This is a genomic window from Camelimonas lactis (assembly GCF_004342915.1).
In the GTDB taxonomy this organism is placed as follows: Bacteria; Pseudomonadota; Alphaproteobacteria; order Rhizobiales; family Beijerinckiaceae; genus Camelimonas; species Camelimonas lactis.
Genome location: NZ_SLWL01000017.1, coordinates 1 through 57,357, shown reverse-complemented (window position 1 = coordinate 57,357; position 57,357 = coordinate 1). Strand labels below are relative to the sequence as shown.

The following is a 57,357-nucleotide window of genomic DNA, read 5'->3' as shown; positions in this document are numbered from 1 at the left end:
CCGATCGCCTCGCCCGCCGTGTAAGCCACGCGGATTTTCGAGAAACCCAGCGTGTTCTTCAGGGGACCATAGATGAGCGCCTCGCCCAGCGCATACGCCAGCCGCCCGGCGACGGGCGTGGGCCGGCCCTCGAGAATGGCCTCGCCATGACGGCGCGCCACGGCGATGCACCGCCGGTAGAGCCATTGCTTGAACCGGCCAGCGTCCTGCATGCGGATGGTGATGCGCGTCAGCAGGCTCTCCAGCACCCGCGGCGGCGCGAAATAATAGGTCGGGCCGATCTCGCGCAGATCCTCGGTCACCGTATCGGCCGATTCGGGACAGCAGACGCAGAAACCGGCGACCATGGCCTGGGCGAAGGTGAGGTAGTGGTCCCCCACCCACGCCAGCGGCAGATAGGCCAGCACCTCCTCCCGCTCGTCCAGCCGGTCGAACTGGCAGGTGCTGCGGGCGGCGGCGACGGCGCGCTCATGGCTGATCATCACGCCCTTGGAGCGGCCGGTGGTGCCGGAGGTGTAGAGAATCACCGACAGGTCGGCGCCGCGCCCGGCGGCGATCTCCGCGTCCAGCCACGCCTCGCCGCCAACACCTTGCGCCGCCAGCCGCTCCCGCCCCCGCGCCATCACCTGGTCGAGGTCATGCAACTGGCCATGGTCATAGTCGCGCAGGCCGCGCGGCTCGTCATAAATGATGCCCCGAAGCTCCGGCAACTGGTCGGCCACCGCCAGCAGTTTGTCGACCTGCTCCTGGTCCTGCACCACGGCGAAGCGGGCGCCTGCGTGGGCGCAGACAAAGGCCAGCTCATCCGCCACCGCATCGGCGTAGACCGGCGCCGGCGTGGCTCCGAGCGCATGCGCCGCCATCACCGCCCAGTACAGGCGCGGCCGGTTGAAGCCGATGATCGAGATGCTGTCGCCGCGCTTCACGCCGAGCGCCGCGAGGCCACTGGCCATGGCGCGCGTCTCGCGGCGGGTTTCCGCCCATGTCCAGGTCTGCCAGACGCCGCGATCCTTGTGCCGCCAGGCCGGGCGCGCGCCACGGTCCGCCGCGTGCAGGTCAAGCAGCCGGGCAAAGGTTTCGCCAGACGCGGCCGCCGCCGGCGCGGGGGCCTGAACGGCGCCTTGCGTGAAATTTTCAGCCTCTGGAATGGCTGCGGACACGCGATTTCCTCCAGCCAGATCGCGCCTTGCCGTCATTCGCAGAAGTTTGGCGACGCATTTTTATCCTGTCAGCACAGAGCCTTGCAGAAATACATGAGCGGCACAACACGTCAAAACGGCGACTTTCGCCATACTATTGTCGAATTGCCTCACATCGTCCGCCGTGCCGGGCGAGGTACTTGCCCCGACCGGCCCCGGCAAGTAATCGCTGACAAGTAATCGCCGATAAGTAATCTCATTGATGCAATGCGCCGTCGCGCGCGAGCCAGGCGCGGGCGGCGCCTGACACTTATCCAGGACGTGGAGATGTGGTGTCTTCGTGTTCTGGCATGACAGCAAAAAGGCCAGCGCCGGGGAGCCGCATGAGAGGCAACAGTTTCCGATTTGGCCGACGCATGGCCGGGGTCGCCCTGGCGGTCGCCGTGGCGCTGGCGCTCCAGGCGCTGCCGGCGCTGGCGCACCCCCATGTGTGGGTCACGGCCTCGGCCGCGCTGGTGTTCGACCAGCAGGGTCGCGTCACCGCCATTCGCCACCGCTGGCTCTTCGACAAGGCGTTCTCCGCCTACGCTGTCCAGGGTCTGGACAAGAACGGCGACGGCAAATTTTCGCGCGAGGAGCTGGCCGGACTGGCGAAGGAGAACATCGACGGCCTCACCGAATTCGGCTGGTTCACCAACCTGAAGATCAACGGCGCCAAAACCACATTCAGCCCGCCTAGGGACGGCGCCATGGATATGGTCGACGGCCAGATCGCGCTCGGCTTCCTGCTGCCGCTCGAAAAGCCGGCGGCTCCTGGCAAGGCGCTGATGCTCGACATTTCGGACCCCACCTATTTCGTGGCGTTCTCGCTCGCCGATGGCGATGGCGCCATCACTCTGGAGCACGCCCCCGCCGGCTGCGTCACCAGCATCACCCGCCCCAGGGCCCCGCCGCCGCAAACCCGGAACCTGACCGAGGATTTCTTCAATGCCCTCAACCAGGCCTCCGATTATGGCAGCCAGTTCGCCAACAAGGTGGTGGTGGCCTGCCCGTGAACCACATGCCTGTGAACCATATGCCCATGACCCATATGCCCACGAGCGACGGTGATGACTGAGGTCAGAACCGGCTTAGCGACCGTCAGCGGCCAGCTGGCGCAAACCAGGTCCGGCGGCCGCCTCGTCCGGCGCCTTCTGTTCATGGCGGTCGCCGTGGCCATCGTCTCCGGCGGCCTCGCCCTGCTGGCGCTGGCGTTCTCGCAGGCCGCTCCGCCGCCGCCGCGCAACCCGTTTGCCGGCGGCATGGCGGAAACGGCCGCTGGGGGACGTATCGGCGCCGTCATTATCGCCATGCAGTCGGCGTTCTACCGGGCGCTGACCCAGGGGCTTCAGGCGTTCTCCAGCGGCGGCGCCGGCCTTTGGGGCCTGCTGGGCGTCAGCTTCGCCTATGGGGTGTTCCATGCCGCCGGGCCGGGGCACGGCAAGGCGGTGATCTCGGGTTATCTCGTCGCCAACGAGCGCACCCTGGCGCGCGGCGCGGCGCTCAGCTTCGCCGCCGCCATGCTGCAGGCGGTGGTGGCGGTTGCCCTCGCGCTTGTGCTGTCGCTGGTGTTCAACGCCACCGCCGCCCTGGTGAAACTCAGTGTGACGGTGGTGGAGCTGGTCAGCTTCGCCCTGGTGGCGCTGCTCGGGCTGGCCCTGACCTGGCGCAAGGCCGGCGCCCTGGCGACCCTCGGCGACCCCCAGCCGGCCGACGCCAGTTGCGGGCCCGGCTGCGACCACGCCCACATGCCGGGGCCGGAGGCAGTGGACCGCGCCCGCGATCTGCGGGCCATGGCCGGCGTGGTGCTGGCCGCTGGCGTGCGGCCCTGTTCCGGCGCGCTGATCGTGCTGGCCTTCGCCCTGTCGCAGCAGGCGCTCGCAGCAGGCGTCGCCGCCACCTTCGCCATGGCGGTGGGCACGGCGCTCACCACCGGCGCCATCGCGGCGCTGGCGGTGTTCGCCAAACGGCTGGCGCTCCGGCTCGCCAGCGGCGGAAGCATGAGCGGCGCCCGGGCGATGGCGGCGCTGGAATTGCTGGCCGCGGCGTTCGTGCTAGTGACGGGCCTTGCCCTGCTCGCCGGCCTGCAGGCCGGCGCCGGCGGCTGAAGCCGCCTCCTGCTCTCCCTGGGCTGAAAATCCGCCGCGCGCCTCTCCCGCGCGCCTCTCCCGCGCGTCCTGGCGCTCAGGCGATGCGTTCGCGCGCCGCCTCGGCGACGCGGGCGGCGAGCTGGATCAGCGAGCGGTCGGAGCCGGCAGGACCGAGCAGCGACAGGCCAAGCGGTCCGGTTTCGCCGTCGTGCACGGGAATGGTCACCTGGGGGAAGCCAGACAGGCTGGACGGGCACATCAGCCGCAGGGTGCGGTTGCGGAAATCCTCCATGGAGGCTTCCGCCTCGGCCAGGAACGGCGGCGGCGACGGCATGGTCGGCAGCACCAGCACCGTGCCCTCTCCCAGCAGGTCGGCCAGATGGTTGCGGAAGCGCGCCGCCAGCGCCCGCGACTCGGCCAGCAGCGTTTCGGTGACGTCCTTGCCGGATGCGAAACGCTCGGCCAGGGAGGCGTTCATCACCGGGGCGTGCCGCTCAATGAACGTCTTGTGAGCCTCCCACGCCTCCCAGGACTGCATGTGGCGCAGGGCCCAGCACAGATTGTCGAGATTGGGCGCCGCCGCGGCGATATCGAAGCAGCCAAGGCGCAGCTCCACCCGCCGCAGCGCCACCTCCAGCGCCGCCGCCGCTTCAGGGCGGGCGAGGCCGAAGCAGGCCCGGTCGACGAGAAAGCGCGCCGCGCCGGGCAATGGCGTCGGGTCATCCCCCAGCAGCACGTCGCCCACGGCGGCGAGGGTTTCGGCGCTGCGGGCGAACCAGCCCACCGTGTCATAGCTGGGCGACAGCGGCTCGACCCCGGCGTTGTCCACCCGTCCCCAGGTCGGGCGAATGCCGAACACGCCGCAATAGGAAGCCGGCGCGCGCAGCGATCCGGCCGTATCGGTGCCAAGCGCGAAATCGACCTGCCGCGCGGCCACCGCCACCGCCGAGCCCGAAGATGACCCGCCGGAAATTCGCCCGGGCGCAGCCGGATTGACCGGCGAGCCGAAATGGATGTTGCGCCCCAAAATCGAATAGGCGAACTCGTCCGTCTGCGTCTTGCCGGCAAACCGCGCGCCGGCGTCGAGCAGCGCCTGCACCACCGGCGCGGTTTTCGTGCGCACGCCGGACGCGGCGAGCTTCACCGGATTGCCACACCCGGTGGGGTAGCCGGCCACGTCGATCACGTCCTTCACCGCGAAGGAAAGCCCCTGAAGCGCGCCAGCCGGCGCGGACGGCGCCGCAGCGTCGGGATAGGGCATGAAAGCTCTGTAGGGGTCCTCGCGCATGGGCGATCCTGGGTCCTTGCCTTGTCGTCGATGATCGGCGGCGGACAAATCGCCCGCCGGACCTGATGCGTTTTCGCGGAGCCTGTCCCGGTCCGGGGAACCCCCGGCCCTGCCCCATCGTACAGGAGCAGCCGCGCTGTCGTCACAAGCATAAGGCCCAGGGCGCTCCGACTTAAGACCTGACAGCGGGCAACGCCCATGCATGCGCCGCAATCCGGTCCCCGCCCCCTATCCCGCTTCACGGCGCCGGATCAACCCGCCAGAACGAGCAGCCCCACACGCCGAACAACCCGACACGACCAGCAACCGCCAGGCGCGCCAGCGCCATTGCAAAGCTCCATTGCAATCAGCATCGCCGACCAAATATAGACATCGGGCTGCCCCATGGGGTAATCAGCCAGGTGGTCAGCCAGGTGAATCTGGCGCGAGCGCGCAACAACAGGAGACGACGGGTGGCGAACTCAAACGCGACGGCAGGTTCCGGCGGCGTCAACTGGCGTAATCTGGTCACGCTTGGTTCGCTGACCGTGCTGGTCGGCGTCGAGGTCATCGGTGCGGCGATCGCCGGCGGCTGGGCCCTTGCCGGCCTGCTCGACCTCGGGACGACCATCGAATACGCCTTCATGGTCATCTTCGCCGCCATCGCCATCTGGGGCATGGTGAAGTTTGTCCGCGCCGGCCTCAAGATCGAGCCGATCACCCGGCGCTAAAACCGTTTCCGGCAAGGCGCCGCCACGCTGAAGCTCCCGGCGGCGCGGCCTTGCGCCTGTCAGGCCCGCCGCCACGGCGTCTCGGGCACCGGCGTCAGCGGTCCGGCGCCGTCGAACCAGCTGAACAGATTGTCCACCACCAGCTGCGACATGGCGTTGCGGGTGTCGACCGACGCCGAGCCCACATGGGGCAGCAGCACCACATTGTCCATGGCGACCAGCGCGTCCGGCACGCGCGGCTCATCGGCGAACACGTCGAGCCCCGCGGCGGCGATGGTCCCGTTCTGCAAGGCGCTGACCAGCGCCGGTTCATCGACCACCGACCCGCGCGCCACATTGATCAGCACGCCCTGCGGCCCCAGCGCCGCCAGCACGTCCGCGTTCACCAGGTTGCGCGTGCCCGCGCCGCCCGGCGCCACCACGATCAGGAAATCGCACGCCTGCGCGAGGGCGACGGGGCTTTCACGCCAGCGCCAGGCGATGTCCGGCCGCTGGCGCCGGCTGTGCCATTCGATGTTTAGACCAAAGGCCGCGCAACGCGCAGCGATCGCCTCGCCAATGCGGCCAAGGCCAAGAATGCCCACGGTCTTGCCGCGCAGCGATGCGGACAGCGGGAACGCCCCTTGCAACCATTTGCCGTCGCGCAGGAAGCGGTCGGCCTGGGGAATGCGGCGCACCGTGGCGATCAACAGCCCGAGCGTCAGGTCCGCCACCTCGTCGGTCAGCACGTCCGGCGTATTGGTGACGACAATGTTTCGCGCCGCCGCCGCCGCCACGTCGACGCCGTCATAGCCAACGCCGATATTGGCGATGATTTCCAGCGCCGGCAGCCGGCCGATGAGCCCGGCGCTGACGCCGCCGAAACCTGCGACGGCGCGCACGCGCGGCCCGACCTCCGCCAGCAGGGCCTCCGGGTCCTCGGCCCCGCGCAAATCATGCACGTCACAACGCCGCCGCAACGCCTGCAATGGCGCGGGCATCATTGGGCTGACCAGCAAAACCTCGGGACGGGACATGTCATCTCCAGAATTGCGGCGCTCCGGCTTCAGATCGCCGCAACGCCTGTCGTGTTGGCGTTCCTGATTTCCCGGGCCATGCCCGGGCGCGGCGTCGCCACGCTGCGCCACTCCACGCCCGATTGCCCGGGGCGCTGAGCCGTGTCGCGCCTCTGGGGGCGCCCGCGGGGATGGCATAAGGGCGGGCGACCGCAAGATCCACTGATGGAACGCCCCCGGGCATGCCCGGGCGAAGGCGCCGTGCGCGTCGCAGGCAGCCCCCGATCAGCGCCCCGAATCAGCGCCCCTGGGGCTGAGCGCCCGCCTGCGCATCATTTTCCCGCGCTTCCTGAAAATTGTCCGCCGCCCGCCGCAGGAGTTTGCGCAATTTCTTGCGCTCGCGCTGGTCGAAGCCAGCCAGCAGCCGCTGCTCCGCGTCAGCCCACAGCGCCGCCAGCGCGGCGGCGCGTCTTTGCCCCTCGGCGGTCAGACGCACCCGCACCAGCCGCCCGTCTCCCGCGGCGCCGCCGGCGCGCCGCACCAGCCCCTGGGCGGTAAGCCGCGCCACCGCCTTGGAAGCTGTCGGCGGTCGCACGCGCATCAGTTCCGCCAGCGCGCCCATGGTCATGGTTTCGTGGTCGTGCAACGCCTGCAGCAGCTGCTCCTGTCCCGGAAACAGCCCCAGCGCCGACAGGCGTTCGCCAAGCTCAACCCGGTGCAACCGCGCCAGCACGGTCAGCGCCCAGCCGACGCTCTTGTGCATGGCCTGCGCCGCGGCGGGCGCCTCGTCATGGGAGCCGTCCGCAGCGGGGGCCGCCGCGTCGTCCGGTGAAGCCGGCGCCCGACGCTTGCCGGCTTTTTTCCGCGCCACGCCGCCGGCCGGCGCCCCAGCGGACCCGCCGGCGGCTGTTTTGGCTGTCCTGCTCACCGCCATGACGCCTCCAGAAACCCCGAATCCCCGCCCTGTCCGCGCGGAAAAACCGACGGAAGGTTGGCGGAAGGCCGCCAGTCACCCACCGCCCATGTGGATAATATGAACATACTGACGGGACGGTGAAAACGGCGGCGGCGCGGGAAAATGCGCCCGCGCCATCACATTCGTCACGGCGGCGCCCCCCGCCCGGGAAGCAGGCGGGACAGCAGCGACAGGCCGGCGTGGATCAGGACGCCGCTCACCGAAATCAGCAGCAGCGCCGCGAACATGCGCGGAATGTTGAGCCGGTAGCCGGCCTCGACGATGCGCCAGGCAAGACCGCTGCCCTGACCCGCCGCCCCAGCGGCGATTTCGGCGACGATGGCGCCAATGAGGGCAAGGCCGCCGGCGATGCGCAGGCCGGCGAGAAAATGCGGCGCGGCGGTCGGCGCCTCCAGCCGCACGAGCCGCTGCCAGCGGCTGGCCCCATAGAGCCGGAACAGTTCATCCAGCCCCGGATCAATCGCCTGCAACCCGGCGGCGGTGTTGGACAGCACCGGAAAGAACGCGACCAGAAAGGCGCAGACCAGCACGGCCGATCCCGGCTCCAGCCAGACCAGCAGCAGCGGCGCAATGGCGATCACCGGCGTCACCTGCAACACCACCGCGAACGGATACAACGCCGCCGACAGCAATCGCGATCTGGAAAACAGCAGCGCCAGCAACACCCCGCCCACCACGGCCAGCGCCAGGGCCTCAAGCGTGGTCCACAAGGTCACGCCGAGCGCCGGCGCCAGGATCGCCTGGTCGCTCCACAAGGTCTGCAACACCTGAACCGGGCCTGGCAGGATGTAGGGCGGAATTGCCAGCCAGCGCACCGCCAGCTCCCACAGCGCCAGCGCGGCGAAGCCGGTGAGTAGCGGCGTCAGCAGGCGGAGCGGCGCGCCCCGGGACGCGGGGACGCTCATGCGACGGCCCCGCTGGCGGCGGCCGCCAGCGCCAGCACGGCGGCGCACTGGCTGGCGTAGGCGGGGCTGGCCCGGAACGCCGCGCCCCGGCCCGGCGGCGCCGTCACGCCGATCTCATCCAGAACCCGCCCCGGCCGGGCGCTCATGATGACGATGCGGTCGGCCAGATAGACGCTCTCCCAGCTTGAATGGGTCACGAAGGCGACGGTAAAGCCGAGCTGGTCGCGCAACGCCAGCAGATCGTCATTCAGCCGGGCGCGCGTGAACTCGTCCAGCGCCGCGAACGGCTCGTCCATCAACAGCAGGTCCGGGTGGGTGGCGAGCGCCCGGGCGATGGACACCCGCATGCGCATGCCGCCGGAAAGCTCGTGCGGCCAGGCCCGCTCAAAACCGGCCAACCCCACCAGCGCCAGCATCGCCGCCGCCCGCTCATTGGCCTCGGCCCGCGCCACCCCGGCCAGATCCAGCGGCAGGCGCACATTGGCGAGGGCGCGCGACCACGGCGTCAATGTCGGGTCCTGGAACACGAAGCCGACGCGGCCCGCCGCCGTGAGGCCACCATCGCGCCGCACCTGGCCGCGCGTCGGCGCCAGCAGCCCGGCCATCAACCGCAGCGCCGTCGATTTGCCGCAACCGGAGGGGCCGAGAATCGCCAGGAATTCGCCCGCCCGCACGTCCAGCGTCAGCCCGTCCAGCGCCGTGACGCCATTGCCCCAGGCCAGCGCCACGTCCCGCATCCGCACCAGCGCCGCGCGCCCTTCAGCGTTTTGCTTCAAGCCCGACGCCCCTGTTGACGAATTGCAGGGTGTAGCTGGCGCGCCAGTCGAGGTCCGGCCTGTACAGGCCCGCCTTCGCCATGCGCCGGAAGAAGCTCTCCATGCGCGCGTCGGTCATGGCGCCGATGCCCAGCGTCAGGGCGTCGCCCGATTCCACCAGGCCGTATTGTTTCATCCGCGCCCGGGAAAAATCGATCTGCTCCTGGGTCATGTCGGGATTGTCTTTCAGGATCAGCGCATTGGCGGCGGACGGATCGCCATGCAGATAGTTTCGCCACCCCAGGATCGAGGCGTCGACGAACCGCTGCGCCAGATCAGGATCGCGCATGACCGTATCGGCCCGCGTCTCGATGGTGGTGGAGTAGGTGTCGAAGCCATGGTCGGCCAGCAGGAACACGTTCGGCCTGAAACCGCCCTGCTTTTCCACCGCCAGCGGCTCCGAGGTGACGTATCCTTCAGTGACAGAGGCGCGATCGGCCAGGAACGGCGCCAGATTATGGGTGTAGGGCCGGGTGTTTTCCTCGCGAAAACCGTGCTCGGCCTTCAGCCACTGGAAATAGGAGGCCAGCCCTTCGCGGCCAACGAAAATGCGCGCTTTTTTCAGGTCGTCCCAACTGTCCAGCCCCTGCCCCGGCCGCGACATCAGCACCTGGGGATCCCTCTGGAAAATCGCCGCGATCACCTTGACCGGAATGCCCTCGGCGACGGCCGAGAACGGTTGCAACATGTTGCCGCCCATATAAAAATCCAGGCGGCCCGCCGCCAGCAGCAGCCGGTTGTTGTGCTGCGGCCCGCCGGGAATGATGCTGACGTCGAGGCCATGGCGGGCGTAGGTTCCATCGGCCAGCGCCTGATAGAAGCCGCCATGCTCGGCCTGGGCCAGCCAGTTGGTTCCAAAACGCACCTTTCGCAGTTCAGCCGCCGCCAACGGCGCCAGGCCTGTGAGGCAGACGGCGGCCAACGCGAGCCATACCGCTGATAGATAACGCAATAATCGTCTGCCGGGGGCGATGTCGCCGGTCGTGATCACGCCCGCGCCCGGCATTGCGAAAACGCCCGTCCGGCGACCATCCGCGCCAGGCCCTGCCCTGCGTAATTGTCCAGACGTCATGCTTCCCCCGCCCTCTGCCTGTCCGGCCCGTTTCCCGCCGCGCGGCCGTTACTGTATTCTGGCGCCCGGCGCGGGCCGCAGAACCGCCGCAGCATGCGCCGCGCCGCCGGCGCCCGCAACACTGATGCCCGCAACACTGATAAGGAAAGCCCCGCCGTGCCCCAAACCCGCGCAGCGCCCATGGTCCGCAGCCGCCTCTGGCGTGAGTTGCCGGCGGAAGCCTTCGGAGCCGCCCGCATGGCCGACGCCATCGCCGTGCTGCCGCTGGCGGCGGTGGAGCAGCACGGCCCGCACCTGCCCACCGGCGTCGACGCCATGATCATGGAGGGCATGCTGGAGCGGGTCCGCGCCCGCATCGAAACCGCGCCGGAGGGAACTGTCCCGCTCACCGTATTGCTGCCGGTGCAGGAAATCGGCCTGTCCACCGAGCACATCGCCTTTCCCGGTTCGCTGACCCTGGCGCCGGAAACCGCGATCCGCGCCTGGCGGGAACTGGCCATTGGCGTCAGCCGCGCCGGGTTTCGCAAGCTGGTTCTGGTTTCCTCCCACGGCGGCAACAGCCCGGTGATGGATGTGGTGGGCCGCGCCATGCGCGCCGAGGCCAACATGCTGGTGGTCCATACTTCCTGGCAGCGCTTTGGTTACCCGGAAGGCCTGTTCGACGCCCGGGAAATCCGCCACGGCATCCATGGCGGCGAGATTGAAACCTCGCTGATGCTGGCTTTCCGGCCCGATCTGGTGCGGATGGAGCGGGCGGAGAATTTTGCTCCGGCCAGCCTGGCGCTGGAGCAGGACTACGAATTGCTGCGCGCCGACCGGCCCGCCGGCTTCAGCTGGCTGGCGCAGGATCTGCACCCCGCCGGCGCCATGGGCGACGCCAGCCGGGCCACGGCGGACAAGGGCGAGGCGGCGGCGGCCCATGCGGCGGCGGCTTTTGTCAGGCTGCTCGGAGAAATCGCCCGCTTCGAACTGGGCGACGGCACGCGCAGCCGGCCCGGATTTTTGTGAAACCCGCGCACAAAAACGGGCGCGGAAATCCGCGCCCGTTGTCAGAAATCGCTCACTGATGGCTTGCCTGGAGCGTCAGGCGGCGTGGGGAAGCAGGTTTGCGCCCCATCGAAGCGCGCCGCTTTCGCGGGCGACGACGCCATCCTCCAGAACGCCATCTTCCACGGCGGCCAGCGGCGCGGCGATCATGCCGGCGGCGCCGGCCAGGGCGCCAGGAGCCAGCTCCAGCGCCAGCAGCCGGCGCTGCTCATAGGCGCCGGGCATGGCGAGACCGGCGGTCGCCGCCGCCGAGAAACCAAACCGCACGTAATATTCCGGGTCGCCCACCAGCAGGATGGCGCCGTGGCCGGCCGCGCGGGCGCGGGCGATCGCCACGCGCATGAGCGCGCCGCCAACCCCGTCCCCCTGCCGCTCCGGCGCCACGGCCAGCGGCCCCAGCAGCAGCGCCGGAACGTCGCCGGCCAGCACATGCCACAGGCGCACCGTGCCGGCGAGCCGGGCCGGCCCGTTCACGGGAATGTGACGGGCGACCAGCGCCAGTCCCTCAGCCGGGTCCTGGCCCTCGCGCAGCCGCTCGCTGGATTTCAGTTTGCGGTCAGGCCCCATGGCGACGTCGAGCAGCGCCTCGCGCGCGGCCACATCGAAAGGGGTTTCATCGCCAATGCAGATCATGGCGCCATTCCTGCACATGCAGCCGGCCTGTAAACCGGGCGGAAAAGGGGCATGCAGCGCCCTGCCGGACAGGACGCGTGTGAAAAACCCACAGCGCAAGGCGCGCTGTGGGCAGGAACAGCCGGTTGTCCGGTTGGGCGGACCTGAAGGTCCGCGAAGAAATCCCCGTCAGATGACGTAGGACTTCAGCGGCGGGAAGCCGTTGAACGCCACCGCCGAATAGGTGGTGGTGTAGGCGCCCGCGCCCTCGATCAGCAGCTTGTCGCCGATCTCGATGCTGACCGGCAGCATGTAGGGCTGCTTCTCGTACAGCACGTCGGCCGAGTCGCAGGTCGGGCCGGCCAGGATGCACGGCGCCTTCTCCCCCTCATGATCACGCTCGGAGCGGATCGGGTAGCGGATCGACTCGTCCATGGTTTCGGCCAGGCCGCCGAACTTGCCGATGTCCAGATAGACCCAGCGCACCTCGTCGGCCTCGCTCTTCTTCGACACCAGCACCACTTCCGTCTCGATCAGGCCGGCGTTGCCGACCATGCCGCGACCCGGCTCGATGATGGTCTCGGGGATACGGTTGCCGAAGTGACGTCGCAGCGCGTTGAAGATCGAATTGCCATAGGCCTCAACCGCCGGCACGTCCTTCAGATACTTCGTCGGAAAACCGCCGCCGAGATTGACCATCGACAGGATGATGCCGCGCTCGCCGCAGGCGCGGAAAACGTCGGCGGCCATGGCCAGCGCCGAATCCCACGCCTCGGTGTTGCCCTGCTGCGAACCGACGTGGAACGACACGCCATAGGCTTCCAGCCCCTGACGGTAGGCGTGCTCCAGCACGTCCGGCGCCATCTGCGGATCGCAGCCGAACTTGCGCGACAGCGGCCATTCGGCGCCGGCGCCGTCGCACAGCACGCGGCAGAACACCTTGGCGTCGTCGATGTCGGCGGCGCTGGCGGCGCGGGCAATCTTGTCGACTTCGGCCTGGCAGTCGACCGCGAACAGGCGCACGCCCAGCGCGAGGGCGCGGGCGATATCGCGCTCCTTCTTGATGGTGTTGCCGAAGGAGATGCGGTCGGCGGTGGCGCCGGCGGCCAGCGCCATCTCGATTTCCTGCACCGACGCGGTGTCGAAGCAGGAGCCAAGGGTGGCGAGCATATGCAGCACTTCCGGCGCCGGATTGGCCTTCACCGCGTAGAACACGCGGGTGTCCGGCAGCGCCGAAGCGAATTTCATGTAATTGTCGCGCACGACTTCGAGGTCCAGCACCATGCACGGACCATCTTCGCGGCGATTACGCAGGAACTCACGAATACGCTGGGTCATAAGCGTATCTCCCCACAAAGCTGATGGAACGCCCGGAGCGTCGGCTCTGGCGGCGTTCGGCAAGATGCGGATGAAGAATCGCCTCCCGGCGCGCTGTGGAGACGCGACCAGGACAACAACTCTCTACCGACCGTGCTGCCTTGGTTCGGACTGGGGGATTCCCGGTCCGCACGCGCGGCAATGATGGACAAGCCTCTTCGGTGTCGACCTTTGGAGGGCCGACGAGACCAAAAAAGCCCGTTCCGTCGTTGCTTTAAGCTGCGTCCCCCGTGGAGAGCGGGGTTCGCCGGTTTCGCCTCCGGCTGCCGGTTTGATGTTGGGGTCCGGTCGAAACCGGGGCCGCCAACGCAGGTTTCCCACCTTTGCGTCGATCGACCCTTTAAACCCCGGGCGGTTGTCCGGCCTCTTGTCCGGATACCCACCAACCGACACGCGGCCACAGGCACGTGCGAAATTGGGCAGGGGTCAGATAGGGCCGTCAGCCTGGCGTTGCAAGGGTTTTTTACCTTCTGCAGCCCCACATCGGCAAAAAAACACAAAACTGACGCGAATGACGGCCATCAGGCGAAAAAACGCCCATCCGCGACAGCTCCAGAAGGCGACAAGGCGCCGGTTTCGCCCCCTGAAACGTCCTGAGCTGCGCCATGAAGCCCGCCTTGCGCCGAATCGCGCGACGCGGGGTCACAAGGAGTATCCCCTTGTCCCCCACATGAACCGGAGCCGGCATTCCGCTATGGCAGGAAGCGGCTATGATCGCCACAGAACATCACGCATCATCACGCATCGCGACGTCGCCCGGCCGCAAGGCCGCATTCGCCGGACGGAACGCATCTCCAGTCGGCGCGCGATATGAACCAGTGGGTCAGTATGTCGACATTCTCGCGCAGAAGTTTCGTTGAAGGTCTCGTCGCCATTGCGACGTTCGCCGCCACCGCCGCGACGGCGAAAGAGGCGCCCGGCGGTCGGCCGGCGGCCAGTGGCCAGCCCGCGGACGATCCGGCGCGCGCCGACGCGGCGATGAAGGAGGCGGGCCTGTCTCCCTTTGGCTACGGCGACGTCATCAAACGGGCCCGCGAGTTGTCGGCCCTGCCGTTCGTCGAGAAGCCCTCGCAGGCGCCGGAGGCGCTGGCGAAGCTCGGCTTTGACCAGTGGCGCGACATCCGCTTCCGGCCGGACAAGGCGCTGCTGGCCAACTCCGACACCAACTTCCGCATGCAGATGTTCCACCTCGGCTTCCTGTTCCAGCATGCGGTGACGGTGAACATCATCCGCGACGGGGTCGCCACGCCGGTTCCCTATTCGCCGCAGATGTTCGATTTCGGCCAGAACAAATTCGGCAAGCCGCTGCCGGTGAACGTCGGCTTCGCCGGCTTCCGCCTGCATTACCCGCTCAATGACCCGACCATCCGCGACGAGCTGATCTCGTTCATCGGCGCCAGCTATTTCCGCTTCCTCGGTCAGGGGCAGGTCTATGGCCTGTCGGCGCGCGGCCTCGCCATCAACGCCGGCGGCCAGGAAGAGTTTCCGGCGTTCCGCGAATTCTGGGTGGACGTGCGCAAGGGCGACGACAGCCGCGTCACCGTCTACGCCCTGCTCGACAGCCCCTCCATCTCCGGCGCCTACCAGTTCAATATTTATCCCGCGAAGCAGACGGTCGTGGATGTCGAGGCGACGCTGTTCCCGCGCAAAATCATCGAGAAAATCGGCATCGCGCCGCTCACCTCCATGTTCTTCATCGGCGAGAACGATCGCCGCTTCACCGATGACTACCGGCCCGAAGTGCACGATTCCGACGGCCTGCTGATCCATTCCGGCTCCGGCGAGTGGATCTGGCGGCCGCTGCACAACCCCCGCGCGCCTTCGATTTCCTCGTTCACGGAGAACAATGTGCGCGGCTTCGGGCTGATGCAGCGCGACCGGGTGTTCGAGCACTACGAAGACCTCGACATCGCCTATGAGCGCCGCCCGGGCTACTGGGTGGAGCCCCGCAATCCCTGGGGCGAGGGCCGCGTCGAACTGATCGAACTGCCGACTTCCGACGAGACTAACGACAATATCGTCGCCACATGGGCGCCGAAGGAGCCGGTCGGGCCCGGCCAGCAGCTGATCTACCGTTATTCCATCACCGCCGTTGGCGCGACCGACGGCATGCATGCCGGCGGCCAGGCGATCAACAGCTTCCAGTCGGCCCCGCGCGCCCTTGGTTCGTCCGAACCGCTGCACCCCAACACCCGCCGCCTGATGGTGGACTTCGCCGGCGGCGAACTGCCCTACTGGCTGAAGGCGCCGGACCGGGTGAAGGTGGACGCCTCCGCCTCCAGCGGCCGCATCCTGCGCACCTTCATCGCCCCCAATCCGAAGATCGGCGGCTTCCGCGCCGGTGTCGACGTCGAGGCGCCCCCCGGCCAGACCGTGGACGTGCGCGTGTTCCTGCGCGCCGACAACAAGGCGCTGACCGAAACCTGGATTTTCCCGTGGCGCGCCGAATGACGCGCGCCTTCCGCGCGGGCGCGATTGGCGGGCGCGCGACCGGCGGAGGCCGGGCGGCAAAAGCTGGCCGGCAGGGGGACAGACGCCTTGCCGGCTCATGCGGCAGGCGCCTTCACCCGTACCGTTGAACCGCTTCCGCGATCCGGCGGGAACGGCCGCCCGGGTTCCCTGATCAAACAAAACGCCGCGCCGCGCGTTGCCCGTGTCTGGGCTGAACCGCGCCGGGACAGGATTCATGACCGATATTGACGCGCAGCCCCCCGGATGGGGGGCGCTGCTGGGTGGCCGCAATGGCCTGCTGTCGCTGGCGCTCGCCGGCGGCGTCGCCCTGCACGCCATCAACGTTTACATCACCACGACGATCCTGCCGTCGGTGGTCGCCGACATCGGCGGCATCGACTATTATTCATGGAACACCTCGCTGTTCATCGTCGCCTCGATCCTGGCGGCGGCAGTCTCCCCCGGCCTGCTGGCCCGTTGTGGCCCGCGCGCCGCTTATCTGCTCAGCGCGGTGATCTTCGCGGCCGGGTCGCTGGCCTGTGGCTTTGCCCCCTCCATGGCCGCGATGCTGGCCGGGCGCGTTGTCCAGGGCGTGGGCGGCGGCTTCCTGCTCGCCCTCTCCTACGCCATGATCCGCATCGTGTTTGACGAAGCCCTGTGGCCGCGCGGCATCGCGCTGGTCTCGGGCATGTGGGGCGTGGCCACCCTGGTTGGCCCGGCGGTCGGCGGCCTGTTCGCGGAATATGGCCTGTGGCGCGCGTCATTCTGGGCGCTGGCGCCGGCGGCGGTCGTCTTTGGCGTGCTGGCGACGCTGGCGCTGCCGCCCCGCGACGCCGCGCCGGGCTCCACAGGGGCGGGCGCCGCCGGGGCTGGCGGCGCGCCGATGTTGCAGATCCTGCTGCTGACGGCGGCGGTCATGGCCATTTCCGCCGGCAGCGTCATGACGTCGGCATGGGCCAATGCGGCCGGCGCGCTCGTCGCCATCGTGCTCGTGTGCCTGATCGCGGTGATCGAGCAATCCGCCTCGCGCCGCCTGCTGCCCAGCGGCTCCTTCAGCCCTGGCGGCGCGCTTGGCGCGGTTTACGCCTCGATGATGCTGCTGAGCATCATGGTGACCAGCAGCGAAATCTTCATTCCGCTGTTTCTGCAAACCCTGCACGGCCAGACGCCGCTGGTCGCCGGCTATCTGGCGGCGGCGATGAGCGCCGGCTGGACCCTCGGCTCGATTGGCGGCGCCGGCGCCACCGGCGCGCGCATGCGCCGGCAGTTGCGCCTCGCGCCCCTGCCCGGCCTCATCGGCATGGTCATGCTGGCGGCCCTGGTCCCGCCCGGCAGTTCCGGCTCATGGCTGGCGCTGGCCCCGTTGTGCGCGGCCATGCTGATGGTCGGCGTTGGCGTTGGTCTGGCCTGGCCGCACCTGCTGACGCGCGTGCTGCAACTGGCCCCGGAAGGCGAGGAGGCCGTCGCCTCGGCGTCGCTCACCACCGTGCAGCTGTTCGCCACCGCCGCGGGCGCGGCGCTCGCCGGCATGGTGGTCAACCTCGCTGGCCTCACCAGTCCCGGCGGCGCGGCCGGGACCGCCGCCGCCGCCCTGTGGCTGTTCGGCGTGTTTTCCGTCGCGCCGCTGCTGTGCCTGTTCACCGTTCGCCGCGCCATGCGCAACGGCGGACGCTGACCTGTAACCTGGGCCTGAACCTGGCCCTGAACCTGGGTCTGGCCGTGCGCCCTCACCGCCGCGTCGCCAGGCCCTCCAGCAGGGCGTCCATCACGGTGACCCACGCGTCGACGTCCGCGCCGCCGGCAATGGCGAGCGCGGCCCGGTCATAGCCGGCTGACAGCACCTGCGCCGTCGCGTCCGGCGGCAATGGCCGCAACAGGCCCTGGGCCATGGCCTCGGCCAGACCGGCGCGAAGGGTCGCCGCGCCCGTGGCGGCGTCGATGGCGGCCATGGCCGCCGGTCCCAGCACCGCCGGGCCTTCGACCAGCAGCAGGCGGGCGCGCCCCGGCGCCTTCATGGCCTGCAGAAAAGCCCGCCCGCCCGTGCGCAGCGCCTCCAGCGGATCAGCCGGGGCGACGGTTGCAGCGTCGATGGCGGCCGCGACGGCGCCCGCCTCCGCCCGGATCACCGCCTCAAACAGCGCCGTCTTGTCGGTGAAATGATGATACAGCGCGCCACGCGTCACGCCGGCTGCCGCGACGATGGCTGGCGTTGTCGCGGCGGCGAAGCCTGCGCTGACAAATATCTCCCGTCCCGCCGCCATCAGCGCCGCCCGCATCGCTCCCGACCGCGCCTCGTTGCTGCGCCGCATGCCCGTCTCCGTTATTTACATACATTCTGTATGTATGTTATATCACGTTCATCACCACCGCCAGCCTCATCCAGGAGAAACGCCATGAATCCCGCCGGCATCGATCCCTCCCCACGCGCGATCACCAGCTTTTACCCGGTGCTGATGACCGGCGACGTCGCGGCGACCGCCGCATTTTACCAGCGCATGTTTGGGTTCCGCCCCCTGTTCGAGGCCGACTGGTACGTCCATCTCCAGGCTGCCGGCGACAGCAATGTCAATCTGGCCATCCTGCATGGCGACCATGACACCATCCCCGTCCAGGGTCGCGGCCGCGCCGCCGGCCTGCTGCTGAACCTCGAGGTTCCCGACGTCGATGCGGTCCATGACCGGCTGGTCGCCGCCGGCGCCGACATCGTGCTGCCCCTGCGCGACGAAGACTTTGGCCAGCGTCATTTTATCATGGCCGCGCCAGACGGCGTCCTGATCGACGTCATCACGCCGATACCGCCATCGGAGGCATTTGCTGCGCAATATCTGGATCCGTGAACGCCGGCCCGCCGCCCTCACCGGTTTGGGACCTCGGCCCGGGCAGAAAAATGCACTAAAATGCCCGGGATTCGCCTGCTGGACGCGCATTGTCTCCGGCGGGCCGCGCGCCTGACGCAAGGGCCGCCCGCACCGGAACGCCGGCGAACACGCTCCAGAGGTCGCATGGAAACCCAACCTCGCGGAAATGACGCCGCCCTGCGTAGCGTCCTCAGCTTCACCTTCGCCCACTGGCGCCGGCAGGGCTGGCTGGCCGTCAGCCTTGGCCTGTCGGTCTGTCTCGCCACCCTCACCGAGATTTTCGCGCCAGTTTACGCGGGGCGGATGATCGATGCGCTGACGGCGGGCGAAGGCGCGACCCAGGCGGCGGTTTACGCCTTCGCCGCCATGACCGTGCTTGGCCTCGCCACCGTCGGCCTGCGCCACCTGGCCTGGTGGGGGGTGGTGCCGTTCACCCTGCGCATGATGCGCGATGTGGCCGGGGAGAGTTTCGCCCGCGTGCAGCGGTTCTCGTCGAACTGGCACGCCAACAGTTTTTCCGGCTCGGTGGTGCGCAAGATCACGCGCGGCATGTGGGCGCTGGATTCGCTCAACGACGTGCTGCTGATGTTCCTGCTGCCATCCGTGGTGGTGCTGGTCGGCGCCGTGGCGCTGCTGGCCTGGCGCTGGCCGCTGATTGGTCTGCTGATGGGCGCCGGCGCCGCCATTTACATCGGCGCCACGGTGTTGCTGGCGACGCGCGTCATCGCCCCGGCGGCGCGCCTGTCCAACGCCTGGGACACGCGCATGGGCGGCGTGCTCGCCGACGCCATCGGCGCCAACGCCGTGGTCAAGGCCTTCGGCGCCGAACATCGCGAGGACGCCCGCCTCGCCCATGTGGTCGGCAAGTGGCGCCGCCGCACCTGGCGCACCTGGATGCGCTTCACCTGGATCGGCACCGGCCAGATGGCCATGCTGTGGCTGCTGCGCGCCATCGTCACCGGCGGCGCCCTGTGGATGTGGCATACGGGCAAGGCGACGCCCGGCGACGTGGCTTACGTGCTCACCACCTATTTCATGCTCAACGGCTATCTGCGCGACATCGGCCAGCACGTGAACCATTTCCAGCGCGCCGTGAATGAAATGGAGGAGATGGTCCATCTGTATGACCTGCAGCCGGACGTGAAGGACCGGCCGGACGCCCGGCCGCTGGAGGCGTCCCATGGCGAAATCCGCGTCGAGCACGTGGACTTCCGCTACGGCGACCACGTCACGCCGCTTTACCAGGACCTGAACGTCGTCATCGCTGCCGGCGAGCGCGTCGGCCTGGTCGGCCGCTCCGGCTCCGGCAAGACCACCTTCGTCAAGCTGATCCAGCGGCTGCACGACGTCACTGGCGGGCGCATTCTCATCGACGGCCAGAACGTCGCCGACGTGACCCAGCAGTCGTTGCGCGCCCAGATCGCCATCGTGCAGCAGGAGCCGATCCTGTTTCACCGCAGCATCGCCGAGAACATCGCCTATGGTCGTCCAGGCGCCTCGATGGCCGCCATCGAGCGCGCCGCCGAACTGGCCAACGCCCATGACTTCATCATGCGGCTGCCGCGCGGCTACGCCACGCTGGTCGGCGAGCGGGGCGTCAAGCTTTCCGGCGGCGAGCGCCAGCGCGTCGCCATCGCCCGCGCCTTCCTCGCCGATGCGCCGGTGCTGATCCTCGACGAGGCCACCTCCAGCCTCGATTCGGAATTGGAAATGATGATCCAGCAGGCGATGGAGCGGCTGATGCAGGGGCGCACCTCGCTGGTCATCGCCCACCGCCTCTCCACCGTCCGCGAGATGGACCGCATCCTGGTGTTCGATCGCGGCCGCATTGTCGAAGAGGGCCGCCACGACGACCTGATCGCCCGCCCCGGCGGCGTCTACCGCGCCCTGTTTGAACACCAGAGCGGCGGCGTCATCCGCTGAGGTTCACCAGGCCGGGATATAGACGCCCTTATACCGCGCGAGGATGAACTGGCGGATCTCGTCGCTCTGGTAAGCGCCGACCAGCGCCCTGACCCAGGGTTTGCCGGCGTCGTCGGCGCGCGCCGCGATGATATTGACCCACGGGCCGTTGACGTCCTCGCGGGCAAGGCTGCCCTTCACCGGATCAAGCCCGGCTTCCACGGCGTAATTGCTGTTGATCGCCGCCGCGTCCACATCCGGCAGGCTGCGGGCGATCTGCGCCGCGTCCAGCTCGATGATTTTCAGCTTTTTCGGATTGTCGCTGATGTCGCGCACGGTGGCGGCGACGGTTTCGCCGTCTTTCAGGCGGAACAGGCCGTGATCCGCCAGCAGGCGCAACGCCCGGCCGCCGTTGGTGGGGTCGTTGGGAATGGCGATGCTCCCGCCAGCCGGAATGGCGTCGAGGGATTTGTGGCGGGTGGAATACAGCGCCATGGGCGAGGTGATGGTTTCGCCCGCCTTCACCAGCTTCCAGCCCGTCCTGGCGATCTGCGCCTGCAGATAAGGCTGATGCTGGAAGGCGTTGGCCTCGATCTCGCCATTGGCCAGCGCCTGGTTGGGAATGACATAATCGCTGAACTGGATCAGCTCGACCTTCAGCCCACGCCCGGCGGCGACTTTCCTGACCTGTTCGAGAATCTCCACGTCCGGCCCCGGAACCACGCCGACGCGCACCACCGCCGGCGCATCCGCGGCCGCGCCGCCAGCCAGCGTCAACGGCAGGGCGCCGGCGGCGAACAGCGCCAGCAGGGCGCGGCGGGTCTTTCCAGCGGCGCGAGCCGCTCCGGTTGGCTGGTGCATGCCATGTTCTCCGTGTCGAAGCCGCCCCTGCCCCACGGAATGGAAGTTGGCCGATGTTAGCTCCCGCCCGGGAACCCGGCGACTGAAATCCGGCGAGGATTTTTGCGCCCCGCCGGCAGGCAATCGCCTCCAGCGTGAACAACGCCCGCAGGCGACCCACTTGCTTTTCAGGCAGGTCCCTGGGCCTGGCGCACGCGTTTGTTGAGGCGGCGCGCCAGCCGGTCGCCAATGCTCTGCACCCCCTGCACCAGCACGATCAGCACGACCACCACCGCGGCCATCACATCCGGCATGAACCGCTGGTAGCCGTAGCGGATGCCGAGATCGCCGAGACCGCCGCCGCCGACGGCCCCGACCATGGCCGAGTAGCCGATCAGCGACACCACGGCGAGGGTCAGCGACAGCACGATGGCGGGAAGCGCCTCGGGCAACAGCACCTTGCGGACGATCTGCAAGGGCGTCGCCCCCATGGCGCGCGCCGCCTCCACCAGCCCCTGGTCAACCTCACGGATCGCCGTCTCGATCAGGCGGGCGATGAAAGGCGCGGCGGCGATGGTCAGCGGCACGATCGCCGCTTTCGTACCGATGGACGTGCCGGCGACGAGCCGGGTGAACGGAATGATCGCCACCACCAGGATAATGAACGGCGTCGAGCGCGTGGCGTTGACGATCAGCCCCAGCACCCGGTTCAGCAATGGCGCCGCCAGCAGCTCGCCCTTGCCGCTGGTGGCGAGAAACACCCCCAGGGGAATGCCGATGAGCGTGGCGACGATCATCGCCACCGCCACCATCCACATGGTGTCCAGGGTGGCTTCCCAGATAAGCCAGGCAATATCAGCCGACATGACCAAGCACCTCCGCGTCGAGTCCGTGGCCGGCGAACCAGGCCAGCGCCAGCGTCAGCGTCGCCGGATCGGCCGGCAGGCCAAGCACCAGGGCGCCGAACGGGCGACCGGCCACCTCATCCACCGCGCCTGACAGAATGTTCACGTCGACGCCATGGGTCTTCACCAGGCCGGACACCAGCGCATCGGTGGCGATCGGCCCCCGGAACACCACGCGCACCACGGCCTGGTCGCCGGGGCGCGCCTCCGCCCGCAGGCGGCCAGCGAGCCAGCCGGGCAGTTTCTGGCCGCTGACGGCGCCCAGGAACGACCGGGTTGTCGCGTGCTGCGGACGGGTGAATACGTCGTAGACGTCGCCCTGCTCGACGATGCGGCCGGCGTCGAGCACGGCCACCTGGCGGGCAATGCGCGCCACCACCGACATTTCATGGGTGATGAGCAGGATGGTCAGCCCCAGCTCGGCGTTGATCGATCCCAGCAGATCGAGGATGGAGCGGGTGGTTTCCGGGTCAAGCGCCGAGGTCGCCTCGTCGGACAGCAGCGCCTTGGGCCGGGTGGCGAGCGCCCGGGCGATGCCGACGCGCTGTTTCTGGCCGCCGGACAGTTCGGCCGGATAACGGTCGCGCTTGTCGGCGAGGCCCACCAGCTCCAGCAGCGGCTCCACCTGGCGGCGAATGTCGGCGGCGGAAATACCGGCGATCTCCAGCGGCAACGCCACATTGTCATAGGCGGTGCGCGACGACAGCAGGTTGAAGTGCTGGAACACCATGCCGATGGCGCGGCGCACGCCGCGCAGGTCGCGCTCGCTCATGCCGGTGATGTCAGCGCCGTCGACAATCACCTTGCCGGCGCTGGCCTTCTCCAGCCCGTTGACCAGGCGGATCAGCGTTGACTTGCCGGCGCCGCTGCGGCCGATGACGCCGAGCACCGAGCCGCGCCCGACCGAAAGGTCAATATGATCCAGCGCCACGAAGGCGTCGCCGCCGGCGCGCGGCGGATAAACCTTGCGCACCCCCTCGAAGCGCACCAGCGCCTCCGCGGGGGGCGACAACGGCCCGTCGCCCCGCTGCAGCGGGGTAGTTGGCGAGAGCATGTTCATCGGTCCTCGCTGCAGCCGCGCCGGAAGGCCCGGAGGCTGGCGTCTCCCGGAGCGTCGGGCGCTTCTGGAGAGATGGGAAAAATCAGGGGCGCCTGGCGCATCAACGCGCCTGGATGGACCGCCGCGCCAACCTGCAAGGCGCGGCGACCCGGCGGCGGACGCGGGTTGCTCCCGAATGGGAACTGACGCGCATGGGCCGGTTCATCCGAACCGCGCCCGACGCCACAACCACAAATACACTGTATATTTTGTTATTTGTCAATAAACACATACAAAAATGTTATTTCCAAAAGAGACGGAGCCGGAGCAGTTTTCCCCTGCGCTTCCCGCGCGCCCACCCCCAAATGGCGTCACCCGGCGCTTCCGGTTAACAATGACTGGCCTGTCAGGCTGATTTTTCGCGTAACACCTTGCCAGACGCATGGAGAAGCGGACGGCGGCCGGAAGCCTGTTGCAATGGGAAACATTCCAGCCACAGAAACGCCATGGCGAAACTTCAGAGCATGGTCCCCCGGGATTCTATGGTGTAGCTACGACAAACTGCGGAATTTCAACGCCATGGGTGAAACTCCCGATTCGGTTCGCGGCCTCTCTGGCGTGGCCCGGTGAAAATGGACATCACGCTGTTATACAGGCCCCAGCTTCGCTCCACGCCTGTACTGCCTGTATATGTAGGATATTCATGGCGTTAACCGCCTCCTTCCCGTCAGTCTGCCGCCGGCGCCACGTCACGGGCGCGCGCGCGGCCGGGCCCGTCTGTGCGACGGTGCTTGTCTGCGCCGTGGCGCTGACCGGGTGCGCTGTTGGTCCCGACTACAGCGGCGCGGGCATGGCGTTGCCCGCATCCTGGAGCGGGGGCGGCAAATCCGCCGCCGCCACGACGGGAGCGCCGCAACTGGCCGAGTGGTGGGCGCGCCTGGGCGACCCCCTGCTCAATCGCCTCATCGACGGCGCCGTCGCCGGCAACCTGGACGTCGCCGCCGCCAAGGCCCGCGTGCGCGAAGCCCGCGCCAGCTACGACCAGGCCGTCGGCGCGCTGTTTCCGGAAGTCAACGGCTCCGGCTCCGCCACCCGCAGCCAGGCCGGCGCATACCGTCCGGCCAACACGGTGCAGGGCGCGGCCAGGGCCAGTTGGGAGATCGACCTGTTCGGCGCCAACCGCCGCGCCGTGGAGGCGGCCCGGTATGGCCTCGACGCCGCGACCGACGACCTGCGCAACAGCCTGCTGGTCCTGGTGGGCGACATCGCCTCGAATTATGTGCAGGCGCGCGGCTATCAGGCCCGCATCGCCCTGGCGCAGCGCACCGCCAGATCGCAGCGCGAAACCGAGGCCCTGACGCGCACGCGGCTGGCAGCCGGCGGCGCCACCGCCCTCGACGTCGCCAACGCCGCCGGTCAGGCGGCCAGTACGGAAGCGGCGATCCCGGCCCTTGAGACGGGCCTCACCCAGACCATCAACCGCCTTTCGGTCCTGTCAGGGCAACCGCCATCGGCGCTCGCCGGCGACTTCCGCAAGATCGCGCCGATCCCCACGCCAACCTGGCGGGTGCGGCTTGGCGTTCCGGCCAACGTGCTGGTCGACCGGCCGGACGTGCGCCTCGCCGAGAGGCGCTTCGCCCAGGCGACCGCCCGCATTGGCCAGGCGACGGCGGCGCAGTACCCGTCGGTCAGCCTCACCGGCGACATCTCCACGTCGGCGGCGCGGCTCGGCGATCTGGGGCGCAATTCGTCCATCAGCTGGAGCTTTGGCCCCACCCTGTCCGTGCCGCTGTTCAACGCCGGCAAGCTGCGCGCCGCCGTTCAGGTCACCGAGGCGCAGCGCGACCAGTATTTCATCGCCTGGCAGGCCTCCGTGCTCAGTGCGCTGGAAGAGGTGGAGAACGCCCTCGTCAGCCTGAACCAGGAGGGGGTTCGCATTGCCAGGCTGGCCAGTTCCGTCCGCAATTACGCGGAGGCGCTGCGCCTGTCCCGCGACCTTTATCAATCCGGCAATGTGAGCTTCCTCGACGTGCTGACCGCAGAACGCTCCGCCTACAGCGCGGAAAGCGCCCTCGTCGACAGTCGCGTAACCCGCGCGCTGGCCTGGGTCAGCCTCAACAAGGCGCTTGGCGGCGGCTGGAATGGTCTGGTCGACGCCTCCCGTCCGGTCATCGTTGACCGCAACACCGGCCCCCATTTCGTCAACATCAACGGGAGCCGCCCGTGAGTCAGCCCGACATGTCACAGCCAGCGGCGCGCAAGACGCAGCCGCCGCGCGCCCGTAGTCGCCTGAAAGAGGCGCTGCTCCTGCTGGCCCTGTTGGGGCTCGCCGTGCTGGCCTGGCGCTATTTTTTCCCGGCAAGCCCCGACGCTCCCAAATACCTCACCTCGCCGGTGACGCGCGGCGACGTGGAGGAAACCGTGCTCGCCACCGGCACGCTGAAGCCGGCGCGACTGGTCGCCGTCGGCGCCCAGGTCAGCGGCCGTGTGCTTTCGGTGAAGTTCAAGGTAGGCGACCGGGTGAAGAAGGGCGAGCTGGTCGCCCAGATCGACTCGATCACCCAGGAGAACAAGCTGCGCACCGCCGAGGCCGACCTCGCCCGCCTGCGCGCCCAGCGCGACGAGAAGGTCGCCACCCTGAAGCTGTATGAGCAGAATCTGGCCCGCCAGCAGACCATGGTCGCCCGTAACGCCGTGTCGCGCGTTGATTATGACACTGCCGTGGCCAATGTGGACATGACGAAGGCGCAGATCGCCGCCCTGGAAGCGCAGATCCTCTCCGGCAAGGTGGCCGTGGACGACGCCCGCGCCAACCTTGGCTACACCCGCATCAGCGCGCCGATCGACGGCACGGTGCTGGCGGTGGTCACCCAGGAAGGCCAGACGGTCAGCTCGATCCAGACTGCGCCCACCATCGTGATCCTCGGCCAGCTCGACACCATGACGGTGAACGCCGAAATTTCAGAGGCGGATGTGGTCAAGGTGCGGCCGGGCCAGAAGGTGCAGTTCTCGATCATCGGCGCGCCGGACCGGCGCTATGACGCCACGCTGGAATCGATCGATCCGGCCCCGGATTCCATCCGCACCGACGCGAGCATCAGCACCTCCAGCGCCGCCTCGTCGTCCACCACGTCCAACACCGCGATCTACTACAACGGCGTCTTCAACGTGCCCAACCCCGATGGCAGCCTGCGCACCTACATGACCGCCAACGCCCACATCGTGCTCGGCAGGGCCAAAGGCGTGCTGACCATCCCGGCCCCGGCCATTCTTGGCTCGGCGGAACGCGGCTTCACCGTGCGGGTGCTGGGCAAGGACGGCGCCGTCGAGCGCCGGCGCGTGAAGATCGGCCTCAATGACAAGGTCATCGCCGAGGTCCGCGACGGCCTGAAGGAGGGCGAGCAGGTCATCACCGGCGACGCCGTCGGCGCCCCCGCCGCGCGCCCGGGCGGCGCTGGCGGTCCCGGCTCCCGTCGCCGTCCGCCCATGGGGCTGTGAGATGGCGCGCGCTACGGCCCCCAGCGCGGGACCGCTGATCCAGCTCAGCCAACTGCGCCGGGAATATCCCTCCGGCGACGGCGTTCTCGCCGTGCTCAAGGACATCGACCTCACCATCGCCGCCGGCGAAATGGTGGCGATCGTCGGCGCCTCCGGCTCCGGCAAATCGACGCTGATGAACATCCTGGGCTGTCTCGACACGCCCACCTCCGGCAGCTACCGCATCTCCGGGCGCGAAACCGCCGACCTGTCGCCGGACGAGCTGGCCCAGCTGCGCCGCGAGCACTTCGGCTTCATTTTCCAGCGTTACAACCTGCTGCCCGAGCTGACCGCCGAGGGCAACGTCGAGGTCCCGGCCATCTACGCCGGCCGCACGCCGGCGGCGCGGCGCGCCCGGGCCGCGGCGTTGTTGCAGCGGCTCGGCATGGAAGAGCGCCTGGAGCACCGCCCGGGCCAGCTGTCCGGCGGCCAGCAGCAGCGCGTCTCCATCGCCCGCGCCCTGATGAACGGCGGCGAGGTCATCCTGGCCGACGAGCCGACCGGCGCCCTCGACAGCCACAGTGGCCAGGAAGTGCTGCGCATTCTCGATGAGCTACACGCCGAGGGCAAAACCGTCATCATCGTCACCCACGACATGGGGGTGGCGCGCCGGGCCGAACGCATCATCGAGATCAGCGACGGCGTCATTCTTTCCGACACGCGCAACGACGCGCGCCGCGAGGAGCCCGCCGCGCCCGCGCCGACGGGCGCCCGGCTTGAGGCGCGCAGCGCTCCGCCCGGCCGCGCCATGTCGCCCCTGCGCGCCGCCGTCAGCCGGCTGGGCGAGGCTTTCCGCATGGCGGTGCTGGCCATGGCCGCCCACCGCCTGCGCGCCTTTCTCACCATGCTCGGCATCATCATTGGCATCGCCTCGGTGGTCTGCGTGGTGGCGCTGGGCGAAGGCTCGCGCCAGAAGGTGCTGGCCAACATTTCCGGCCTCGGCACCAATACGCTGGAGATATTCGCCGGCCGCAGCTTCGGCGACACCCGCTCCGGCAAGGTGACGACGCTGGTGGTCGACGACGCCGACCAGCTCGCCCGCCAGCATTATGTGGCGGCGGTGACGCCCACCGTATCCTCCTCGCAGAACACCCGCTTCGGCGCGTCCGAGGCCAGCGCCCTCATCAACGGCGTCAACGAGCAATACTTCGTCGCCAAAGGCGCGAAACTGGTGGAAGGCGCCCTGTTCGACGCCGACGCCGTGCGCACCTACGCCCAGGATGCGGTGATCGACGAGAACACCCGAACGGCCCTGTTCAACGATTTCGGCCGCAGCCCGGTCGGCCAGGTGATCATCGCCGGCAAGACGCCGCTGCGGGTGGTGGGCGTCATCGCCCGCCAGCAGGGCGGCTTCGGCTCATCGCAGAACCCGTCGATCTTCGTGCCCTACACCACCGTTCAGGCGCGCATTGTCGGCGGCCATTCACTGCGCAGCATCACCGTGCGGGTGCGCGACGACGTCGATATGGAACTGGCCGAAAAGGCGGTGACCGAATTCCTGGAACGCCGTCACGGCCAGCAGGATTTCTTCATCATCAACACCGACGACATTCGCCAGACCATCACGGCGACAACCCAGACCCTCACGCTGCTGATCGCCGCCATCGCGGTGATCTCGCTGATTGTCGGCGGCATCGGCGTGATGAACATCATGCTGGTGTCGGTGTCGGAGCGCGTCTCGGAGATCGGCGTGCGCATGGCGGTGGGCGCCCGCCAGAGCGACATCCTGCAACAGTTCCTCATCGAAGCGGTGCTGGTGTGCCTGATCGGCGGCGTGCTCGGCATCACCCTGGCGCTCGGCTTCGGCATGTTGTTCGCGCGGCTGAGTTCGAATTTCCAGCTGATCTATTCCACCAGTTCGATCGTCGCCGCCGTCGCCGTGTCGTCGATCATCGGCATCGTCTTCGGCTGGCTGCCGGCCCGCAACGCCTCCCGGCTAAATCCGGTGACGGCGCTGGCCCAGGCCTGATGTATCATGGTCAGGGACAGCAATTTGCGGAGGCCATCATGACGGACGAGCCAGCCCGGCCCGGGGCTTCCGGCGCATCGCCTGACGCGACGACCACAGCGCGCGACGCCGCGTCGCTGCGCGTTCCGGCTGGCCCGTTTTCACAGGAGGATCGCGACGCCCTGTGGCGCGCCATCATGGGCCGGCGCGACGTGCGCAATGAGTTCACCGCGCGGCCAGTGCCGGACGATGTGCTGGCGCGCATCCTGACGGCGGCCCATTGCGCCCCATCGGTCGGCCTGTCGCAGCCGTGGAATTTCGTTGTGGTGCGCGATGAGGCCAAACGGCGCGACGTGCACGCGCTGTTCAGCCGCGCCAACGCCGAAGCCGCCAACATGTTCGACGGCCCCCGCCAGGCGCTGTATCGCAGCCTGAAGCTGGAAGGCATTCTCACCGCGCCGCTGGGCGTTTGCGTCACCTGCGACCGCACGCGCGGCGGCAGCGTGGTGCTGGGCCGCACCCACCAGCCGGATGTCGATCTCTACAGCGTCGCCTGCGCCATCCAGAACCTGTGGCTGGCGGCGCGGGCGGAAGGTCTCGGCGTCGGCTGGGTCAGCATTTTCGATACGGAAGAGCTGAAGCCGTTGCTCGGCGTCCCGGAGCATATCGTCGTCATGGCCTGGCTGTGCGTCGGCTATGTGGACGAACTGTTCACGTCGCCGGAACTGGAAGCCCGGCGCTGGGCGCGCCGCCTGCCGCTGGAGGACCTGGTGTTCGACGGCGCCTGGGGCGAACCGGCCGGCGACCTCGCCCCGGCCCTGCGCGCCGCCGCGCAGGATCAGGGTCTGGCGAAAGGCTGACGCCGCTCCCAGCGCGCCAACGACCATGTAACGCGACATAACGCCATATCGCGGCCAGTGGCCCCACCAGAACGGCCGCTTTCTTGTGTCCCCCGCGCTCTCCGCCGCTCCACTCTCCGCCGTCATGCCCGCACCTGATGCGGGCTTCCGCGTCCTTGCCGCAGCTCCAGCCCCCCCTTGCACGGGCGTGGTTCTGGTGGATGGCTGGAACCAGTGTGGCCATGGCGGCGGAAGGCATGAACGGCGGGGCCACAGCAACGGCGCGCGGGCCCGGTGATCGGCCTTCAACCAACGGGGCCCCGCCCGGGCGCCTCAGAACGCCGGCAAAATCGCCCCGTTGAATGTCTGCGTGATGTACTGGCGCACCGGCTCCGAGCGATAGGCGGCGATGTATTGCCGGATCACCGGATCGTCCTTGCGATCGGCGCGCGCGGCGAACACCAGCACCCAGTCGTTATCCGCCCCTTCGGCCTTCAGCGCGTCCTTGAGCTTCAGCCCGGCGAGATGGGCGTAATTGCTGGAGACCCAGGCCACGTCCACGTCATCCAGCGAACGGGCCAGCTGCGCCGCGTCGATCTCGCGGAAGCGCAGGTGCTTCGGATTGTCAACGATATCCCGGGTGGTGGCGTTGATTCCGGCGCCGTCGCGCAAGCGGATCAGCCCCGCCTGCTGGACAAGAAACAGCGCGCGGGCGCCATTGGAGGGATCATTGGGAAGGGCGACGCTGGCGCCGTCCGGGATGTCCTTCAGCGATTTGTGCTTCGACGAATACAGGCCGGCCGGCACGGCGATGGCGGCGTCCAGCGGCGTAATGTCATAGCCACGCGCCTTCACCTGGGCGGCGAGATAGGGCCGGTGCTGGAAGGCGTTGAGGTCAATGTCGCCGGATTGCACGGCGGCGTTCGGCAGGTTCCAGTCCGAGAACTCGACAACCTCGACCTTGACGCCGTCCTTCGCGGCCAGCTTCGCCGCCTCGCGCAGGATGTCGCCATAGGGCCCGGCGGAAACGCCAACCTTCAGGGTTTTTTCCGCGGCGAGCGCGGCGCCGGGAAAATGCGGCTGCGGAAAGCCCGCCAGCCGCAAGCGCCAGCCCCAGGGCGAGCGCCGCCCGCCGCGACGGCCGCCCCAACCACCGCCGCCCCGACCACCGCCGCCCACGTGCTTCAGATGTGTTGCCGCCAGTCATGGTTCCCTCATCACAACATGTCCCGGCGATGCCCGCCGCGCCGGGTATCCCGGGTTTCGCAAAATGTTTCGCAAGGTGTCTCTTCCGGGAGCTTAGGGAGCGCGGCGACAGGGCGGCAACAGCGCCGGAACAGTTTGAAACAAAGCGCTCCGATGGGCCGGCGCCGCAATCGTTTGCGACGGCGTTCGGCGCATTTCCTGGAAAAATATTCCCTCCCGGTCCCGGCTGGCAGGCGGCGGCGGGCGCGACGTGGGCGCTGGGACCCGACGCGGCGCCCTGAGGCGGCGTCGATTCACGCCAGCAGCGTCAGGGCGTTGACGCGCGCGATCGCCTGTGACAGTCTCCGGCCATGACCCACGCCACTGGCCTCACGCTTCGACTTTCCGGCCCGTCCTTCTGAGGAAGGCGGGGTTTTGTCGCGTGTCATTTAAAACGCCAGTGGATGGTGTGATGTTTTCTGAAAAATTGATCCGGTCGCGCGCCACTGTTGCTGGCGTCATGAACCGTGCGCCGGTCGCGGAAGGCGCGTGCGCGCGCCCGTTCCCTGGCCCCTGGCTGGACGTCGGCCCCTGGCTGAGCATGGGCCCTTGGCTGAACATGGCCCGACTTTTTGGCAGTCGCCGGGACTGACGGCTGCCCGGCGGCTGTATGGACGAACCGGACGCCCCGTCCCGGATTCGAGGCCAGCACGCTTCCCTCTTGTTTCCGCCGCGCGCCCGCGGCGAGGCGACGCCCCGAAACTGGCGCTCCGCCCGTCTGACACCGGATGACGACCCATGCTGAACAACCCGCAGAGCAAATATCAGCCCTATTCGCCGGGCTTTGAACTGAACGACCGCCAGTGGCCGTCGAAGCGCATCACCAGGGCGCCGCGCTGGCTGTCGAGCGACCTGCGCGACGGCAACCAGTCCCTGGCCAACCCCATGGATGTCGAGAAGAAGGTCCGGTTCTACAACACCCTGGTCGACATCGGCTTCAAGGAAATCGAAGTCGGCTTCGCCTCGGCCTCGCAGACCGATTTCGACTTCGTGCGCAGACTGATCGACAACGACATGATCCCGCCGGACGTCACCATTCAGGTGCTGACCCAGTCGCGCCCGGACCTGATCAGCCGCACCTTCGAGGCGCTGGAAGGCGCCCACAGCGCCATCGTCCATCTGTATAACGCCATCGCGCCGCTGTTCCGTCGCGTGGTGTTTGGCATGGAGAAACAGCAGATCATCGATCTGGCCATCGCCGGCGTCACCCAGATGAAGGAAGAGGCGGCGAAGCGGCCGGAAACCCGCTGGACCTTCGAATATTCGCCCGAAACCTTCAGCATGGCCGAACCGGAGTTCGCCCTGGAGATCTGCGAGCGCGTGCTGGACGTGCTGCAACCGACGCCGGACAACAAGGTCATCCTGAACCTGCCGGCGACGGTCGAAGTCGCCCTGCCCAATGTCTACGCCGACCAGATCGAGTGGTTCTGCCGCCACATTTCGCGCCGTGACAGCGTCGTCATCTCGGTGCATCCGCACAACGACCGCGGCACCGGGGTCGCGGCGGCGGAGATGGCCCTGCTGGCCGGCGCCGACCGCGTCGAGGGCTGCCTGTTCGGCAATGGCGAGCGCACCGGCAACGTCGACCTGGTGACCCTGGCCATGAACCTGTACACCCATGGCGTCGACCCGGAGCTGCGCTTCGAGGACATGCGCGCCGTGGTCAAAACCGCCGAGTATTGCAACGAACTGCCGGTGCACCCGCGTCACCCTTACGCCGGCGAGCTGGTGTTCACCGCCTTCTCCGGTTCGCATCAGGACGCCATCAAGAAGGGCTTCGACGCCCACGCGAAGCGCAATGACGGCGTCTGGGAAATGCCCTATCTGGCGCTGGACCCGGCCGACATCGGCGAGAGCTATGAGGCGGTGATCCGCGTCAACAGCCAGTCCGGCAAGGGCGGCGTCGCCTGGGTGCTGGAGCAGGACCACGGCCTGAAGCTGCCGCGCCGCCTGCAGGTGGACATGAGCCGCCGCGTCCAGGCCCGCGCCGACGAGACGGCCCGCGAGATGACCTCGGCCGACATCTGGGACATCTTCCAGGACGCCTACCATCTGAAGGGCCCGCAGCGCTACGAACTGGTGGAGTATGAAGGCGGCGGCGTGCGCCGGGGCGGCGGCGAGCGCGCCTTCACCGGCCGCATCCGCGTCGATGGCGAGGAAATCCCGATCGCCGGACGCGGCAACGGCCTGATCTCCAGCGCGGTGGACGCCATCAACGCCCGCTTCGGCGTCGGCATCGAGGTGGTCAATTACGACGAGCACGCCCTGCGGCGCGGCGCCGACTCCCAGGCGGCCGCCTATGTCGAATGCCGCACGGCGGACGACCGCAGCGTGTTCGGGGTCGGCGTTGACCCGGACGTGGCCACCGCCTCGCTGAAGGCGCTGGTCAGCGCGCTGAATGGCGCGCAATAACCGGGCCAGGACAACCAGCCACGACAACCGGCCATGACGCATTTTCATGAAAGGCGGCTTGCGCTTTTCATGGAGAAAACGCCGCGACCTGGAAACGCCTGGACCCGGAAACTCTTGGACCCGGAAAAGCTTCGGGCCTGGAAACGCTTCGGCCCGGAAGTCGGTTGAAAAGATCAGGCGCCGCCGGTGGAACGGGGTTCACCGGCGGCCCCTCCGGCTTCTGACCCTCCAGACCGGCGCGATGCAGATCGCGCCGGTTTTTGCTTTTCAGGGCAATGCGCATGGCGCGGCGGCCTCCGGCTTCATATGTTGGACGTCTGTGCGCCAGATTTGCGCCGGCAAATTTGAAAGCAGCCTCCGGAGTGCGCGGTGGGCGCCGGCGCCCCAGGATCACCGTCGACAGGGGCCATCAGGGCGATGGCCACCGCCGACAACGGGATGCACGCCATGACCGACGCCCGGAACATCGACAACGCCCGCAAGGACATTGCTCCCGCGACCGACGACGCCCGCTGGCGCGCCGTGCTGGCCCGCGACGCGGCGCAGGACGGCGCCTTCGTCTATGCGGTGCGGACCACGGGCGTTTACTGCCGCCCCTCCTGCCCCGCCCGCCATGCCCGGCGGGAGAACGTGCGCTTTTTCGCCGACGGACCGACGGCGGAGGCGGCCGGCTTCCGCCCCTGCCGTCGCTGTTGTCCGGACGGCCCCTCGCTGGCGGAGCGCCACGCGGCGGCGATCGCCCGCGCCTGCCGGTTGATCGCCGCCAGCGAGACGCCGCTGACCGTCGCGCGGCTGGCGGCGGCGGTCGGCATGAGTCCCTTCGCGTTCCACCGGCATTTCAAGGCCATCACCGGCGTGACGCCGGTTGCCTGGCGCGCCGGCCTGCAGGCGCAGAAGATGCGCGAAAGCCTCGGCGCCAGTGGCGGCGTCACGGCGGCCATTTACGAAGCGGGCTTCGGCTCCAGCAGCCGCTTTTACGAGAAATCAGCGGACATGCTGGGCATGACGCCGACCGCCTTCCGCAAGGGCGGCAAGGATGCCCGCATCCGCTTCTGCATCGCCCGCTGCACATTGGGCGCATTGCTGGTCGGCGCCAGCGACCGGGGCGTCTGCGCCATCAGCATGGGCGACGACCCGGAGGCGCTGATCCGCGCCTTCCAGGACCGCTTCCCCAACGCCCTGCTCGTCGGCGACGACCCGGATTTTGGCGGCCTCGTCGCCCGCGTCGTCGCCCTTGTCGAGAACCCGTCCACGCCGGTCGACCTGCCGCTGGACATGCGCGGCACGGCGTTCCAGCAGCGGGTCTGGCAGGCGTTGCGCGCCATTCCAGCCGGCGAAACCGCCACCTACGCCGAAATCGCCCGCCGCATCGGCCAGCCCAGCGCCGTGCGGGCCGTGGCCCAGGCCTGCGGCGCCAACCCGGTGGCGGTGGCGACGCCCTGCCATCGCATTATCCGCACCGACGGCGATGTTTCCGGCTATCGCTGGGGCGTGGCGCGCAAGCAGGCCCTGCTGGCGCGGGAGCGGGCGGCGGCGGAGAAACAGGCGGTGGAAGAAGAGGCGGCTGGGCGGGAAACCGCCGGCGGCGGGGTTGCGGCCCCTGCGTCACGCAGGCAATCCCGGGCCGGACAGGGCGCCTCCAGCCCGTGAGGCGCGGCCAGAGCGATGAAATCAATGTTTATCCCCATAGGGATACGCGATAACCGCGCCCCCTTTCCATGACGGTTTTCCGCCATCAGGCGCAGGAGTCAGGCGGCCCTGCTGCCTGCCTCCTGCGCCTGCTTCTTGCTCTTGACTCCTGCCTGTCAGGCGGCGCTATAAAGAACAAATGGAGAACAATATCGCCTCATGCCTGACCGGGACAGAGCCGCTGGACGGAGGCCCCTCCGCGCGCCCGTCTCCGCTGCCGCTGCGGGCCGGAAGCGACAGGCGCCCCCATGCGGCGCGCGCCGGGGCGCTGGCCCGGCTGAAAGCGGACCTGGCCCTGCGCGTCGCCGCAACGCCTTGCGGCGGAGCGGATGTCGACGCGCGCCAGAACCATCCGCCAGCAAAAACCGGCGCCCTGTTCCCACCTGACCAGGCCGCGGGCGCTTCCATCTCCCGGCGCGACGGCCATCCGGCCTGGCTGGCCCCCGGCGCCCTGCACGACCTGTTCGCTGGCGTCGCCGATGGCCCCGCCGCCCATGGCTTCGCCACCGGCCACGCCATCCGCATCGCGGCGGGGCGGCCCGTGGTCTGGGCGTTTCACGACATGGCCGGCCGCGAACTCGGCCGCCCCCATGGCGAGGGCCTCGCCGATCTCGGCCTTGACCCCGACGCCCTGCTGCTGGTCCGCGCCCGCACGGTTCCCGAACTGCTGGGCGCCGCCGAGGAAGCCGCCCGCTACAACGCCGTCGGCGTGGTTATCATCAGCGCCTGGGGCGCGGCGAAAGCGTTTGATCTCACCGCCAGCCGCCGCCTCGCCCTCGTCGCGGCGCGCAGCGGCGTCGCCATTCTGGCCGTGCGGATCGCCGCCGACCCGGCGCCTGGCGCGGCCTGGAGCCGCTGGACGGTGCGGGCGGCCGCCTCGCGCCTGCTGGAGGGCGACGCCCCCGGCCACCCCGCCTTCTCCGTCACCCTGCTGCGCCATCGCGGCGGCGCAGCCCCCGCCACATGGATACTGGAGTGGGACCGTGCGCAACGAACGTTTCGCGAAGGCGCCTCCGGGTGAGGCCGCCGCCGCCTATTGGGCGAAAGATACGGCGAACCAGAACGTCGGGGCGCTGTTCCAGGGGGCGGACGCCGCCTTGCCGCATGGAGCGCGCCCTCCCCGGCGCCGCTATCTGGCGTTGTGGTTCCCGTTCCTGCCGGCCGACCGCCTGCGCCGCCAGGCCGGAAGCGCCGCCACCAACGACGGCGGCAAGATTGCGAATGGCGACAAAAACCGCCAGGGCGCGCCGCCGCTGGTCTTCGTTGCGCCGGTCAGGGGCGCCATGCGTCTTGTCGCCGTTTCGCCCGAAGCGCTGGCCGCCGGCCTGCGACCACAGATGACGCTGGCGGACGCCCGCGCCCTGGCGCCCGCCCTGTGGGTCGTTCCGGCGCGGCCGGACCTGGACGACGCCTTCCTGACCCGCCTGCGCGACGATTTCGAGCGCTTCACCCCGTTGCTCGCCATCGATCCGCCGCACGGCCTGGTGCTGGATATCACCGGCTGCGCCCATCTGGCGGGCGGCGAGGCGCCCATGGCCGCCCGGGTGCGCCAGCGCGCCCACGCCGCCGGCCTGCACGTGCATTGCGCCCTGGCGGCGACGCCCCAGGCCGCCCGGGCCCTGGCCAGGTTCACCCTCGCGGCCAGGGAGGCGCCGCTGATCGTGCCGGAAGGCGGCGACCGCGCCGCAACCGCCCGCCTGCCCGTCGCCGCGCTGGAACTGTCCGAAGGGCGCCACAGGACGTTGCAGCGCGCCGGGCTGAAGCGGCTCGCCGATATCATCGATCGCGACAGCGTCAGTCTCGCCTCCCGCTTCGGCGCCGCGTTCCCGGCCCGGCTGGCCCGCATCACCGGCGCCGAGGACATCCGCATCACGCCGGAACGGCCGGCGCCGCCCTGCGTCATCGACCGCATCCTGCCTGAGCCTGTCGCCCGCGAGGAGCACGTGGAGGCGCTGCTCGCCGGCCTGCTGCGGGATGCGGCGCAACGCCTCGAACAGGCCGGGCAAGGCGGCCTGCGCTTCACCGCCCTCTTCTACCGGACGGATGGCGTCAAACGCGCCGTCACCGTATCCGTCAGCCAGCCGACGCGCGATCCGGCGCTCGTCGGCCTGCTGCTGCGCGAACGGCTGGGCGCCCTGGACGACCCGCTGGACCCGGGTTTCGGTTTCGACCAGATCCGCCTCTGTGTCGGCGAAACCGCGCCCCTGGCCGCCATGCAGTCAGGCTTGCCCGCAAATATATTGCCGGCAACACATATACTGGAAGCCGGCCAGGAAGATATCAGCCGCCTCGCTGACAGGCTGGCGGCGCGGCTGGGCCCGGAAGCCGTGCTGAAACTGTGCCCGCGCGGCTCACATCTGCCAGAACGCGCCGCCGTGTTGCGCCCGGCGCGCCTGGCCAGCGCCGGCGTCGGCTGGCGCGACCTTGCGCCGGAAGACCCGCCAGCGCGGCCGCTGCACCTGTTCCGCACGCCGCAACCGGTGGAGGCCATGGACGCGGCGCCGGACGGCTATCCGCTGCGCTTTCGCTGGCGGCGCATGATGCACGACGTGGCGGCGGCGGAAGGGCCGGAACGGCTGTCGCCCGAATGGTGGCGGACATTGCCGGCAGCGGCCGCCACGCCACCCGACGACGCGCCCGCCGATGACGCCCACCCTCTTCGCGCCACGCGCGATTACTACCGGGTTGAGGATCGTGAGGGGCGCCGATTCTGGCTGTTCCGTCCCGGAGACGCCGGCGCGACGGCGGCGCGCTGGTTCATCCATGGCCTGTTCCCATGAGCAACGCCGCCCAGAACCCTGTCCCCGCCTACGCCGAGCTGGCGGCGACCAGCAATTTCTCGTTCCTGCGCGGCGCTTCGCATCCCCGCGATCTGGTGCTGGCCGCCATCATGCAGGGCCATTGTGGCCTTGGCCTCGCCGACCGCAACACCGTCGCCGGCGTGGTGCGCGCCTGGAGCGCGCTCCGGTCGCTACGTGAGGAAGGCCTCGACGCCGCCGGCGCCTCCGAAGACCTGCCCCGGGACCCGCTTCTGGCGGCCGAAATCCGCCATCGCGCCGCCGCCTTCCATCTCATCACCGGCGCCCGGCTGGCCTTCAGCGACGGCGCGCCGGATGTGCTGGTCTATCCGGAAAATCTGGCTGGCTGGAGCCGCCTGACCCGGCTGCTGACCCAGGGCTCCCGGCGGGCCCGCAAGGGCGCCTGCGACCTGACCCTGGATGACCTGCTGGCGGATGTGCGCTGCCTGCAACTGATTGTCATGCCCCCGGCGCGGCTGGCGGAACTGGAGCAGCCGCTGCAACGGATCGCCGGCGCCGCGCCCGGGGCCGTGTGGCTGGGCGCCAGCATGTGGCGGCGCGGTGATGACCGGCGCCGGCTGTTCCGCCTGCGCGACATGGCGGCGCGCGCCGGCGCCCGGCTGCTGGCGGTCAACGACGTGCTGTATCACGCGCCAGGCCAGCGCGACCTGCATGACGTCATCACCTGCATCCGCGAGAAAACCACTGTCGCGGCGGCGGGCCGGCTGCTGGAGGCCAACGCCGAGCGTTGGCTGAAGGCGCCGGACGCCATGGCCCGCCTGTTTCGCGACGCTCCCGAAGCCATCGCCGCCACCGGCGACCTCCTGCAACGCATCAATTTCGACCTGTCGCAGATCGCCTACCAATATCCCGACGAACCTGTTCCAGAAGGCCATGATCCGCAGGGCTGGCTGGAACATCTGGTATGGGACAAGGTGAAAACACGTTATCCGCAGGGCGTCCCGGAAAAGGTGCAACGCCTGCTGGATGAGGAACTGGCGTTGATCCGCCAGCTTGGCTTCGCCACCTATTTCCTCACCGTTCATGACATCGTGCAGGAGGCGCGGCGGCGCGACATTCTCTGTCAGGGGCGCGGTTCGGCCGCCAATTCCGCCGTCTGTTACGTGCTCGGCATTACCAGCGTTGACCCGGACAAGCACGAACTGCTGTTTGCCCGCTTCCTGTCCACCGATCGCGGCGAGCCGCCAGACATCGACGTCGACTTCGAGCATGAGCGCCGCGAAGAGATCATCCAGTATATTTATGGGCGCTATGGCCGCCACCGCGCCGGCATCGCCGCCACCGTCATCCGCTACCGGCCACGCAGCGCCATTCGTGAGGTCGGCAAGGCGCTGGGGCTGACGGAGGACGTCACCGCCCGCATCGCCGGCAGCCAGTGGGGCAGTTATGGCGAGGATATTCCTGACAGCCACATCGCCCAGGCCGGCCTCGACGCCGGCAACCCCGCCATCCGCCGCGCCGTGGCGCTGGCGTCGCGGCTGATCGGCTTTCCCCGGCACCTGTCGCAGCACGTCGGCGGCTTCATCCTGACCCGCGGCCGGCTGGATGATCTGGCGCCCATCGGCAACGCCGCCATGGCCGACCGCACCTTCATTGAATGGGACAAGGACGACATCGACGCCCTGCGTCTGCTCAAGGTCGACGTGCTGGCGCTCGGCATGCTCACCTGCATCCGCAAGGCCTTTGACCTGATCCGCCAGCACACGGGCGCGGCGCATGATCTGGCCAGCGTCGCCCTGACCAGCGAGCAGGAAGAAAACAGTTCGCCTGTCTACGCCATGCTGCAAACCGGCGATTCCATCGGCGTCTTCCAGGTGGAGAGCCGGGCGCAGATCAACATGCTGCCGCGCCTGAAGCCAAAAGAGTTTTACGATCTGGTGATTCAGGTGGCGATCGTCCGCCCCGGCCCGATCCAGGGCGACATGGTGCATCCTTATCTGCGCCGGCGGGCCGGCGTCGAAAAGGTTGAATATCCTTCGCCGCGTCCGCCGCACCCGCCGAACGAGTTGCGGAGCGTTCTGGGCCGGACAAAAGGCGTGCCGCTGTTTCAGGAGCAGGCCATGCAGGTCGCCATGGTCGCCGCCGGCTTCAGCGGCGCAGAGGCCAACGGCCTGCGCAAGGCCATGGGCACGTTTCGCGGCGACGGCACGCTGCACCGTTATGAAGACATGATGGTCAATGGCATGGTCGAACGTGGCTACGACCGGAATTTCGCCGAGCGCTGCTTCGCCCAGATCAAGGGGTTCGGCTCCTATGGCTTTCCCGAAAGCCACGCCGCCGCCTTCGCCCTGCTGGTCTACGTGTCAGCCTGGCTCAAATGCTATCATCCGGCCGCTTTCGCCTGCGCGCTGCTTAACAGCCAGCCCATGGGCTTCTATGGCCCGGCGCAGATTATTGGCAATGCGAAGGACAATGGCGTCACGGTTCTGGCGGTCGATGTGGCGCACAGCCACTGGGACAACACTCTGGAGTCCACCGAAAACGGCCTCGCCCTGCGCCTCGGCTTTCGCCAGATCGACGGTTTCCGCCAGGAATGGGCCGACGCCATCGTCAGCTTCCAGGCTGAACAGAACGCCATCGCCAGCGGCGCGGGCGCCGTCCAGACAGGGCCCACGCGCCAGCGCAGCAATAATCCGCCGCCAGACATGCAGATGCTCCAGCAGCGCGCGCCCCTGCCCCGCCGGGCCATCCTGCGTCTTGCTGAGGCCGACGCCTTCCGCTCCATGGGGCTGGACCGGCGCGCCGCCCTGTGGGCGGCGCAGCGCCTGCCCGACGATGCCCCGCTCCCCCTGTTCCTCGCCACGGCGACGCCGGAGCAGGCGGAAGAGGTCAACCAGCGCCTGCCGGAGATGACGCTGGGCGAACACGTCGCCGCCGACTACCAGACCCTGCGGCTGTCGCTGAAGGGCCATCCCATGCAGATCCTGCGCCCACTGCTGCCAGGCGCGCTGACCTGCGCCCAATGCAACGAAAGCCGTCAGGGCGCCTGGGCGCGCGTCACCGGCGTGGTGCTGGTGCGCCAGCGCCCCGGAACCGGAAACGCCATCTTCATCACCCTGGAAGACGAAACCGGCGTCATCAACGCCGTGCTCTGGGCCCGCATGTTCGCGCGGTTTCGCCGCGCGGTCATGGGCGCGCGGATCATGGAAATCACCGGCGTGATTGAGCGCAGCCCGGAAAACGTGGTGCATCTGATGGCGAAGCACATCATCGACAAAAGCGACCTGCTCGAACGTCTCAACGGCGACATCCGGACAGGCGGCCAGGACGCTGCGCCGGCGCACCGTCATCCACGAGACGTGAGGATACTGCCCGGTTCGCGGGATTTTCACTGAAGCTTGCGCTGAACCGCCGCAAGGCGGGCCCAGTCGGCCCCGGACGGGAGCGCCACCGCCTGCCAACGCCGCAGCGGCGCTCCCCGTGGGATCGGCGCCAGCTACTGGACGCCGCCGATGCAAAGGTATTTTGTTTCGAGGAACTCCTCGATGCCGTACCTGGACCCCTCGCGGCCGAGCCCCGAGAGCTTCACGCCGCCAAACGGCGCCTCGGCGGTCGAGATCAATCCGGTATTGACGCCGACCATGCCGTATTCGAGCGCCTCCGCCACCCGGAACACCTTCGCGATGTCCCGCGCATAGAAATAGGACGCCAGGCCGAACTCGGTCGCATTGGCCTGCCTGATGACATCCGCTTCTCCGCCAAACCGGAAAAGCGGCGCGACCGGACCAAACGTTTCCTCGCGGGCGACCAGCATGTCTTCGGTGACGCCGGTAAGAACAGTCGGCTCGTAAAATGTTCCGCCCAGCTTGTGGCGCGCGCCCCCCGTTTCGAGCTTCGCGCCCTTTGAAACCGCGTCGCCCACATGCTCCTCGACCTTGGCGAGCGCCGCCGCGTCAATCAGCGGCCCCAGATCGACGCCTTCATCGAAGCCATTGCCGGTTTTGAGGTTGCTGACGGCAGCGCGAAGTTTGCCGGCGAAGGCCTCATAGACGCCGTCTTCGACATAGATGCGATTGGCGCACACACAGGTCTGACCGTTGTTCCGGAATTTTGCGATCAGCGCTCCTTCGACCGCAGCGTCCAGATCGGCGTCGTTGAACACGATGAAAGGGGCGTTCCCCCCGAGCTCCAGCCCCAGCTTCTTGATGGTCGGCGCGCTCTGCCTGTAAAGCTCGGCGCCGATCTCGGTGGACCCGGTGAATGTGAGCTTGCGCACCAGGGCGTTCCCGGTCATTTCGGCGCCGATCGCCTGGGCGGAGCCCGTCAACACGCTGAACAGCCCTTCGGGCAGCCCCGCCATCTCCCCCAGCACGGCCAGGGCAATGGCCGAGAACGGCGTCTGTGACGCGGGCTTCAGCACCATGGCGCACCCAGCCGCCAGGGCCGGTCCAGCCTTGCGGGTGATCATCGCGTTGGGGAAATTCCAGGGCGTGATCGCCGCAACCACGCCGATCGGCTGTTTCAGCACGATGATACGCTTGTCGCGTTGATGGCCGGGAATGACATCCCCGTACACGCGCCGCGCCTCCTCCGAGAACCATTCGATGAAGCTTGCGCCATAAACGATCTCGCCAATCGCCTCCTTGAGCGGCTTGCCCTGTTCGGCGGTCAGGATGCGGCCCAGGTCCTCCTTGTTCGCGACCATCAGATCGAACCAGCGGCGCAGGATCTGTGACCGTTCCGCCGCCGTGCGCGCCGCCCAGCCGGCCTGCGCCGCCTGGGCGGCCTCGATCGCGGCGCGGGCTTCCGTCGCGCCAAGCTTCGGCACGCGGCCGATGATCTCGCCGGTCGCCGGGTTGCGCACGTCTATCGCGTCGGGACCTGGCGCGACCCAGTTTCCCGCGACCAACGCCGCCTGCCTGAACAGGCGATTGTCTTTCAGATGAGGAATCATGTTTCTGCCCTTCGTTCGCACTGACGCCAGCCATGATATGCCTTGTTGCCCCCGCGCAAAGCCGCGCCGGCCCGGCGACAGGAGCCAGCGGGATCAGTAGGCGCGCTCGTAAATTGTCAGGATGTCGCCCTCGTCCAGCCGCACGGGATTGTTCTGCAACAGACGGGTCTGTTTGATGGCGTCGCGCGCAAGAGCCGGCAAACTGTCAGCCGGCACCCCGACGTCCCGGAGGCGGCGCGGCGCCCCGGACCCGTTCACCAGGACAAGCAGCCGGGATATGAAGGCCCGCGCGTCCACATCGGCGTGGCCGCTCCGGCTCACGCCGAGCACATCTCCCAGCTCCGCGTAAAGCTGCGCAGCCCCGGACACATTGAATTCCAGCACCGGTCCCAGCATCAGCGCATTCGAGAGCCCGTGCGGGATATGGAACTGGCCGCCCAATGGGTAGGCCAGGGCGTGCACCGCCGCGACCGGCGCATTGGCGAAGGACTGCCCGGCGAACATCGCCCCGAGCAACATGGCTTCGCGCGCCGCGATGTTGTTTCCATCCGCGCACACCGCCAGCAGGTTCGACGAGAGCAGCCGCAGCGCTTCGCGCGCCAGCATGTCCGAAATGGGGTTTTTCAGGTGGACCGATGTGTAGGCTTCGATGGCGTGCACCATCGCATCGATGCCAGTCGCCGCCGTATGGAGCTTTGGCAGCCCAAGCGTCAGCCTGGCGTCAAGCAGCACGCGATCGGCGTAAAGCTGGTCGGCGACGATCCCCATTTTGGTATTCTCGCCCGTGGTCAGGATCGAGATGCCGGTGACTTCGGACCCCGTGCCGGCGGTGGTGGGAATCTGGATTAACGGCAGGCGATCGCCTTGCAGGTTGCCAATCCCGTAGGCGGCGGCGATCTCCTGGCTGGACTTCGCCAGCGCCGCGACGACCTTGGCCACATCCATCGATGAGCCGCCGCCGACGCCGATGATGACGCCGGCCTGTTCCGCCACCGCCAGATCGCGGCAGGCGCGCACGATCTCTTCCGCGGGGTCGGCCTCGACTGAATCAAAAACGGCGACTGGATAACCGCTTCTGCGCAGGGAGGCCTTCAAGCCGTCGATCAGGCCGGACTGGTGCAAAAAATGGTCCGTGACCACCAGCGCCTTCGTGGCAGGTAACCAGTCGGCCAGTCTCTCGCCAAAGCGGTCAACGCCGCCAAATTCGACATGGATATTCGATACAGTCTTGAAATCGAAAGCTTTCAAGGCAATTCTCCCCAGTCAAAACAGATGTAGAACCACCGGAGTTCCTGAATTCCGGGTGGTCATTTGACATTTGCGCATTATCTTCCCGGCGCCGGCGCGAAAAGTTGCAGCGCCGCCGCGCCGGCGTCCGTCATGACGCGGCGGGTCCATGGAGGCGTTTCATTTGGCTACGTCCTGCTCCCACTATTTCCGCGAGACGTTGCGAGGCGCCGAACGACTTGGCTTCAATGGCGGCGATTTTCTGCAGCGCGTGGGTCTGGATGCGGCCAGCGTGCATGATCCCGCCTGGCGCGGCCCGTCCGAAAAGCTGGCGGAGCTTGTCCAGCTTGTCTGGCTGATTCTGGATGACGAGTTCATGGGCTTTACGCTGCAAAGGTGTAAACCCGGCGTCTTTGCGATGATGTGCAACCTTGTCATCCACGAGGAAACGATTGCGGCGGCGATCCGTAAAGGCGTGCTGTTCTACAGCCTCTTCACCGATGAAATGGAGATGCGTTTCTCCGATACGGGCGGCGTTTACGTTCTTGAGGTGACGTTCCATCATCCGGAGTACGATCCGAACAACTATTTTCTCGAATTCTGGCTTTCGATCTGGTATCGCGCCGTGTGCTGGATGGCGGGTCGAACGATCCCGCTGAAATACGTCGATTTCAACTATCCAAAACCGGTGGGCCGCGCCGAGGAGCTTCGCTATATGTTTCCCGGCGTCCAGCGGTTCTCGCAATCCAGGACCCGCCTGGTGTTCGGCGAAGACCTGGCCAGCGTCCCGAACCGTCGCACCCGGGCCGAACTCAAGGCCATGCTCGATCGGGCGCCGCTGGTTTTCATGGTCGTTCCGGCAAACGTCGAAAGTATTTCCAGGCGATTGCATAACGATATCCTCGCCGCCAGCGCCGGGGGAGCGTCGTTTCCGCAGCTGGAGCACTTCGCTGGGGCTTATGGCATGAGCGCTCAGACCTTGCGCCGGCGCCTCAAGCAGGAGGGAACGAGTTTCCGGCGCGTCATTGAAGGAATTCGCAGGGATCTTGCCCTGCGGAGTTTGCTTAAAACCAGACAAAGCGTATCGGCCATCGCGGAGCGCCTCGGCTATTCGGAAACACGCGCCTTCACCCGGGCGTTCATCCAGTGGACAGGCATGACGCCAAGAAACTACCGCAAGGAAGTCCTCGGGCAGTTCAGCGAGGGCGAGCGAGACCAGGCCTCCCGTCACCATGGGACATCCCAGCCGTAGCTCTTGCGCATGATGTCGGCCGCCCCGGCCGGCGGGATGCCCGTTTCCCTGCAGACCAGCCGCATGTAGCTGTCCCGGTCGGCCTGCAGCCTGCCGGTGAGCGCGGCGACGTCCGGCCCGCCTGGAGCCGCGCGCTGGTCCTGGCGCATGTCGGCGCGGTCGATGAACCGCTCCCGTCCGCGCGCCCTGAGGTCATCCAGCCGGGCCACCGCCCCTGGCGCGACCAGACGCAGCGGATCGGCAGGGGACAGCCGGGCGCAAAGCGCGAGAAGCAGCAGCTTCAGCGTCGCATGCCCGATCAGATCGGCCGCGCCGAAGAGCCCCGTGCGCGGCAGCCCGAGCGACCTGGCCCCCGCCCTGTCGATCGCGGCCGGATCGGGGCCGCCTTGGGTGAGAAGCGCCAGGCCGCTGGCCATCAGGAACAGCCCGAGCCGGTTGGCGATGAAACCGGGATTGTCGGACACCTCCACGACAGTCCGTCCCATGTGATGTTCAAGCGTATGACGCAGCTGGTCAGAAAGCAGCGGCTTCAGGCGCAGGTCCGGCTCCGATGCGGCGACCAGCTCCACCAGCGGGCAATGGGTCAATGGAAAGAAAAAATGTGCGACGGCGTACCGGTTGCCAAAGTCTGGAGGCAGGCCGGCAAGCAGTTCATGGCGCGTGATGACCGACGCATCTGAAGTCACTAGCCCCGTCGCCCCATGCGCGCAATGCCGCAGGACAGCCCGCTTTTGCTCCAGCGCATGCCCCGCCATCTCAATAACCCAATCGGCGCCGGCCAGCCGGGTCGGGAGATCGGGATCATCCGGCGCGACGCGCTGGATTCGCGGCTGCCCCGGAAGGCTGCAAACGAGAAGATCGGACAGCTGCGTCGCGAACCGGTCGTCGCCGACAATAACGACGCTTTTCATGCCTGCGCTCCCAGGGCGGCGAGGATACGGGAGGCCAGGTTCGCCCGGTCGGCGGCGTCCCGCATGAGCGTGTCGCCGACGACAACGCGGACGCCAGCCGGCGCCGCGATCCGGTCGCTGTCGGTGAAGAACAGATCGACGAGATCGCCGTAATGCCGGAGCACGCCGGCGTCGCCCGGCGGCAATCCCAGATCGCGCTGGAGCCGTTCAACAGGCCCCTTGACGGCGGCTCCGTTGACATAGGGCGACACCACCGCGACCGGGACGTTGCGCGCAGCGATCCGCTCGCGCAACCGGCCGGTCGCCAGCATCGGCCCGATGCTGAGGAACGGGTTGGACGGCGCGATGATGATTCCGGCCAGTTCAGGCCTGGCGAGCGCCGCCTCCAGACCGGCGGAGAGTATCGTCCCGGCCTGCCCGCCGTAGCGGACGCCGCGGACATGAACGTCAGCCCGATGTTTGACAAAATAATCCTGAAACGACAGGTCGCCGTCATCCGTCACGATGGTCGTCGGCGTGGCCTCGTCCGTCACCGGCGCCGGCGCATGACGGACGCCCAGCCCGGCCGCGATCCGCGCCATTGCCTGTGACAGGTTGCGCCCGGACGCCAGAAGCGCGTTTCTGTAGAGGTGCAGCGCGATGTCCCTGTCGCCCAGCTGGAACCATGACGGCGCCCCGAGGGCCTGGAGCGTCTGGTGAGCGTTCCAGCTTTCGTCCTCCCGGCCCCATCCGCGTTCGCCGCTGACCAGCCCCGCCAGCATGTAAAGCACGGTGTCGAGATCGGGGCAGATACGCAAACCCAGGTGGTCGAAGTCGTCGCCCGTATTGACGACAAGCGTCAGCTCGTCCGGATCAAGGCGCCTGGCCAGTCCATCTGCGAGCCTGGAGCCGCCGACGCCCCCGCACAGGGCGATAAAGTGCTGTTTCATTTGAAAAGATCGCTTGCTGTTGGCCGCACCAGGTTGCGGGCGGTCTGGTCGCTTTCATCCCACGCGACGCCGCGGACGATGACCACGGGTTTTCCCTCGTCGGCCTGTCCCATCACCAGGGACGCCGCCGCGGCGATCTCGTCGGCAAAGGCCAGTTCGGAGGTTTCGAGACGGCGGCCGAAGAGGTCCGGGCGGCCACGCAGGTCCTGAAGCGCCTGAAGCCCGGAAGACCCGATGGTGGTCCCGCAGGCGCCGTTGCGCCACGCCCGGCCGAAGCTGTCGATGATCAGCACGGCCAGTCTCCGTCCCGTCGCGGCCTGCAGCTTTCGCCGCAGCTCCGCCGCGCTCCGGTCGGGGTCTTCCGGCAACAGCAGCACCCGTTCCGCCGCGCCTTGCGCCAGATTGGACTGGTCGATCCCGGCGTTCGCCATGACGTAGCCGAGCCTGTGCCGCACGATGATGACGCCCGGCGCGACGCGCATGACGCAGCGGCTTTCCGCGAGGATCAGTTCGACGAGGCGCGGATCCTTGCGGGCGATGGCGGCCAGCCGCGCGGCTTCGGCCGATGGAACGACGTCCCGCAGCTGGAGGTAGCGCCCCTCGGATTTGGAGATGATCTTCTGGGCCAGCACGACGATGTCGCCATCGCGCAGACCCGCCTCGCCGGCCGCGGCCAGGATTTGGCCGTCCAGCCTGTCCCCCGGCTCGACGCGGGGAAAATCCGGTAACGGCATGAGGGTGACGTTCGCCATCCTAGACCCCCAGATACGCTTCCTGCACCCGGGGATCGGCGAGCAGGTCTTTCGCCGGCCCCGCCATGGCAATCCGGCCGCGATCGATGACGTAGCCGCGGTCAGCCGACCGCAGCACCGCCTGGACGTTCTGTTCGACAACCAGAATCGTCGTGCCGGCGTCGCGGATCGTGCGCATGATCTCCATGACCTGCTTCGCGAGAAGCGGGGCAAGGCCCATGGTTGGTTCGTCGAGCAGAAGGACGCGGGGATCGGACATGAGCGCGCGCCCCATGGCCAGCATTTGCTGCTGCCCACCGGAAAGGGAGCCGGCCGCGCGTTTCCGGAATTCGCCCAGGATCGGAAACATCTCGTAGACGCGGGAGCGGTTTCTCTCGATCCTGCTCCGGGACACCCAGGCGCCGAGCGCGAGATTGTCTTCCACCGGGAGCGGCGCGAATATCTGCCGCCCTTCCGGGACCTGCGCCAGCCCCTGCGCGACGCGCCGGGCCGGCGGATCGTTGTGGATTTTGACGCCGGCCAGCGTAATCGTGCCGGCGGTTATCGGCTGAATGCCGGAAATCGCCCGCATCAGCGTGGTCTTTCCCGCGCCATTGGCGCCAACCAGCGCAACGATCTCCCCCTGGCCAACCTCAAGGGAGACGTCGTGCAGAACCTCGATGCGGCCGTAGCGGCTGCGCAGCTTCCCGATCTCAAGCATCGGCAGCCTCCGTCACTCCCAGATAGGCCTCGATGACAGCCGCGTTGCGGCGGATTTCCTCCGGCGTTCCCACCGCCAGGGTTCGCCCCTGGTTGAGCACGTGCACGCGGTCGGCCAGCCCCATGACCATGTGCATGTCGTGCTCGACAAGGACGACCGTCACGCCCATGCGGGCGACGTCGCGGATCACCGCGTCCACCTCGGCGGTCTCGGTCGCATTGCATCCGGCGACAGGTTCATCGAGCATCAGCACGCGCGGTTGCGTGGCGAGGGCGCGGGCGATTTCCAGCCGCTTGACGACGCCATAGGACTGGGCGCCCGCCATCTGGTCCGCCAGATCGGCGATGCCGACCTGGTCGAGATGCGCCAGCGCCTGCCGGCGGGTCGCGGCGTTCTGGGCCTTCACCGACCGCAAGCCGAGCATATGCGCCAGAATACCGCCCTTCTCGTGGATGCGGGCCCCGGCCATGACATTCTCGACCACGGTCATGTGCTCGAAAATCTGCAGGTTCTGGAAGGTGCGCGTCATGCCCCGGCGCGCGCGTTCGAACGGCTTCAGGGATGAGATGTCCGCCCCGTCCAGAAAGACGCTGCCGCCCGTCGGGACATAGAGGCCAGAGACACAGTTGAAGAGCGTTGTCTTGCCGGCCCCGTTGGGGCCGATGAGTGCGTAAATCTCGCCTTCCGCGACGGAAAAGCTGACGCCGTCGAGCGCAACCACCCCACCGAAACGGATGCCAAGCTGTTCGACTTTCAGCACGACGAGGCCCTCCGCGAACGCAGCCAGCCGGCGAGGCTCGGCGCAATGCCTTTGGGCAGCAGGACCATGATGATCACCAGGATGAGCCCCAGGATGGCCTGCTCGTATTCGTGGAAAACAGTCAGAAACTGCGGCAGCACCACGAAGATCGCCGCGCCGATGATGCTGCCGATGGCGGAGCCCAGGCCGCCGACGACGGTCATGGTCACGAATTCGATCGAGCGGAGGATGCCCGCCGATTGCGGCGTGATGTAACGGTCGAACATGACGAAGCAGCACCCCGCCAATGTCGTGAAAACCGCCGAGATGACGAAGGCGCGCAGCTTCGCCTGCGCAACATCGATGCCGAGCACGCCGGCCGCGATTTCGCTGTCGTGAATGGCCCGCATCTCGCGCCCTGTCGGGCTGTCAAGCAGACTGGCGAGCAGGTACATCGCCAGAACGAGGACGCCGCCGCAGATCCAGTACCAGCTCCATCTCGGCGTCATGCCGAAGAGCCGGACGGCGGCCATGTCCAGGGCCATTCCATCCGGGCCGCCGGTGATGTGCACCGCGTTCGTCAGCACCATCGCGAATATCGATCCGAACGCCAGGGTGGCCATCGCCAGATGGTAACCGCGTAACTTGAGGATCGGCCGGCCGATGATCCACGCGATGACGCCGGCGGCCGGCAGGGACATGGCCGTCAGCAGCCACGGCGAAAGCCCGTAGCGCGCGGCGCCGATCGCGACCGTGTAGGCGCCGAGCCCGAAGAAGGCGCCGTGCCCGAGACTGATCTGTCCGGCGTAGCCCATGAGCAGGTTCTTCCCCAGGACCACGGTCGAAAAGATAAACAGCAGGGTCGCCATGCGAACCTGAAAATTTGTGAGCGGAAGGCAGGAGATGAGCACGATGGACGCAGCGATGATGACGGGCGGCGCATAAGGAGAAGCAAGTTTATTGCGCATGTCAGACCCTTTCTACCGATCGCGAGGCAAAAATACCTTGGGGGAACAGCGCGAACACCAGCAGAAGAACAACCAGGGCGAGGGCGTCCTTGTAGACGGACGACAGGAAGCCGGCGCCGAACGCCTCCAGCAGGCCCACCAGCAGACCGCCGATGACTGGCCCATAGGGCTTGCCGACGCCGCCGAGCATGGCGCCCGTGAAGCCCTTGATGGCGAGCATGACGCCGGTGTCGTAACTCGTCAGCGTGATCGGCGTCGCGAGGATGCCGCCAAGCGATCCGATCAGCGCCGACAGCGCGAAGCAGAGGCTGATAACCGCGACCCGGTTGATGCCCACAAGCTGCGCCCCCACGGTATTCGCCGCGACCGCGACGATCGCCTTGCCGGTGAGCGCGCGGGAGAGAAATATCCCCATGGCGGAGACGATCAGGAACGCGCCGGCGACGATCGCCACCGCCTGGACCTGGATCACCACGCCGCCGATGCGCCACACGTCCCAGGGCAAAAGCTGGGGTAGCCTGACAAAGTCCTTGCCGAGGATCGCGGAAGCGAGGCCACGCGCCAGCAGCGACGCGCCGATCGTCAGGATCAGCAGCTGGATCGGCGAGGCGGAGCGGGCCGGATTGATGCCGAGCAGGAAGAGCGCGAGGCCGAAGATCACGGTGATCACGCAGGCCAGCAGCGCCGCGACCGGATAGGACAGGCCATAGCTGGCCATGGCGATTCCGGCCAGCATTCCTCCCAGCATGAAGAATTCGCCTTGCGCGAAGTTGAAGATGCCGGACGCGCGATAGATAAGCGTAAAACCGACCGCCACGAGGGCATAGATCGCTCCGACCGTCAGGCCTGAAACGATCAGCTGTAAGATCGTCACCATCATAAATCCTGCCAGAGATGGGCGGGGCCGATACCGGGCAAACGCGCCCGCATGCCGTGTGCTGTCACCTGCCCGCAGCAGGCGCCCATTGACCGCCCCTGATCGTCAGCATTGCAAAGCTGCCGAGGTCGATGCCGAGGTGATCGGCCGGCGTCATGTGGATCGGCCCGACCGTGCCGACGAAGCCGTCGGTGGCCTCAAGCGCGTCGCGAACCTTTTGCGGCTCCGCGCTCTTCGCCCGTTTCATCGCATCGACGAGCAGCAGCAGGCCGTCATGGGCGTAGCCGCCAAAGGCGTCCGGCTGCCGCTTCGTCGCCGCGACATAGTCGTCACGATATTTCACGAGAACCTTCTTCTGCGGATCGCTGTCGGCCAGGGTGTCGGCCACCAGCAGCAGCGGCGCGGGAATGCGGATTCCGTCGCCATCCTTGCCCACCGCCTCGAGGTAGCCGAGCGTCGCGGCCGCGTGGCTCATATAGAGGGTCTGCGTCATGCCGAGCTGCCGGAAGTTGCGGGTGACGATCGCCGGCCCCTGGCCGATATCAGCGTTGATGACGGCCTCAACGCCAGGGATCGCCTTGATGCGATTGAGTTGCGGGGTCATGTCGCTGTCCCGCGGGCCGTAGCTCTCCTGGGCCAGGATGGTGATGGACTTTTTCGGAGCCAGCGCCGCGCACTGTTTCGCCATGGATTTGGCGAAACCGCCCTGCCCCGCGATGAGCGCCGCCCGGCTCAACCCGAGCGCCTTCATGTCATCAAAGATTTTCTCACAGGCCATCAGGTCGGTGTGCGGCGGCTTGAACACCCATTTGCGGACGGGGTCGATGATCTCGACGCCGCCGGAAAAGGACACGAACGGGATCTTCGCGTCTTCAATCACCGGGATGATGGCCATCGAGTTTCCGGTGCCAGAGCCGCCAATGATCGCGGCCACCCCGTCTTCCTCGATCATGCGGACGGCGAAGTTGCGCGAGGCGCTCGCATCCGATGCGTCGTCGTAATAGACGAGATTGATCCGTTCGCCATTGACGCCGCCGGCCGCATTGATCTGCCGGACCAGCATTTCAAGCGTCAGCCGTTGTGGCTCGCCAAGGAATGACGCGGGTCCGGTCGCGGATGTGAAAGCGCCGATCTTGATGTCGGCAAGGGCTGGCAGCGACATGGCGAGCGAAAGGGCGGCCGCGAACGCGGTCCGCGCGAGACCATTCTTCATGGATCCTCTCCCGACAACTTTTATTATTGCGTAATGGGACCGGGATTTTCAGGTTATTCCCAGGTTGATCCCGACATGACTCTCGCTTTTCTGAAGAGAAGGACAATGTCCGCGCCGCTCAGAAAAAGAGACATTTTCGTTCACGGGCCGCTATGCCTCCGGGCGCAGCAGGCCGGCCATGGCCGTGCGCAGCCCCTCCGTCAGCGGCTGGGGCCGGCGCGTCGCCCTGTCGACATAGACGTGGACGAAAAGGCCCTCGGCCGCGGCCAGCTCCCCGTGTTCCGCAAACAACGCGACCCGATAGGTCGCCGAGGTTTGCCCGAGGCTGTCGATGCGCAGTCCGGCCACGATCCTGTGCGGATACGCAAGCTCGGCGTGATAGTCGCAGCGGCTATGGACGACCAGGCCAATACAGTCCTGGCGCAAGGCGTGTTTCCTGCCCACATCGTGGAGCCAGCGGTTCACGACGCTGTCGAACAACGCATAATGCACGGCGTTATTCATGTGCCCGTAGACGTCGTTGTCGTTCCACCGGGTCGTGATGTCTTCAAAATGAAAAAAATCCTGCCGGCGCGACGGGACTGGGCGCCGCCGCGAGGGCGCTTTTGTTGTCGCGTTCATGGCGCCGCCTCCCGCGCGTCCGTCGCCGGGCGCCGGCGGGCGTAGGGGCGGTTGACGACCGGCAGGAGGTCAGGCGCGCCAAACGACGCCTTGGCCCGGTCCGGCGCCTGCCTTTTGTACAGGGTCGTCCGCTGCGCCGGCCGGCGGCCAACCTGCGCGATCAGTTGCTCCATCTGTTCTGGCGTGGATTCCTGACCATGCTGCGCGCCGGCGGCGCGGGTGATGGATTCGTTCATGAGCGTGCCGCCAAGGTCGTTCGCCCCGGCCCTCAGCGCGATCGCGACCCCCTCCGGGCCCAGCTTCACCCATGACGCCTGGATGTTCGGGATCAGCGGATTCAGCGCCAGTCGCGCGACGGCGTGCATGAGGATGGCCTCGCGGAACGTCGGGCCAGGCCGGGCCCCGCCGCGCAGGTAGATCGGGGCTTCCATCGCAACGAAAGGCAGCGGCACGAACTCGGTGACGCCCCCTGTCCGCTCCTGGACATCGCGCAGCAGCAGAAGGTGATGCGCCCAGTGCCGCGGGTGATCGACATGGCCATACATGATCGTCGACGTCGTCTTGAGGCCGACCTCATGCGCCTGCTCGATCGCCGCAACCCATTCGCCGGTCGTGAGTTTGCCCTTGCAGAGGATGTCGCGCACGTCATCGTGCAGCACCTCGGCCGCCGTGCCAGGCAAGGACCCCAGCCCGGCTTGCTTCAGCCGCATCAGATAGTCCCGCAGCGAAAGCCCGAGCGTCGCGGCCCCCTGCGTGACTTCGAGCGGCGAGAAGGCGTGAACATGGATGTCCGGCTGCGCCTGTTTCACCGCGCGCAGGATGTTCAGATAGGTTTCACCCGTATAGTCAGGGCTGATTCCCCCCTGCATGCAGACTTCGGCGGCGCCGCGATCCCAGGCTTCGTTGACCCGTCGGGAGATCTCGGACAGGTCCAGGTCGTAGGGTTTGCCGCGCAGGGCCTCATGCGTCTTGCCCTTCGAGAAAGCGCAGAAGGCGCACGCATAGGCGCAAACATTGGTGTAATTGATATTGCGGACGACCACATAGCTGACCTCGTCGCCCGACTGGCGCCTGCGCAGGGCGTCGGCCGCCTGGCAAACGAACAGCAGGTCGCGGCCGCGAACGCCAAACAGGGCTTCTATCTCTGCTGCCTGCAACCGCTCGCCCGCCATCGCCGCGGTCACGATCCTGGCGATGTCAGACCGCGCTTCGTGCGCCTGGACCGGGTTTTCAAGGCCATCGAAAATTGACGTGTCAGGCGGCGCGAGACCGCCAGCCACCCAGTTGCACTCCCGGGCGTAGCCTTCGGCGTCGGAGCGGGCCAGGACATGGCGCAGCATCTTGCGGTCGATCCACGGCCCGCGGGGATCGATGTAGCGCGGATACACCGTCAGTCGCTGCACGAGCTCCTTGCCGGCGGCCGCGGTTTCCCGCGCCAGCCGCTCCAGCTGCGGCCAGGGCGCTTCGGGATTGACGTGGTCCGGCGTCACTGGCGAAACGCCGCCCCAGTCGTTGACGCCGGCGTCGATAAGGGCGCGGAGGTCGCCATGCGCCAGATTGGGCGGAGCCTGAATGCTCATCGCCGGGCCAAGCACGAGCCGGGCGATGGCGATGGCGCGCTGGAAGCGCTCCGCGTCCGGCTCTGGCGTCCGGGCCATCCTGGTGCCGGCCTTGGCGCGAAAATTCTGGATGATGACTTCCTGGATATTGCCCCAGTCCGCGTGCACCGCACGGATCATGAGCAGGGAATCCACGAATTCTTCGGGCGTCTCGCCGATCCCCACCAGCAACCCGGTGGTCATCGGGATATGCAATCTGCCGGCGTTGACCAGCGTTTCCAGGCGAACCGCCGGAACCTTGTCTGGCGAGCCGAAATGCGGCTGGCCGCGCGTGCAAAGGCGCGCGGATCCGCTTTCCAGCATCAGGCCCATGGACGGCGAGACTTCACGCAGCCGCGCCAGTTCGTCCGGCGTCATGGTGCCGGCGTTGACGTGCGGCAGCATGCCGGTTTCTTCGAGGATTTTCGAACAGACCGCATGGAGGTAGTCGAGGGTGCTGGCGTAGCCCCTGACTTCGAGCCATTCCCTGGCCGCCGCATAACGCAGCTCCGGCTTTTCGCCCAGGGTCAGGAGCGCCTCGTTACAGCCGGCCGCCTGCCCGCGGCGAACGACATCCAGCACCTGCTCCATGGTCATGAACGGAGCGGCGAGCCGGCTGGGCGCCTTGGCGAAGGTGCAATAGTGACAGACGTCCCTGCACAGCTCCGTGAGCGGAATGAAGACCTTGCGGGAGTAGCTCACCCGGTGGCCGAAACCGGCGTCGCGGCAATCCCGGGCCATGCCGAGAAGCGTCGCGGTCGGAAGCGCAAGCAGGTTCAGCGCGGCGGCCCTGTCCGGCAAATCCGGCAAATGCGGACCCGCCGCTGGTTTATGCTTTTCCATGGCTGGAGATCTCCGGTGGTGCCCCTGGACGGGACGACAGGATCGTTCTCACCGCCTGCGCCTGGCCGGCCTGGCCTGCCGCCGTCTGAAAGACCCTGGCGACGTCGGCTGGGGTGTCGAGATCGAGCGCGAATGTTTCGGACGCGAACAACTGGTGCGGCGCCCCTGCCTTCCGCGCCGCCAGCGTATGCGCGCGCGCGCTCCGCGCCCCGTAGAGATAAGGAAAGCGGCCCGCCCCCGTGACCATCCGGACGTTCGTGCCGGCCCCGGCGTGGTCGCTGGCAATGGTGACGCCCGTGGGCCCGAGCGCCGCATGGGCTGCGCGCATCCGCTCGAACTCGGCGGCGCGAAAGAAAGGAAGGTCGGCGCAGACAACCGCGATCCCGTCATCCGCCGGGCCAAGCCAGCCCTCCGCCTCAGCAAGGGCGCCGTTCAGTCCGCCCACGCCCCCGTCCCGGAGACTTTCAATCCCGAGGGACTGTGCGATCTCCACCATTTCCGGCTCGGAAGTGACCACCAGTATCCGGCCGGGCGCCCTGACCTGTGCAAGCTCAACCAGCACGGATCGCGCCATGGCGCGGGCCAGCCGCCGCCGCAGCGCGCCGTCGAGCACCGTGCTGAGACGGCTCTTGGCGTGCGCAAAGGATTTGACCGGAACGATGACGTGCATCACGTCACGCCTGTGATGCGGACGCCGGCCTGGCAGCGGAATTGCCGGTTGATCTGGATCAGCAGCGAGGTCAGGGCTTCCGTCGCCGCCGAATTCGCCAGCGGCCCGGCGTAATAGCCGGTCAGGCCCAGCCTTTCGATCAGCGCGACCACCTCCAGGCACGCGGCCCTGTCGTCGCCGGTCACCAGCACGTCGCAATCGAGCGGCTCCAGCGATTGAAGCTTGTCGGCTGCGACGTTCTGAAATGCCGACACCAGCCTGACGCCTCCGCCGAGCATGGCCTGGGCCGCCACGGCCGCCGACCCGCCTTCCGGCAACTGGACAACACCAACCCTGGGCGGCGCCAGCGGGACCGTGGCGTCGATGACGATCTTGCCTTGCAGGCGCCCGGAGACTTCGGAGAGCAGCGTTTTTTGCTGCGCATAGGGAACCGTGACGAAGACCAGATCGGCCTGCGCCGCGGCGGCGCCATTCTCCGCCGCCTGGATATCGATCGTCGCCGCGCCGCCTTCCGCAAGAATGGCGCGCGCGCGAACGGCCGCCTCCTCCGCCTTCTCCTGACTGCGCGAACCGATAACGACGCGACCGCCAGAACGCGCCAGGCGCAGCGCCAGCCCGAACCCGAGCGCCCCCGTTCCGCCAAGAATGGCGTAGGTCCTGTTCATCTCAATTCTCCATTGCTGGTTAGCCCGCCGCGCGCCGGGGCGCGAAAAAGGCGGCGATCCTGGCTTGCGCCTCGTCCGACATCAGCAGCTCGACGAAGCAGCGTGTCTCAATCCTGGAGATCACGTCCCAGGGCAGATAAAGGCTCTGGGCCGCCACCTCGGCGATCCGGGTCGCGGCAAGATTGCCGTGGTCGCCGGGCGGTCGCGCCCGCTCCACCGCACGCTGCAACGCCGTTCGATCGGCGCCTGAGAGGCTGTGGGCGCCGAACGTCCGGCCAGGAGCATCAAACGGCTGCACGGGCCTGGAGTTCCCCAATATCCACGCGCGGGCGCGGTCCCTGGCCTCCGCCAACGTGTCCGCGCGTTCTTCCACCAGGCCTTCGGCAACGGCCTGCCGCAACGACACGCACCGGCCCTGCAGCAGCCATGGCAGGGCCCTGTCGAACCCCAGCCGGTGCGTCAGGCGGATGACGCCGCCAGCGGCCGGGAGAATGCCGAATTCGATCTCCGGCAGGCCAAGCTGCGCATCGTCGCGATCAAGGGCAATGCGGTGATGGCAGGCAAGGCAAAGCTCGTAGCCGCCGCCCAGCGCCGCGCCGTTCACAACTGCGACCACCGGGGGACCGAGAGTCTCCAGCCGCCGCAGATAGCTTTTAAGCCGCTCGAAATGCGCGAAGATTTCCGCCTCCATCCCCGGCCGGGCCCGGGACATCAGGGCGAGGTCACCGCCCGCGAGAAAGGAGCTCTTGGCGGAGGTGACGATCACGCCGCGGATATTCGCGGCGTCGGCCTCCAGGCGCGCGAGCACGCCAGGCGTCAACATCATGAACGCGTCGTTCATGATGTTGACCTTCCCTGCGGATTCCACGGATGATGGGCATCGATTCCACGCGATCGTGGGCATGGATTCCACGGCATCGTGGGCATCGATTCCACGCCTCGGGCAGCC

47 protein-coding genes (1 of these 47 only partly in view) are annotated in these 57,357 nt (G+C 67.9%); 18 read left to right on the top strand and 29 right to left on the bottom strand.

Annotated elements, in window-relative coordinates; genetic code table 11:
* Positions 1 to 1,160 carry the 5' portion of an AMP-dependent synthetase/ligase gene (locus tag EV666_RS15640; RefSeq protein ID WP_376884626.1) on the bottom strand. It extends 889 nt beyond the left edge of the window, so only the first 1,160 of its 2,049 coding nucleotides appear in the window; the start codon lies at positions 1,158 to 1,160; its stop codon lies beyond the left edge, outside the window.
* A gap of 362 nt (positions 1,161 to 1,522) precedes the next feature.
* On the opposite strand from EV666_RS15640, the gene EV666_RS15635 reads away from it, so the two are divergent.
* Together EV666_RS15635 and EV666_RS15630 are read left to right on the top strand one after the other, a co-directional pair.
* Entirely contained in the window at positions 1,523 to 2,194 is a 672-nt protein-coding gene (locus EV666_RS15635; protein ID WP_245514476.1) for a DUF1007 family protein, read from the top strand.
* Positions 2,195 to 2,248: 54 nt separating this feature from the next.
* Positions 2,249 to 3,286 (top strand): nickel/cobalt transporter, encoded by a 1,038-nt coding sequence (locus EV666_RS15630; protein WP_132010225.1) that lies wholly within the window; start codon positions 2,249 to 2,251, stop codon positions 3,284 to 3,286.
* Between the two features lie 76 nt (positions 3,287 to 3,362).
* On the opposite strand, the gene EV666_RS15625 is transcribed toward EV666_RS15630, so the two are convergent.
* On the bottom strand, positions 3,363 to 4,556 hold the full coding sequence (locus EV666_RS15625; RefSeq protein WP_132010223.1) for an amidase: 1,194 nt from the start codon (positions 4,554 to 4,556) through the stop codon (positions 3,363 to 3,365).
* Between the two features lie 452 nt (positions 4,557 to 5,008).
* On the opposite strand from EV666_RS15625, the gene EV666_RS15620 reads away from it, so the two are divergent.
* Entirely contained in the window at positions 5,009 to 5,266 is a 258-nt protein-coding gene (locus EV666_RS15620) for a hypothetical protein (RefSeq protein WP_132010221.1), read from the top strand.
* A 59-nt stretch (positions 5,267 to 5,325) separates the two neighbouring features.
* Here the strand turns inward: EV666_RS15620 and EV666_RS15615 are convergent, their stop codons facing one another.
* The 5 genes from EV666_RS15615 to EV666_RS15595 all read right to left on the bottom strand — a co-directional run bounded on the left by EV666_RS15615 (position 5,326) and on the right by EV666_RS15595 (position 9,963).
* On the bottom strand, positions 5,326 to 6,282 hold the full coding sequence (locus tag EV666_RS15615) for a 2-hydroxyacid dehydrogenase (RefSeq protein WP_132010219.1): 957 nt from the start codon (positions 6,280 to 6,282) through the stop codon (positions 5,326 to 5,328).
* 277 nt (positions 6,283 to 6,559) lie between these two features.
* A complete protein-coding gene (locus tag EV666_RS15610; RefSeq protein WP_245514475.1) occupies positions 6,560 to 7,195 on the bottom strand; it encodes a MarR family winged helix-turn-helix transcriptional regulator in 636 nt (211 codons plus the stop codon).
* Between the two features lie 167 nt (positions 7,196 to 7,362).
* Positions 7,363 to 8,142 carry an ABC transporter permease gene (locus EV666_RS15605; protein ID WP_132010217.1) on the bottom strand — a complete coding sequence of 260 codons (780 nt, stop codon included), beginning with the start codon at positions 8,140 to 8,142 and terminating at the stop codon, positions 7,363 to 7,365.
* Positions 8,139 to 8,918 carry an ABC transporter ATP-binding protein gene (locus tag EV666_RS15600; RefSeq protein WP_342635667.1) on the bottom strand — a complete coding sequence of 260 codons (780 nt, stop codon included), beginning with the start codon at positions 8,916 to 8,918 and terminating at the stop codon, positions 8,139 to 8,141. The genes EV666_RS15605 and EV666_RS15600 overlap by 4 nt, the downstream gene beginning before the upstream one ends.
* Positions 8,902 to 9,963, bottom strand: a complete 1,062-nt coding sequence (locus EV666_RS15595) for an ABC transporter substrate-binding protein (RefSeq protein ID WP_132010215.1) — start codon at positions 9,961 to 9,963, stop codon at positions 8,902 to 8,904. The genes EV666_RS15600 and EV666_RS15595 overlap by 17 nt, the downstream gene beginning before the upstream one ends.
* Before the next feature lie 246 nt (positions 9,964 to 10,209).
* Here EV666_RS15595 and EV666_RS15590 point away from each other — a divergent pair, with 246 nt between their 5' ends.
* Positions 10,210 to 11,037, top strand: a complete 828-nt coding sequence (locus EV666_RS15590; RefSeq protein ID WP_132010247.1) for a creatininase family protein — start codon at positions 10,210 to 10,212, stop codon at positions 11,035 to 11,037.
* A 75-nt stretch (positions 11,038 to 11,112) separates the two neighbouring features.
* On the opposite strand, the gene EV666_RS15585 is transcribed toward EV666_RS15590, so the two are convergent.
* On the bottom strand, positions 11,113 to 11,709 hold the full coding sequence (locus EV666_RS15585; protein WP_132010213.1) for a GNAT family N-acetyltransferase: 597 nt from the start codon (positions 11,707 to 11,709) through the stop codon (positions 11,113 to 11,115).
* A 168-nt stretch (positions 11,710 to 11,877) separates the two neighbouring features.
* Positions 11,878 to 13,026 (bottom strand): type III PLP-dependent enzyme, encoded by a 1,149-nt coding sequence (locus EV666_RS15580; protein ID WP_132010211.1) that lies wholly within the window; start codon positions 13,024 to 13,026, stop codon positions 11,878 to 11,880.
* Between the two features lie 849 nt (positions 13,027 to 13,875).
* Here EV666_RS15580 and EV666_RS15575 point away from each other — a divergent pair.
* Together EV666_RS15575 and EV666_RS15570 are read left to right on the top strand one after the other, a co-directional pair.
* Complete coding sequence (locus tag EV666_RS15575) at positions 13,876 to 15,516, top strand: OpgD/OpgG family glucan biosynthesis protein (RefSeq protein WP_245514474.1); 1,641 nt, start codon at positions 13,876 to 13,878, stop codon at positions 15,514 to 15,516.
* A 235-nt stretch (positions 15,517 to 15,751) separates the two neighbouring features.
* Positions 15,752 to 17,191, top strand: coding sequence for an MFS transporter (locus tag EV666_RS15570; protein ID WP_132010207.1), 1,440 nt, complete (start codon positions 15,752 to 15,754; stop codon positions 17,189 to 17,191).
* A 52-nt stretch (positions 17,192 to 17,243) separates the two neighbouring features.
* On the opposite strand, the gene EV666_RS15565 is transcribed toward EV666_RS15570, so the two are convergent.
* Positions 17,244 to 17,825 carry a TetR/AcrR family transcriptional regulator gene (locus EV666_RS15565; protein ID WP_132010205.1) on the bottom strand — a complete coding sequence of 194 codons (582 nt, stop codon included), beginning with the start codon at positions 17,823 to 17,825 and terminating at the stop codon, positions 17,244 to 17,246.
* Positions 17,826 to 17,909: 84 nt separating this feature from the next.
* Between EV666_RS15565 and EV666_RS15560 the strand changes: the two genes are divergently transcribed.
* A complete protein-coding gene (locus tag EV666_RS15560) occupies positions 17,910 to 18,353 on the top strand; it encodes a VOC family protein (RefSeq protein WP_132010203.1) in 444 nt (147 codons plus the stop codon).
* 165 nt (positions 18,354 to 18,518) lie between these two features.
* Positions 18,519 to 20,297, top strand: a complete 1,779-nt coding sequence (locus EV666_RS15555) for an ABC transporter ATP-binding protein (RefSeq protein ID WP_132010201.1) — start codon at positions 18,519 to 18,521, stop codon at positions 20,295 to 20,297.
* Positions 20,298 to 20,300: 3 nt separating this feature from the next.
* Here the strand turns inward: EV666_RS15555 and EV666_RS15550 are convergent, their stop codons facing one another.
* The 3 genes from EV666_RS15550 to EV666_RS15540 form a co-directional block, all read right to left on the bottom strand.
* Positions 20,301 to 21,137, bottom strand: a complete 837-nt coding sequence (locus EV666_RS15550) for a MetQ/NlpA family ABC transporter substrate-binding protein (protein ID WP_132010199.1) — start codon at positions 21,135 to 21,137, stop codon at positions 20,301 to 20,303.
* A 167-nt stretch (positions 21,138 to 21,304) separates the two neighbouring features.
* Positions 21,305 to 21,982 (bottom strand): methionine ABC transporter permease, encoded by a 678-nt coding sequence (locus EV666_RS15545; RefSeq protein ID WP_132010197.1) that lies wholly within the window; start codon positions 21,980 to 21,982, stop codon positions 21,305 to 21,307.
* On the bottom strand, positions 21,972 to 23,075 hold the full coding sequence (locus tag EV666_RS15540; RefSeq protein ID WP_132010195.1) for a methionine ABC transporter ATP-binding protein: 1,104 nt from the start codon (positions 23,073 to 23,075) through the stop codon (positions 21,972 to 21,974). The genes EV666_RS15545 and EV666_RS15540 overlap by 11 nt, the downstream gene beginning before the upstream one ends.
* 688 nt (positions 23,076 to 23,763) lie before the next feature.
* Here EV666_RS15540 and EV666_RS15535 point away from each other — a divergent pair.
* Genes EV666_RS15535 through bluB form a run of 4 tightly spaced genes read left to right on the top strand, consistent with a single transcriptional unit; the run spans position 23,764 to position 29,405 of the window.
* A complete protein-coding gene (locus tag EV666_RS15535) occupies positions 23,764 to 25,287 on the top strand; it encodes an efflux transporter outer membrane subunit (RefSeq protein WP_132010193.1) in 1,524 nt (507 codons plus the stop codon).
* Positions 25,288 to 25,298: 11 nt separating this feature from the next.
* Complete coding sequence (locus EV666_RS15530) at positions 25,299 to 26,558, top strand: efflux RND transporter periplasmic adaptor subunit (RefSeq protein WP_132010245.1); 1,260 nt, start codon at positions 25,299 to 25,301, stop codon at positions 26,556 to 26,558.
* A gap of 1 nt (position 26,559) precedes the next feature.
* Positions 26,560 to 28,566: a MacB family efflux pump subunit gene (locus EV666_RS15525; protein WP_132010191.1), complete on the top strand. Its 2,007-nt coding sequence runs from the start codon at positions 26,560 to 26,562 to the stop codon at positions 28,564 to 28,566.
* A gap of 38 nt (positions 28,567 to 28,604) precedes the next feature.
* Positions 28,605 to 29,405, top strand: coding sequence for a 5,6-dimethylbenzimidazole synthase (gene bluB, locus EV666_RS15520; RefSeq protein WP_132010189.1), 801 nt, complete (start codon positions 28,605 to 28,607; stop codon positions 29,403 to 29,405).
* Positions 29,406 to 29,717: 312 nt separating this feature from the next.
* Here the strand turns inward: bluB and EV666_RS15515 are convergent, their stop codons facing one another.
* Entirely contained in the window at positions 29,718 to 30,563 is an 846-nt protein-coding gene (locus tag EV666_RS15515) for a MetQ/NlpA family ABC transporter substrate-binding protein (RefSeq protein WP_245514472.1), read from the bottom strand.
* Between the two features lie 804 nt (positions 30,564 to 31,367).
* Here EV666_RS15515 and leuA point away from each other — a divergent pair.
* The 5 genes from leuA to EV666_RS15495 all read left to right on the top strand — a co-directional run bounded on the left by leuA (position 31,368) and on the right by EV666_RS15495 (position 40,884).
* Complete coding sequence (leuA, locus tag EV666_RS15510) at positions 31,368 to 33,041, top strand: 2-isopropylmalate synthase (protein ID WP_132010187.1); 1,674 nt, start codon at positions 31,368 to 31,370, stop codon at positions 33,039 to 33,041.
* 447 nt (positions 33,042 to 33,488) lie between these two features.
* Positions 33,489 to 34,691: a bifunctional DNA-binding transcriptional regulator/O6-methylguanine-DNA methyltransferase Ada gene (gene ada / locus EV666_RS15505; RefSeq protein WP_132010185.1), complete on the top strand. Its 1,203-nt coding sequence runs from the start codon at positions 33,489 to 33,491 to the stop codon at positions 34,689 to 34,691.
* A gap of 178 nt (positions 34,692 to 34,869) precedes the next feature.
* A complete protein-coding gene (locus EV666_RS18465) occupies positions 34,870 to 35,751 on the top strand; it encodes an ImuA family protein (RefSeq protein WP_207906429.1) in 882 nt (293 codons plus the stop codon).
* A complete protein-coding gene (locus EV666_RS15500; protein ID WP_245514471.1) occupies positions 35,714 to 37,510 on the top strand; it encodes a Y-family DNA polymerase in 1,797 nt (598 codons plus the stop codon). Before EV666_RS18465 ends, EV666_RS15500 begins: the two co-directional genes overlap by 38 nt.
* Complete coding sequence (locus EV666_RS15495) at positions 37,507 to 40,884, top strand: error-prone DNA polymerase (protein ID WP_132010181.1); 3,378 nt, start codon at positions 37,507 to 37,509, stop codon at positions 40,882 to 40,884. Before EV666_RS15500 ends, EV666_RS15495 begins: the two co-directional genes overlap by 4 nt.
* A 101-nt stretch (positions 40,885 to 40,985) precedes the next feature.
* On the opposite strand, the gene EV666_RS15490 is transcribed toward EV666_RS15495, so the two are convergent.
* Both EV666_RS15490 and EV666_RS15485 read right to left on the bottom strand, forming a co-directional pair.
* Positions 40,986 to 42,443 carry an NAD-dependent succinate-semialdehyde dehydrogenase gene (locus EV666_RS15490; protein ID WP_132010179.1) on the bottom strand — a complete coding sequence of 486 codons (1,458 nt, stop codon included), beginning with the start codon at positions 42,441 to 42,443 and terminating at the stop codon, positions 40,986 to 40,988.
* Positions 42,444 to 42,536: 93 nt separating this feature from the next.
* Positions 42,537 to 43,691, bottom strand: a complete 1,155-nt coding sequence (locus tag EV666_RS15485) for an iron-containing alcohol dehydrogenase (protein WP_376884646.1) — start codon at positions 43,689 to 43,691, stop codon at positions 42,537 to 42,539.
* Positions 43,692 to 43,839: 148 nt separating this feature from the next.
* Between EV666_RS15485 and EV666_RS15480 the strand changes: the two genes are divergently transcribed.
* Entirely contained in the window at positions 43,840 to 44,922 is a 1,083-nt protein-coding gene (locus EV666_RS15480) for an AraC family transcriptional regulator (protein ID WP_132010175.1), read from the top strand.
* Here the strand turns inward: EV666_RS15480 and EV666_RS15475 are convergent.
* The 13 genes from EV666_RS15475 to EV666_RS15415 all read right to left on the bottom strand — a co-directional run bounded on the left by EV666_RS15475 (position 44,898) and on the right by EV666_RS15415 (position 57,249).
* A complete protein-coding gene (locus EV666_RS15475) occupies positions 44,898 to 45,833 on the bottom strand; it encodes a 3-hydroxyacyl-CoA dehydrogenase family protein (protein ID WP_132010173.1) in 936 nt (311 codons plus the stop codon). The genes EV666_RS15480 and EV666_RS15475 overlap by 25 nt on opposite strands.
* Entirely contained in the window at positions 45,830 to 46,762 is a 933-nt protein-coding gene (locus tag EV666_RS15470) for a 2-phospho-L-lactate transferase CofD family protein (RefSeq protein WP_132010171.1), read from the bottom strand. The genes EV666_RS15475 and EV666_RS15470 overlap by 4 nt, the downstream gene beginning before the upstream one ends.
* Positions 46,759 to 47,514 (bottom strand): coenzyme F420-0:L-glutamate ligase, encoded by a 756-nt coding sequence (gene cofE, locus EV666_RS15465; RefSeq protein WP_132010169.1) that lies wholly within the window; start codon positions 47,512 to 47,514, stop codon positions 46,759 to 46,761. The genes EV666_RS15470 and cofE overlap by 4 nt, the downstream gene beginning before the upstream one ends.
* 1 nt (position 47,515) lies before the next feature.
* Positions 47,516 to 48,214, bottom strand: a complete 699-nt coding sequence (locus EV666_RS15460) for an ABC transporter ATP-binding protein (RefSeq protein WP_132010167.1) — start codon at positions 48,212 to 48,214, stop codon at positions 47,516 to 47,518.
* Complete coding sequence (locus EV666_RS15455) at positions 48,207 to 48,974, bottom strand: ABC transporter ATP-binding protein (protein WP_245514470.1); 768 nt, start codon at positions 48,972 to 48,974, stop codon at positions 48,207 to 48,209. The genes EV666_RS15460 and EV666_RS15455 overlap by 8 nt, the downstream gene beginning before the upstream one ends.
* A complete protein-coding gene (locus EV666_RS15450) occupies positions 48,968 to 49,822 on the bottom strand; it encodes a branched-chain amino acid ABC transporter permease (protein WP_207906428.1) in 855 nt (284 codons plus the stop codon). Before EV666_RS15450 ends, EV666_RS15455 begins: the two co-directional genes overlap by 7 nt.
* 100 nt (positions 49,823 to 49,922) lie before the next feature.
* Positions 49,923 to 50,798: a branched-chain amino acid ABC transporter permease gene (locus EV666_RS15445; RefSeq protein WP_132010241.1), complete on the bottom strand. Its 876-nt coding sequence runs from the start codon at positions 50,796 to 50,798 to the stop codon at positions 49,923 to 49,925.
* Positions 50,799 to 50,862: 64 nt separating this feature from the next.
* On the bottom strand, positions 50,863 to 52,011 hold the full coding sequence (locus EV666_RS15440; protein ID WP_132010163.1) for an ABC transporter substrate-binding protein: 1,149 nt from the start codon (positions 52,009 to 52,011) through the stop codon (positions 50,863 to 50,865).
* Positions 52,012 to 52,161: 150 nt separating this feature from the next.
* Positions 52,162 to 52,632, bottom strand: coding sequence for an acyl-CoA thioesterase (locus EV666_RS15435; protein ID WP_132010161.1), 471 nt, complete (start codon positions 52,630 to 52,632; stop codon positions 52,162 to 52,164).
* Positions 52,629 to 55,073 (bottom strand): 5-amino-6-(D-ribitylamino)uracil--L-tyrosine 4-hydroxyphenyl transferase CofH, encoded by a 2,445-nt coding sequence (cofH, locus tag EV666_RS15430; protein WP_132010158.1) that lies wholly within the window; start codon positions 55,071 to 55,073, stop codon positions 52,629 to 52,631. Before cofH ends, EV666_RS15435 begins: the two co-directional genes overlap by 4 nt.
* Positions 55,060 to 55,743: a 2-phospho-L-lactate guanylyltransferase gene (gene cofC / locus EV666_RS15425; protein WP_132010155.1), complete on the bottom strand. Its 684-nt coding sequence runs from the start codon at positions 55,741 to 55,743 to the stop codon at positions 55,060 to 55,062. Before cofC ends, cofH begins: the two co-directional genes overlap by 14 nt.
* Positions 55,743 to 56,408: an NADPH-dependent F420 reductase gene (gene npdG, locus EV666_RS15420; protein WP_132010152.1), complete on the bottom strand. Its 666-nt coding sequence runs from the start codon at positions 56,406 to 56,408 to the stop codon at positions 55,743 to 55,745. Before npdG ends, cofC begins: the two co-directional genes overlap by 1 nt.
* A 19-nt stretch (positions 56,409 to 56,427) precedes the next feature.
* On the bottom strand, positions 56,428 to 57,249 hold the full coding sequence (locus tag EV666_RS15415) for an enoyl-CoA hydratase/isomerase family protein (protein ID WP_165910042.1): 822 nt from the start codon (positions 57,247 to 57,249) through the stop codon (positions 56,428 to 56,430).
* Between the last annotated feature and the right edge of the window lie 108 nt (positions 57,250 to 57,357).

What these genes read in the sequence shown, in the direction of transcription:
- EV666_RS15635 (WP_245514476.1), top strand. Translation starts at nt 1,523, where the DNA reads ATGAGAGGCAACAGTTTCCGATTTGGCCGACGCATGGCCGGGGTCGCC.
- EV666_RS15630 (WP_132010225.1), top strand. Translation starts at nt 2,249, where the DNA reads ATGACTGAGGTCAGAACCGGCTTAGCGACCGTCAGCGGCCAGCTGGCG.
- EV666_RS15625 (WP_132010223.1), bottom strand. Translation starts at nt 4,556, where the DNA reads ATGCGCGAGGACCCCTACAGAGCTTTCATGCCCTATCCCGACGCTGCG.
- EV666_RS15615 (WP_132010219.1), bottom strand. Translation starts at nt 6,282, where the DNA reads ATGTCCCGTCCCGAGGTTTTGCTGGTCAGCCCAATGATGCCCGCGCCA.
- EV666_RS15610 (WP_245514475.1), bottom strand. Translation starts at nt 7,195, where the DNA reads ATGGCGGTGAGCAGGACAGCCAAAACAGCCGCCGGCGGGTCCGCTGGG.
- EV666_RS15605 (WP_132010217.1), bottom strand. Translation starts at nt 8,142, where the DNA reads ATGAGCGTCCCCGCGTCCCGGGGCGCGCCGCTCCGCCTGCTGACGCCG.
- EV666_RS15595 (WP_132010215.1), bottom strand. Translation starts at nt 9,963, where the DNA reads ATGCCGGGCGCGGGCGTGATCACGACCGGCGACATCGCCCCCGGCAGA.
- EV666_RS15590 (WP_132010247.1), top strand. Translation starts at nt 10,210, where the DNA reads ATGGTCCGCAGCCGCCTCTGGCGTGAGTTGCCGGCGGAAGCCTTCGGA.
- EV666_RS15585 (WP_132010213.1), bottom strand. Translation starts at nt 11,709, where the DNA reads ATGATCTGCATTGGCGATGAAACCCCTTTCGATGTGGCCGCGCGCGAG.
- EV666_RS15580 (WP_132010211.1), bottom strand. Translation starts at nt 13,026, where the DNA reads ATGACCCAGCGTATTCGTGAGTTCCTGCGTAATCGCCGCGAAGATGGT.
- EV666_RS15575 (WP_245514474.1), top strand. Translation starts at nt 13,876, where the DNA reads ATGAACCAGTGGGTCAGTATGTCGACATTCTCGCGCAGAAGTTTCGTT.
- EV666_RS15570 (WP_132010207.1), top strand. Translation starts at nt 15,752, where the DNA reads ATGACCGATATTGACGCGCAGCCCCCCGGATGGGGGGCGCTGCTGGGT.
- EV666_RS15565 (WP_132010205.1), bottom strand. Translation starts at nt 17,825, where the DNA reads ATGCGGCGCAGCAACGAGGCGCGGTCGGGAGCGATGCGGGCGGCGCTG.
- EV666_RS15560 (WP_132010203.1), top strand. Translation starts at nt 17,910, where the DNA reads ATGAATCCCGCCGGCATCGATCCCTCCCCACGCGCGATCACCAGCTTT.
- EV666_RS15555 (WP_132010201.1), top strand. Translation starts at nt 18,519, where the DNA reads ATGGAAACCCAACCTCGCGGAAATGACGCCGCCCTGCGTAGCGTCCTC.
- EV666_RS15550 (WP_132010199.1), bottom strand. Translation starts at nt 21,137, where the DNA reads ATGCACCAGCCAACCGGAGCGGCTCGCGCCGCTGGAAAGACCCGCCGC.
- EV666_RS15545 (WP_132010197.1), bottom strand. Translation starts at nt 21,982, where the DNA reads ATGTCGGCTGATATTGCCTGGCTTATCTGGGAAGCCACCCTGGACACC.
- EV666_RS15540 (WP_132010195.1), bottom strand. Translation starts at nt 23,075, where the DNA reads ATGCTCTCGCCAACTACCCCGCTGCAGCGGGGCGACGGGCCGTTGTCG.
- EV666_RS15535 (WP_132010193.1), top strand. Translation starts at nt 23,764, where the DNA reads ATGGCGTTAACCGCCTCCTTCCCGTCAGTCTGCCGCCGGCGCCACGTC.
- EV666_RS15530 (WP_132010245.1), top strand. Translation starts at nt 25,299, where the DNA reads ATGTCACAGCCAGCGGCGCGCAAGACGCAGCCGCCGCGCGCCCGTAGT.
- EV666_RS15525 (WP_132010191.1), top strand. Translation starts at nt 26,560, where the DNA reads ATGGCGCGCGCTACGGCCCCCAGCGCGGGACCGCTGATCCAGCTCAGC.
- bluB (WP_132010189.1), top strand. Translation starts at nt 28,605, where the DNA reads ATGACGGACGAGCCAGCCCGGCCCGGGGCTTCCGGCGCATCGCCTGAC.
- leuA (WP_132010187.1), top strand. Translation starts at nt 31,368, where the DNA reads ATGCTGAACAACCCGCAGAGCAAATATCAGCCCTATTCGCCGGGCTTT.
- ada (WP_132010185.1), top strand. Translation starts at nt 33,489, where the DNA reads ATGACCGACGCCCGGAACATCGACAACGCCCGCAAGGACATTGCTCCC.
- EV666_RS18465 (WP_207906429.1), top strand. Translation starts at nt 34,870, where the DNA reads ATGGAGAACAATATCGCCTCATGCCTGACCGGGACAGAGCCGCTGGAC.
- EV666_RS15495 (WP_132010181.1), top strand. Translation starts at nt 37,507, where the DNA reads ATGAGCAACGCCGCCCAGAACCCTGTCCCCGCCTACGCCGAGCTGGCG.
- EV666_RS15490 (WP_132010179.1), bottom strand. Translation starts at nt 42,443, where the DNA reads ATGATTCCTCATCTGAAAGACAATCGCCTGTTCAGGCAGGCGGCGTTG.
- EV666_RS15480 (WP_132010175.1), top strand. Translation starts at nt 43,840, where the DNA reads ATGGAGGCGTTTCATTTGGCTACGTCCTGCTCCCACTATTTCCGCGAG.
- EV666_RS15475 (WP_132010173.1), bottom strand. Translation starts at nt 45,833, where the DNA reads ATGAAAAGCGTCGTTATTGTCGGCGACGACCGGTTCGCGACGCAGCTG.
- EV666_RS15470 (WP_132010171.1), bottom strand. Translation starts at nt 46,762, where the DNA reads ATGAAACAGCACTTTATCGCCCTGTGCGGGGGCGTCGGCGGCTCCAGG.
- cofE (WP_132010169.1), bottom strand. Translation starts at nt 47,514, where the DNA reads ATGGCGAACGTCACCCTCATGCCGTTACCGGATTTTCCCCGCGTCGAG.
- EV666_RS15460 (WP_132010167.1), bottom strand. Translation starts at nt 48,214, where the DNA reads ATGCTTGAGATCGGGAAGCTGCGCAGCCGCTACGGCCGCATCGAGGTT.
- EV666_RS15450 (WP_207906428.1), bottom strand. Translation starts at nt 49,822, where the DNA reads ATGGCGACCCTGCTGTTTATCTTTTCGACCGTGGTCCTGGGGAAGAAC.
- EV666_RS15445 (WP_132010241.1), bottom strand. Translation starts at nt 50,798, where the DNA reads ATGGTGACGATCTTACAGCTGATCGTTTCAGGCCTGACGGTCGGAGCG.
- EV666_RS15440 (WP_132010163.1), bottom strand. Translation starts at nt 52,011, where the DNA reads ATGAAGAATGGTCTCGCGCGGACCGCGTTCGCGGCCGCCCTTTCGCTC.
- EV666_RS15435 (WP_132010161.1), bottom strand. Translation starts at nt 52,632, where the DNA reads ATGAACGCGACAACAAAAGCGCCCTCGCGGCGGCGCCCAGTCCCGTCG.
- cofH (WP_132010158.1), bottom strand. Translation starts at nt 55,073, where the DNA reads ATGGAAAAGCATAAACCAGCGGCGGGTCCGCATTTGCCGGATTTGCCG.
- cofC (WP_132010155.1), bottom strand. Translation starts at nt 55,743, where the DNA reads ATGCACGTCATCGTTCCGGTCAAATCCTTTGCGCACGCCAAGAGCCGT.
- npdG (WP_132010152.1), bottom strand. Translation starts at nt 56,408, where the DNA reads ATGAACAGGACCTACGCCATTCTTGGCGGAACGGGGGCGCTCGGGTTC.
- EV666_RS15415 (WP_165910042.1), bottom strand. Translation starts at nt 57,249, where the DNA reads ATGAACGACGCGTTCATGATGTTGACGCCTGGCGTGCTCGCGCGCCTG.